30 protein-coding genes and 3 pseudogenes (2 of these 33 only partly in view) are annotated in these 57,671 nt (G+C 48.1%); 9 read left to right on the top strand and 24 right to left on the bottom strand.

Annotation, left to right across the window (positions count from 1 at the left end):
* Both OTK50_RS00650 and OTK50_RS00655 read left to right on the top strand, forming a co-directional pair.
* Nucleotides 1-17, top strand: a pseudogene (locus OTK50_RS00650) (phage tail tape measure protein); its annotated part reaches 187 nt to the left of the window's first position; the annotation flags it as partial.
* A gap of 68 nt (nucleotides 18-85) precedes the next feature.
* A complete protein-coding gene (locus OTK50_RS00655; RefSeq protein WP_174737478.1) occupies nucleotides 86-634 on the top strand; it encodes a hypothetical protein in 549 nt (182 codons plus the stop codon).
* 148 nt (nucleotides 635-782) lie between these two features.
* On the opposite strand, the pseudogene OTK50_RS19905 reads toward OTK50_RS00655, so the two are convergent.
* From OTK50_RS19905 to spoVK, 6 genes and pseudogenes are all read right to left on the bottom strand, one after another.
* A pseudogene (locus tag OTK50_RS19905) lies at nucleotides 783-900 on the bottom strand (DNA polymerase); the annotation flags it as partial.
* A 291-nt stretch (nucleotides 901-1,191) separates the two neighbouring features.
* A complete protein-coding gene (gene glnA, locus OTK50_RS00660) occupies nucleotides 1,192-2,526 on the bottom strand; it encodes a type I glutamate--ammonia ligase (protein WP_007410365.1) in 1,335 nt (444 codons plus the stop codon).
* Nucleotides 2,527-2,583: 57 nt separating this feature from the next.
* Nucleotides 2,584-2,988, bottom strand: a complete 405-nt coding sequence (gene glnR, locus OTK50_RS00665) for a transcriptional repressor GlnR (RefSeq protein WP_007611631.1) — start codon at nucleotides 2,986-2,988, stop codon at nucleotides 2,584-2,586.
* Nucleotides 2,989-3,097: 109 nt separating this feature from the next.
* Nucleotides 3,098-4,363: an aminotransferase class I/II-fold pyridoxal phosphate-dependent enzyme gene (locus tag OTK50_RS00670; RefSeq protein WP_007410367.1), complete on the bottom strand. Its 1,266-nt coding sequence runs from the start codon at nucleotides 4,361-4,363 to the stop codon at nucleotides 3,098-3,100.
* Nucleotides 4,364-4,379: 16 nt separating this feature from the next.
* Nucleotides 4,380-5,642, bottom strand: coding sequence for a GTPase HflX (gene hflX, locus OTK50_RS00675; RefSeq protein ID WP_015239904.1), 1,263 nt, complete (start codon nucleotides 5,640-5,642; stop codon nucleotides 4,380-4,382).
* A 129-nt stretch (nucleotides 5,643-5,771) separates the two neighbouring features.
* Nucleotides 5,772-6,740 (bottom strand): stage V sporulation protein K, encoded by a 969-nt coding sequence (spoVK, locus tag OTK50_RS00680; protein WP_015417523.1) that lies wholly within the window; start codon nucleotides 6,738-6,740, stop codon nucleotides 5,772-5,774.
* Between the two features lie 306 nt (nucleotides 6,741-7,046).
* On the opposite strand from spoVK, the gene OTK50_RS00685 reads away from it, so the two are divergent.
* Nucleotides 7,047-7,805: an N-acetylmuramoyl-L-alanine amidase gene (locus OTK50_RS00685; RefSeq protein ID WP_174737476.1), complete on the top strand. Its 759-nt coding sequence runs from the start codon at nucleotides 7,047-7,049 to the stop codon at nucleotides 7,803-7,805.
* A 49-nt stretch (nucleotides 7,806-7,854) separates the two neighbouring features.
* On the opposite strand, the gene OTK50_RS00690 is transcribed toward OTK50_RS00685, so the two are convergent.
* The 9 genes from OTK50_RS00690 to OTK50_RS00730 form a co-directional block, all read right to left on the bottom strand.
* The gene (locus OTK50_RS00690; protein ID WP_224224286.1) at nucleotides 7,855-8,475 is read right to left on the bottom strand and encodes a hypothetical protein; all 621 of its coding nucleotides are present in this window, start codon (nucleotides 8,473-8,475) and stop codon (nucleotides 7,855-7,857) included.
* Nucleotides 8,476-8,523: 48 nt separating this feature from the next.
* Nucleotides 8,524-9,513, bottom strand: a complete 990-nt coding sequence (nrdF, locus tag OTK50_RS00695) for a class 1b ribonucleoside-diphosphate reductase subunit beta (protein ID WP_012117608.1) — start codon at nucleotides 9,511-9,513, stop codon at nucleotides 8,524-8,526.
* Between the two features lie 17 nt (nucleotides 9,514-9,530).
* Nucleotides 9,531-11,633, bottom strand: a complete 2,103-nt coding sequence (gene nrdE / locus OTK50_RS00700; RefSeq protein ID WP_007611605.1) for a class 1b ribonucleoside-diphosphate reductase subunit alpha — start codon at nucleotides 11,631-11,633, stop codon at nucleotides 9,531-9,533.
* Nucleotides 11,593-11,985, bottom strand: coding sequence for a class Ib ribonucleoside-diphosphate reductase assembly flavoprotein NrdI (gene nrdI, locus OTK50_RS00705; RefSeq protein WP_003154061.1), 393 nt, complete (start codon nucleotides 11,983-11,985; stop codon nucleotides 11,593-11,595). The genes nrdE and nrdI overlap by 41 nt, the downstream gene beginning before the upstream one ends.
* A 259-nt stretch (nucleotides 11,986-12,244) precedes the next feature.
* On the bottom strand, nucleotides 12,245-12,460 hold the full coding sequence (locus OTK50_RS00710) for a hypothetical protein (RefSeq protein ID WP_003154062.1): 216 nt from the start codon (nucleotides 12,458-12,460) through the stop codon (nucleotides 12,245-12,247).
* A gap of 82 nt (nucleotides 12,461-12,542) precedes the next feature.
* The gene (locus OTK50_RS00715) at nucleotides 12,543-12,818 is read right to left on the bottom strand and encodes a YmzC family protein (RefSeq protein WP_017417823.1); all 276 of its coding nucleotides are present in this window, start codon (nucleotides 12,816-12,818) and stop codon (nucleotides 12,543-12,545) included.
* A gap of 96 nt (nucleotides 12,819-12,914) precedes the next feature.
* Nucleotides 12,915-13,136 carry an RNA chaperone Hfq gene (gene hfq, locus OTK50_RS00720; protein WP_003154064.1) on the bottom strand — a complete coding sequence of 74 codons (222 nt, stop codon included), beginning with the start codon at nucleotides 13,134-13,136 and terminating at the stop codon, nucleotides 12,915-12,917.
* Nucleotides 13,137-13,175: 39 nt separating this feature from the next.
* Nucleotides 13,176-14,120, bottom strand: a complete 945-nt coding sequence (gene miaA, locus OTK50_RS00725) for a tRNA (adenosine(37)-N6)-dimethylallyltransferase MiaA (RefSeq protein ID WP_224224285.1) — start codon at nucleotides 14,118-14,120, stop codon at nucleotides 13,176-13,178.
* Between the two features lie 98 nt (nucleotides 14,121-14,218).
* Nucleotides 14,219-14,623, bottom strand: a complete 405-nt coding sequence (locus tag OTK50_RS00730) for a YmaF family protein (protein ID WP_224224284.1) — start codon at nucleotides 14,621-14,623, stop codon at nucleotides 14,219-14,221.
* A 101-nt stretch (nucleotides 14,624-14,724) separates the two neighbouring features.
* Between OTK50_RS00730 and OTK50_RS00735 the strand changes: the two genes are divergently transcribed.
* The 3 genes from OTK50_RS00735 (at nucleotide 14,725) to OTK50_RS00745 (ending at nucleotide 15,860) form a co-directional block, all read left to right on the top strand.
* Nucleotides 14,725-15,036 carry a hypothetical protein gene (locus OTK50_RS00735; protein WP_007611594.1) on the top strand — a complete coding sequence of 104 codons (312 nt, stop codon included), beginning with the start codon at nucleotides 14,725-14,727 and terminating at the stop codon, nucleotides 15,034-15,036.
* Nucleotides 15,037-15,174: 138 nt separating this feature from the next.
* Nucleotides 15,175-15,489 carry a DMT family transporter gene (locus OTK50_RS00740; protein ID WP_007410378.1) on the top strand — a complete coding sequence of 105 codons (315 nt, stop codon included), beginning with the start codon at nucleotides 15,175-15,177 and terminating at the stop codon, nucleotides 15,487-15,489.
* A 17-nt stretch (nucleotides 15,490-15,506) separates the two neighbouring features.
* Nucleotides 15,507-15,860, top strand: a complete 354-nt coding sequence (locus OTK50_RS00745; RefSeq protein WP_130570974.1) for a DMT family transporter — start codon at nucleotides 15,507-15,509, stop codon at nucleotides 15,858-15,860.
* A gap of 13 nt (nucleotides 15,861-15,873) precedes the next feature.
* Here OTK50_RS00745 and OTK50_RS00750 read toward each other — a convergent pair whose 3' ends face one another.
* The 3 genes from OTK50_RS00750 to OTK50_RS00760 all read right to left on the bottom strand — a co-directional run bounded on the left by OTK50_RS00750 (nucleotide 15,874) and on the right by OTK50_RS00760 (nucleotide 17,583).
* Nucleotides 15,874-16,326, bottom strand: a complete 453-nt coding sequence (locus tag OTK50_RS00750) for an OsmC family protein (protein WP_130570975.1) — start codon at nucleotides 16,324-16,326, stop codon at nucleotides 15,874-15,876.
* Between the two features lie 60 nt (nucleotides 16,327-16,386).
* Nucleotides 16,387-17,094 carry a poly-gamma-glutamate hydrolase family protein gene (locus OTK50_RS00755; RefSeq protein ID WP_088462097.1) on the bottom strand — a complete coding sequence of 236 codons (708 nt, stop codon included), beginning with the start codon at nucleotides 17,092-17,094 and terminating at the stop codon, nucleotides 16,387-16,389.
* 255 nt (nucleotides 17,095-17,349) lie between these two features.
* Nucleotides 17,350-17,583, bottom strand: coding sequence for a hypothetical protein (locus OTK50_RS00760; protein ID WP_088462384.1), 234 nt, complete (start codon nucleotides 17,581-17,583; stop codon nucleotides 17,350-17,352).
* Nucleotides 17,584-17,761: 178 nt separating this feature from the next.
* Here OTK50_RS00760 and OTK50_RS00765 point away from each other — a divergent pair.
* Together OTK50_RS00765 and OTK50_RS00770 are read left to right on the top strand one after the other, a co-directional pair.
* Nucleotides 17,762-19,090: pseudogene (locus tag OTK50_RS00765) on the top strand (S8 family peptidase).
* A 192-nt stretch (nucleotides 19,091-19,282) separates the two neighbouring features.
* A complete protein-coding gene (locus OTK50_RS00770) occupies nucleotides 19,283-19,645 on the top strand; it encodes a hypothetical protein (RefSeq protein ID WP_007410383.1) in 363 nt (120 codons plus the stop codon).
* A 33-nt stretch (nucleotides 19,646-19,678) separates the two neighbouring features.
* Here the strand turns inward: OTK50_RS00770 and OTK50_RS00775 are convergent, their stop codons facing one another.
* Entirely contained in the window at nucleotides 19,679-20,434 is a 756-nt protein-coding gene (locus tag OTK50_RS00775; protein WP_003154084.1) for a YoaK family protein, read from the bottom strand.
* A 59-nt stretch (nucleotides 20,435-20,493) separates the two neighbouring features.
* On the bottom strand, nucleotides 20,494-20,928 hold the full coding sequence (locus tag OTK50_RS00780; protein WP_224224283.1) for a NucA/NucB deoxyribonuclease domain-containing protein: 435 nt from the start codon (nucleotides 20,926-20,928) through the stop codon (nucleotides 20,494-20,496).
* Between the two features lie 288 nt (nucleotides 20,929-21,216).
* Between OTK50_RS00780 and OTK50_RS00785 the strand changes: the two genes are divergently transcribed.
* Entirely contained in the window at nucleotides 21,217-22,428 is a 1,212-nt protein-coding gene (locus OTK50_RS00785; RefSeq protein WP_088462385.1) for a cytochrome P450 family protein, read from the top strand.
* Nucleotides 22,429-22,562: 134 nt separating this feature from the next.
* Here OTK50_RS00785 and OTK50_RS00790 read toward each other — a convergent pair whose 3' ends face one another.
* The 4 genes in view from OTK50_RS00790 to OTK50_RS00805 are tightly spaced (at most 17 nt apart) and all read right to left on the bottom strand, a layout consistent with a single transcriptional unit that may run on beyond the window.
* Complete coding sequence (locus OTK50_RS00790; protein ID WP_088462100.1) at nucleotides 22,563-30,020, bottom strand: beta-ketoacyl synthase N-terminal-like domain-containing protein; 7,458 nt, start codon at nucleotides 30,018-30,020, stop codon at nucleotides 22,563-22,565.
* A gap of 13 nt (nucleotides 30,021-30,033) precedes the next feature.
* Entirely contained in the window at nucleotides 30,034-46,335 is a 16,302-nt protein-coding gene (locus OTK50_RS00795) for a non-ribosomal peptide synthetase (protein ID WP_224224282.1), read from the bottom strand.
* On the bottom strand, nucleotides 46,325-56,863 hold the full coding sequence (locus OTK50_RS00800; protein ID WP_266121820.1) for an SDR family NAD(P)-dependent oxidoreductase: 10,539 nt from the start codon (nucleotides 56,861-56,863) through the stop codon (nucleotides 46,325-46,327). Before OTK50_RS00800 ends, OTK50_RS00795 begins: the two co-directional genes overlap by 11 nt.
* Before the next feature lie 17 nt (nucleotides 56,864-56,880).
* On the bottom strand, nucleotides 56,881-57,671 hold the 3' portion of the coding sequence (locus OTK50_RS00805) for a type I polyketide synthase (RefSeq protein ID WP_286280374.1). 12,616 nt of this gene lie beyond the right edge of the window; the window shows 791 of its 13,407 coding nt (coding positions 12,617-13,407); its start codon lies off the right edge, out of view; the stop codon is at nucleotides 56,881-56,883.

Consider the following 57,671-nt stretch of genomic DNA (forward strand, 5'->3'; position numbering starts at 1 on the left):
AAGAAACGACAACGGTTCCTATCTTATTATGGGTTTACAAAAAATCAAAACAAGAATATGTTACAATTCTTAAGAGGTGAATAGAGTGAAAAAGCTCTTCAAAGTTTTTTTATTTATTTTTATAGGTGCTGCTTTTTTAGTTTTTAACGGTTGGCATCTTTTAAATTCCTTTGCCGCTCCGGAATATTATCAAAAAAACAAAATTTCTTCTTCGGATATTGCAAAATTTCAAAGAAATTTCAATATACATTTCCCAGATAAAACCCACTTTATAAAAGCAGAGGAATATCTAACGAGTTTAGGAGGCGATGATTCAATAAAACTTTATATCTCTGTGCCTTCTAATCAAATAAAACAATTATTTGCTGATTATTCTTACCTGCCCATTCATTATAATAATAAAGACTTCAGTAATTACGGGGTAAATATCTCAAAATCCAAAAGCGGCGATACATATATCACACTTCAAACAGCAGATGACAAAGGATATATATTTGATATAAAAAAAGACCCTGAGTGGAGTTATAAGGGTGTCACAGGAACTCAATATCTCACCACTACTATTTTGTATAATGCTCTGTTTATTTTAATCGTATATGTCTGTAACAAAATGTATAGAAAACATAAATCTTAATCAATATCCGTATATCAATAACTCTTTAAGTCGAATAAGAAAAAGACCTCTGAATGTTGGAGGTCTTTTTTAAATACTTGATTTTCATTTTTTAATTCTTATGTTCACCTATCAAACCTGGTCCAATGCAATGCAGTGCCTCAGGTGTTTAAGAAACAGCTTGTAAGATCGCTTTTGATCTGTATTATTTCTTATTCCGTCCATCACAAATTCAAGTTTTCTCCTTTTTCATTATCTTTTTCAAACAAGCTTAACTGCTGATCAAGCAAGATCGATAAATACCCATCTTTACGATGTGCGTTACCCGCCGCCGGTGTTCGGTATCGTGCGCCACCAGCCTTCTCTTTCTGCTGCTTTACAAGAACAAATTCGAGAATAAACCAATGTTACATGATGACTATAAGCAGGATCAATTTAGAATTCTGCTGTAGAGTTAGATTCATAACTTCAAATTTTTTTGGTCATATTCTGGTAAAGGACCAAAATTATCGACCTCTTAATCTTTTGACCAAAACTTAAAAATCCCCTGACACCAATAGTGCCAAGGGATTGAGAGATTAATACTGAGACATGTATTGTTCGCGCTCCCACGGATGAACCTGTGTGCGGAACATATCCCATTCGATTTCTTTTGCTTCGATGAAGTGTTCGAACAGGTGCTCGCCGAGCGCTGCAACCATGACTTCGTTTGATTTGAATTCGTCGAGAGCTTCCGCCAGTGTCGCCGGAAGATCTACGATGCCGTTTTCCATGCGCTCTTCTTTGCTCATGACGTAGATGTTGCGGTCAATCGGAGCCGGTGCTTCAAGTTTGTTTTTGATTCCGTCAAGGCCTGCTGCAAGCAATACGCTTAACGCCAAGTACGGGTTTGCCGCCGGGTCTACGCTGCGGACTTCAACACGCGTACTGATGCCGCGGGAAGCCGGGATACGGATCAGCGGGCTTCTGTTTTGCGCGCTCCATGCCACGTAGCAAGGTGCTTCATAGCCCGGAACAAGGCGTTTGTAAGAGTTCACTGTCGGGTTTGTGACAGCCGTAAAGCTTGTCGCGTGTTTTACGATACCGGCAATGAAATGTTTTGCTGTTTCACTCAGCTGAAGATCAGCGTCTTTATCAAAGAATGCGTTAACGCTATCTTTAAAGAGTGATAGGTTGCAGTGCATACCGGAACCGTTTACGCCGAACAGCGGTTTTGGCATGAATGTCGCATGCAGACCGTGTTTGCGGGCGATCGTTTTGACAACCAATTTGAAAGTTTGGATGTCGTCACAAGAACGGATGGCACCGGCATATTTAAAATCGATTTCGTGCTGTCCCGGAGCAACTTCATGGTGAGATGCTTCGATTTCAAAGCCCATTTCTTCAAGCTCAAGCACGATATCGCGGCGGCAGTTTTCTCCCAAGTCAGTCGGAGCCAGGTCGAAGTATCCGCCTTTATCGTTCAATTCAAGCGTCGGTTCGCCTTTTTCATCTAATTTAAACAGGAAGAATTCAGGCTCAGGTCCAAGATTGAAATCGCTGAAACCGAGTTCTTTCATTTCTTTCAGAATCCGTTTGAGGTTGTTACGCGGGTCACCTTCGAACGGCGTGCCGTCCGGATTGTAAATGTCACAGATGAAGCGTGCTACTTTACCTTTTTCAGCCGTCCATGGGAAGATTACAAATGTGTTCAGATCAGGATATAAGTACATATCAGACTCTTCGATACGGACGAAACCTTCGATGGAAGAACCGTCGAACATGCATTTATTATCAAGTGCTTTTTCAAGCTGGCTCACAGGAATTTCCACGTTTTTAATCGTTCCGAGAATGTCTGTGAATTGAAGGCGGATATACTTTACGTTTTCCTCATTTACTAATTTTACGATGTCTTCTCTTGTGTACTTTGCCATTTCGTAAAACTCCTCCTCTAAAAGGTAAATGTATATAGCAAAACAGTTGCTAACGGATTAATGAAAGAATCGGGACATGTCACCTTGGCGGAAAGTATTTCCCCGCTGGAAACGGCCTGCCTGCATCAGTTCGTTTTTCAGAAGCTTTCTGAGTTCGTCATCAGACAGATCGTGCTTCATCGGTTTGGCGGTTTTTTCGGATTTTTCTTCCGGTTCGGCAGATGCCTTATCCAGAATTTGTTTGATCCCCGCCATATTGACGCCTTGTTCAATCAGATTTTTGATTTCTAACAGTTTATCTACATCATGGAATGAAAATAATCGTCTATTTCCTTCGCTTCTCGCTGGAAATATCAATCCATTTTCCTCATAATATCGAATTTGCCGGGCAGAAAGTTCTGTTAACTGCATGACAATCCCAATTGGAAATAAAGGCATTGAGCGGCGAATGTTATCACTCATCTCAATTTCCTCCTTTTCTTATCTTAGTCTCATTATAGGTGATGTTATATTTTGTGTCAACACAATGTAAGGAATCTTAACATCGAATTCTTTGAAAATTGCAAACGGCCTAGATCAGCTCTTTTTCCATTAAAGCATTTACGGCGCTGCAAATCGCATTTTTCACGTGCGCGTAGGTTAATCCTCCTTGGACATACGCGACATAAGGCGGTCTGATAGGTCCATCTGCTGATAATTCAATGCTTGCTCCCTGTACGAAAGTGCCCGCTGCCATAATGACATCGTCTTCATATCCCGGCATATAGCTCGGATAAGGCGTCACATGCGCATTAATCGGTGAAGCATATTGTATCGCCTGGCAAAAAGCGATCATCTTATCAGGGTCCTGAAACTCAACTGATTGAATCAGATCCGTTCTCGGCGCATTCCATGCAGGGTTTGACGTAAAGCCGAGCTTTTCAAGAAAACGGGCGGTAAATACCGCTCCCTTCAAGCTTTGCGCCACTACATGCGGAGCGAGAAAGAAACCTTGATACATTTCCTGCAGCGAATAAAGCGAAGCCCCGGCTTCACTTCCGATTCCCGGGGAGGTCATCCGGTAAGAGCAGGCCTCAATCCACTTGGCTTTCCCTACAAGATAGCCGCCCGTTTTAGCAAGGCCGCCGCCCGGGTTTTTAATCAGGGAGCCGGCCATAAGATCCGCTCCGACGTGGCAGGGTTCCCGCTCTTCTGCAAATTCTCCGTAGCAATTGTCCACAAAAACAATGACATCTTCTTTGATTTCCTTTACGAAACGAATCATCTCTTCAATTTCATTTATTCTGAAAGACGGACGATTCGCATATCCTTTTGAACGCTGGATGCCGATCACTTTTGTATTCGGCCGGATTGCAGCCCGGACCGCTTCAAAGTCCACTCTGCCTTCTGATGTTAAATCGACTGCATTATATCCGATTTGAAATTCCTTTAGCGAGCCTGAATACTCCCCGCCTCTTACTCCGACGATTTCCTCGAGTGTATCGTAAGGCTTGCCTGTTATATAAAGCAATTCGTCCCCGGGTCTCAGCACACCGAAGAGCGCGATTGAAATCGCGTGCGTTCCGGAAATGATTTGCGGCCGCACGAGTCCCGCCTCTCCTCCGAACACATCAGCATAGATCTTCTCCAGTGTATCTCGTCCGATATCATCATAACCGTATCCGGTTGAAGGCGTAAAATGCGTATCGCTTACTTTATGTTTTCTGTAGCTTTGCAGGACTCTCCATTCATTCCGTTCACTGATTTCTTCTATTCTTTTATGAACGGCGGAGATTTCCGCTTCTGTTTCTTCGGCGGTTTTTTGTAAAAGAGCGCCGTGGGTCAGTGTGTCAAACATGTTGTGTATACCTTCCTTACATGAATTTCTTCAGTTCTCCGAGTATGCTTTGTTCTTCCTGTACATAACCTGAGACTTCGTAGCGTTCATTTTCTTCATTAAAATAAAGGCTGTCGATCATGGTCTCTGATTTGATGCGTGACATCAATTTGCCTTCGGCGGCAGGCACATGAACTTCATACGGCGTCATCAGCTCCCGTCGCAAATAAGCTTCGATTTCCGCTTTTAGTTTTGCTTCATCCCCGGCGATTCTGGCGCTGATCATGATGTGGCCTTCTCCCGCTGTCGGGATGAAGTCAGGAAGTGTCTCATCACGTTTGTTATAAGCGGTCAGCACCGGAATATCATCTGCCTCAAGCTCTTTTAACAGACCGAGGACCGTCTGTTCATGTCCGGCATAATCTTCATTGGATGAATCAATGACATGAATGATCAAGTCTGCTTCCTTCACTTCCTCAAGCGTTGAGCGGAAAGCGGCAATCAGCGTCGTCGGCAGATCCTGAATGAAGCCGACCGTATCAGACAAAAGGACGCTGTAGCCGCTTGGGAGCGCCATCTTTCTCGTCATCGGATCAAGTGTTGCAAACAGCAGATCTTCTTCATAGCTGTCTGAGCTCGTTAATTGATTGAACCATGTTGATTTTCCGGCATTGGTATACCCGACGAGCGCAGCCTGAAGCACGCCGTTCTTTTTTCGTCTCTCCCGATAACGGCTTCTGTGGCGGATAACCGTTGAAAGCTGCACGTTAATTTCGTGTATGCGGTTTCTAATGTGGCGCCGGTCTGTTTCAAGCTTTGTCTCACCGGGCCCTCTCGTCCCGATTCCGCCGCCTTGTCTTGAGAGATTGATTCCTTGTCCGCTCAGACGCGGCAGCGCGTATTGAAGCTGGGCCAATTCGATCTGAAGCTTTCCTTCTCTCGTCTTCGCCCTTTTTGCGAAAATATCCAAAATTAGCTGCGTGCGGTCGATGATCTTCGCTTCAATTGCAGTGGCGAGTGATTTAAGCTGGCTCGGTGACAGTTCATCATTAAAAATGACCAGATCCGCTTCAAGCTCTTCACACAGCGCCTTCAGCTCGTCTACTTTCCCCTTGCCTATATATGTAGCGGCATCCGCTCTGTTCCGTTTTTGCGTAATCCGGGTCAGCACCGTTCCGTCAGCCGTTTTTGTCAATGAAGCAAGCTCTTCCATGGAATGTTCAAAATGCTCATCTGTCATGTGCGGAAGCTGGCAGCCGACCAAAATGACCGTTTCTTTTTTTCCTTCCTGTTCGTTCAAATGGATGTTCCTTTCTGTGTCGTATTGGGCAGTAGTACTATCATACCAAACCCGCAGGGCGTATACCACACATCCGGCGGGTTTTAAAGAGAGAAATAAAAAAGAGACCCCTCAGACCGGCTGAGAGGTCTATTCGTGAGCTGCCGCCTCATCTTTTATAAGTAAATCCTGGCTCTTGATCGTCATTAAATCGTTTTTTAAGTATTGGTCTCCCATTAAAAGTCTCATAGCCTGAGCGCGGATCGATTTTTCAATCACGTTTCTGACAAAGCGCCCGTTGCTGAATTTAATGGGGCTTGTCGTGCTTTTCACTGTCATTAAATAATCTTTTAACTTCCACTCGGCTTCCTGGCTTAATTGATACTCCCGCTCTGCTATCATGCGCTTTGCGATGTCCATCAGCTGAGTGACAGAGTAATCCGGGAAATCGATGCTGATAGGGAAACGCGATTGCAGGCCGGGATTTAATGACAGGAAATGTGTCATTTCTCTCGAGTACCCTGCCAGGATCAGAATAAATTCATGCTGTTTGTCTTCCATATGCTTGACAAGCGTATCAATCGCCTCTTTACCGAAATCCTTTTCTCCGCCCCTTGCAAGTGAGTATGCTTCATCAATGAATAAAATGCCGCCGAGCGATTTTTTAATCAGATCTCTCGTTTTTTGCGCCGTGTGTCCGATGTATTCACCGACCAGATCGGCACGTTCCGCTTCGATCAGATGTCCTTTGGAAAGCACGTTCATTTCGAAGAAAAGCTTGCCGATCAGTCTCGCGACGGTGGTTTTCCCGGTGCCAGGGTTCCCTTTGAACATCATATGAAGAGCTTGTTTTCCGACTTTCAGCCCTTGTTCGGCCCGTTTTTGGTTGACGAATATCCACGCGTAAATTTCTTTAATATTGCGTTTCATTTCTTCCATACCCACTAATGTGTTCATTTCTTTTTCAATTTCTTTCAGAATGCTGTGTTTGGCTTCATTTTTTTGCAGGGCGGCCTGATATTCCGCCTCAGCTTCCGCATTTGTCAGCACTTGCTTTTGGCCATTAAGAATGATGTTAATTTGTCCGTTATTTTTATAGGTTACAGCGCGCTCCAACATGCTCACCTCTCTGTTCTCTCTTTATCTTACTCATGATGAAGCGGTTCCGTGACATCCGCCTATCATCATGAGAACCGTTTTCCTCTTTATCTGTCACTTTTTCCGTTCTCTTCGGGAATGATGTTGAATCCTGCGCTTTCCCGAGAAATATTTTTCATTTCTTATTGTATTCAACAGAAACGGGAGGACAAACCATTTATTTTTATTTTCCGGGAAATGTTGGGTATGTTTCTCATTTTTCTCATGAATGACAGCCGTACAAGCACCTTTTGAATCTCATCATATGCTGTAATGAGGTGATGGAGAATGGTTAAAATTTTTATAGACCCCGGTCATGGCGGAACTGATTCAGGTGCAACCGGAAACGGACTTCAGGAAAAAGCGGTCACGCTGGAGATCGCGCTGGCTTTGCGCACGATTCTGACGAATGAGTATGAAGGAGTTTCTGTCACGATGAGCAGGACAAGCGATAAGACGGTCAGCCTGACGGAAAGAACGGATGCCGCCAACAGCTGGGGCGCAGATTATTTTTTATCCATTCATATTAACTCAGGAGGCGGAACCGGATTCGAAAGCTATATTTACCCCGGTGTCGGAGCGCCGACCTCGACTTACCAATCAGCCGTCCACACGCAAGTGATTCAAGCATCAGGTTTTAATGACCGAGGAAAAAAAACAGCCAACTTCCATGTGCTGCGGGAGACAAGTATGCCGGCGATTTTGACGGAGAATGGTTTTGTTGATACGTCAGCTGATGCAAACAAACTGAAAACAGCCAGTTTTATTGAAAGCCTTGCAAGAGGACATGCCAAGGGCTTGGAGCAAGCTTTCGGTCTAAAAAAAAAGGCTGACTTATATAAAGTGCAAATCGGTGCATTCAAAGTGAAAGCAAATGCTGATGCGCTTGCCGCCGATGCGGAGTCTAAAGGTTTTGACGCGATTGTGCTTCCAAAAGGCGGCTTATTTAAAGTGCAGATCGGCGCATTCTCTTCCAAAGATTATGCTGAAGCGTTGGCAGCGCGGGCCGAAAAAGCCGGATTTGATGCCTTCATTGTGCAAGACTAAATGAAAAAACCCCTGCTCTCCCTTTTTTGGGACGAACAGGGGTTTTTTGTTATTGAAGTATATCGGCGACAAACTGAGACCAAGCTTCAAGACGCTGATACACATTTTCCTCTTTCAGTTCGCTCAGTTTCATCCAGCGCCCGGCGATTTGATCTTTTTCTTTCACTTCGACTTGTGCCGCAGACGCTAACTGGAGCGCAGAAAGGATGCCGATATGCACCTTCCCTACATCGTTTTCATCATCATTAATCAGGCCGAGTGTGACAATGTTTTGTTTGTCCTCCTCGCAAATGTACAGTTCTTCCGCCAGCTCCCGGTCGGTATTCTGTTTCAGCACTTCCGAAAATGAAGCCGCCCCTTCCATAGGGTTCATGTGTCCGCCGAAGCCGAGAGAAAGCTTATTATGGAGGCGCGATTCCCCTCCGCCCGCGAGCCGTTCATACACAAACACCTCATCATCGCGGCGGATGACGACATACGGAATCGGCTGTTTAAATCGCGGGTCCTCTTCCGCGTCGCCTCTTCTGATTTCAAAAAAATGCGCCTCAATTTGAGCCATAATTTTTACGATACGTTCATCCTCGCTGTTGACTCCCTGAAATGTCAGCATTTCGTTTTGAAAGACGTCACTCCGCGGTGCAGCCAAGATGATTTCATCCATTTTATTCATGCCCGTTCCTCCTGTTTTACCTCTCCATTCAAGCCAAAAGAGCAGATATTATATCTGCTCTTCATCTTGGCCAAAATAAAAATCTTCGTCCTTAATCGGTTCTACCGTCGCCTTTTTGTAGCCGTTCCCTTTCATGGAGAAGAAATCATGTGATTTTGTTTTGGTGTTTAATCCGTTTAATACGATCGGATTAATATCCTCTTCTTCAAAGTAAGGATCGAACCCTAAGTTCATCAAAGCTTTATTGGCGTTATAGCGGATGAATTTCTTTACATCGTGTGAGAGTCCGACTTGATCGTACAAGTCCTCTGTATATTCAAGCTCATTTTCATATAACTGATTCAGAAGGTCAATCGCAAATTCACGAAGCTCTGCTTTTTTCTCTTCTGTCTGTTTATTATAAATTTCCTGAGCAAGGAGACCGACATACACGCCGTGAATCGCTTCGTCACGAAGGATCAGGTTAATGATCTCACCGCTTTGCATCAGTTTTCCTTGTCCGTAGAAATATAACGGATAATAGAAACCGCTGTAGAAAAGGAAGCTTTCCAGATAGACGGAAGCAACCATCGCTTTGAACAGTGAAATTTCATCATCTTTTTGAATGGCTTTGTAAAGCCCGACAATCATTTGCGCTTTTTTCTGCAAATATTTATTTTGTTTAACCCATTCAAATACTTCATTAATCGTTTCAGTCGGAGCAAGCGTCATAAAAATATTTGAATATGATTTTGCGTGCACCGCGTTTTCCATCATCGCCATGAAATTAAGAACCGCTTTTCGCTGATGGCCTTCGACGTGCTCGGCCACAATCGGCATGCCCGTGTTCCCCTGCTCTGTATCAAGCAGTGTCAGGCCGGCGAGCACCTTCATGTACGTATCCTGCTCATTTTTACCCAAATACTTCCAAGTGAGAAGATCGCCGTTTAATGCGATCTCTTCCGGAAGCCAAAACTGCTTTACGTTTTGGTTGTAAAACATTTGGGTGAAATCATCTTCATGCTTTGACCAGTTTGCTGCGTCATAAATTTTTGTCACTGTAAACTCTCCTTTAATCAAACGACACAAGAAAGACAGCTGTCCTGCCCGGTATCTTTCGTTCTTGCATAGTAAATGGTTTTGATGCCTCTATGGTGGGCATACAGATCAATACGATTCAGATCACGAGTTGTCATCGTATCTTTCAAAAACAGGGTAAAGCTGATTCCCTGATCGATATGCTGCTGGATTGTCGCGATCATATCCACCACTTTGAACATGTCCATATCATAAGCTTCTTTGTAGAAGAACCAGTTATTAGACGCTAACCCCGGCATCGGGTAATACGTTTTTGAATTTCCGTATGTTCTTTCTTCGATCCGTTCCATGATCGGCATAACGGACGCCGTGCTGGATTGGACGTAGGAAATGGAGCCTGTCGGCGCGATGCACAGTCTGTAGCTGTGGTACATGCCGTTTTCAGCGACAAACGCCTTCAGCTCTTTCCAGTCTTCGATTGTCGGAATGTGCATGCCTTCAAAGAGCGCAGCGATTTTTTCGTATGCCGGTGAGAACTCTTTTTCGATGTATTTATTGAAATATTCTCCCGTTGCATAAGTGGAGCCTTCATAATGCTCAAACGTTTCGCCTTTTTCTTTCGCAAGCTCAGCTGAACGCTGAATGGAATAAAAGTTCACCATCATAAAGAACGTATTCGCGAAATCTCTTGCTTCCGGGCTTTCATACGCGATGCCGTTTTGGGCCAGGTAGCCGTGAAGGTTCATGGCGCCTAAACCGATGGACTTCATCGCTTTGTTCGCGCGTCTGACTGCCGGCGCGTTGCGGATATCCGTCGTCTCAGATACATGAGTCAGGGAATCCGTCGCGAGTTTCACCGTGCGCTCAATCGATTTATGTTTCATGACATTCAGTATATTTAATGAACCAAGGTTGCAGGAAATGTCCAAGCCGATTTCGTCTTCCTCGTCATAATCTGTGTAAGCCGAAACCTGTGACGCCTGAAGCACTTCAGAGCAAAGGTTCGAGAATTTCACTTTTGATACGTGGTTATTCGCGTGCTCTTTGTTTACGTTATCCTGGAACATAATGTACGGATAACCTGACTCAGAACGGAGAACGGCAAGCTTTTCAAGCAGTTTGCGCGCATTCACTTTTTCTTTTTTGACACGCGGGTTGTCGACAAGCTCCTCATACATCGCCGTCATGTCCATTTCGTCCATATGCTGGCCGTATTCTTTATAAATCGTATGCGGATAGAATACATAAGCCGCTTTATCCTCACGTGCAAGCTCAACGAACTTATCCGGAATGACGACACCGATAGAAAGCGTTTTGACGCGCACATCTTCATCCGCAGAAATCTTTTTCGTATCAAGAAAATCATTGATATCGCGGTGGAAAATATTTAAATACGCCGCGCCTGAGCCTTGTCTTTGGCCCATTTGGTCAGCGTAACGGAACGCATTATCAAGAAGCTTCATGACGCCTACAACACCTTTTGTGGCGTTTTCAACATCTTTAATCGCTTCGCCTTTCGCGCGAAGCTTGGACAGATTAAGAGAAACCCCGCCGCCCAATTTAGACAGCTGCATGGAAATATCGATCGCCCGTGAAATATCGTTTAAGGAATCGTTGACTTCGAGCAAGAAGCAGCTCACCAGTTCTCCGCGGCGTTTTCTGCCGGCATTCAAAAATGTCGGTGTACTCGGCTGATATTCCTGATTGATCATCAGGTTTACATATTCTTTTGCTTTCTCAGTGTCGCCGTTTGCGAAGAACAGCGCAACGATTGAGATTCGGTCCTCATAACGCTCGAGGATTCTTTTCTTGTCATTCGTTTTCAAAGCATAGTCATTATAAAATTTAAACGCACTCATGAAGGAAGGAAAACGAAATTTCTTTGCGTAAGCTGTCTTAAACACTTCTTTAATGTCTTCAAAAGAGTAAAGGCTTAAGAATTCCTCTTCGTAGTATTGGTTTTCAATCAAATAATCCAGCTTCTCTTTTAAATCGTGAAAGTAAACTGTGTTTTGATTGATATAGTCAACAAAATAGCTATGTACAGCCTCTTTATCTTTATCAAACTGGAATTTTCCATCTTGTTGGATCATGATTTCGTTATTTAACTGGATCCATTTTGGCACTTGATTTTGTGACAACTCTTTCTACCTCCTGAGTAAACAATTCAACGTCTTTAGATGTGCCGCTGAGTTCAAATTTGTGCAAGATCGGCACCTGATATTGTCTTGAAATGGTATCGGCGCTTTTTGCAAAGTTATCGCCCCATACTTTGTTGCCGCTCGCAGCGACTCCTAATAAGAGATGGGCGTATTTTTCGAGAAATGATTGTGTTGATGCCGGTACCTGGCCGAAGTTTGTCGTGTAGGTGACCAAAACAAACGGAGTGTCCACGTGGTCCGTTTCGTCCACCTTGCGGATCAGCTGGAAGTCTGTTTTATTCACAAAACGCTGAACATTCCCTGTCTTTGAATCAAATATGATTTGAACCATCCTTATCACGACCTATCAAAAATAATGAATCTCTTAACACTATATATAGTATACTAACCTCTCAGAAAAACACAACATATTGAGATCGATTTATAAAAAATTCATATTTTTGAAAGAGCGGACTTTGGCTCTGGCCCGATTAACGCCCAAAAAAGAGAGCAGAACGAGAATCATCTCTCATCCTACTCAAGGTGTCATGTGTAAGCCGATGTCTATCATAACATGAAAAAAAACTGCTTAGTAGTCTAGACTTTTATTCTTATTTTTTGTAAGAATCACATTTTTTTTCGCTTTCAACGGTTTCTTCAATCTCCACATCAGCACCGATTTCTTTCAGTACGGCTTTCAGAGCGCTTGTGATGGAAGCCTCTCTGATCAGTTCTTTGCCGTCAACGATGATGCTGGTTCCATATTCATAGCAGGAATCATCTTCACAAGTTTCTTCCCAATGGTTGATTATCACCTTGTGTTTCAATCGTCTCACCCTCTGCATGATCAATGTCAGTACTTAGTGTAGCTTGTGTTGCCCGCTTTGTAAATTCGAACGCTTGTGAAATTTATTCAAGCTCATCCAGCGCCGTTTCTTTTTTCAGTTCAATTTTATTCGTTTTTTCATCATAGCGGTATATTTTTAAGTAACCGTCCTCAACGATGCCGAAACGATTATGTTCCAGCTGCACCATGCCTTCTGTCTGCGGTTCGGTATCCGCCAAGCCGCCGTCATCATCCGTCACCACCGTCTCATGATTGCTGCAAGCTCCAAACAGCAAAAAAACAGCGATCCAAACGAGCGTAATCCTGATTCTTCTCAGTTCATTTTCACTTTCGAACACGATTTTCCGAACCCCCTTTTATGTTTCCGATATACAGCCTGCAATATACAGATGCGCATAGAAAAAGACCATTGTTCATGGTCTTTTTCAAAAAGTCTATTCAAGCTCAAGCTGGACGTTTTTTTGCGGGGCGAACGTGGAGATGGCATGTTTATAAATAAGCTGCTGCTTCCCCTCCGTTTCGAGCAAAACGGTAAAGTTGTCAAAGCCTTTTACCTGGCCGCGAAGCTGGAAGCCGTTGAGTAAAAACACCGTGACGAACGTATTGTCTTTTCGGATTTGATTCAAAAACTGATCTTGAATATTAATCGGTTTCATGTTTCGTCCTCCTTGGTTCTCAATACAATACTGTTTCGATTAAATTTCCAGTTTTCCTGCTATGCACTCGAAAATTTCCTTTTTTTTCTGCTCAATATCAACAGGCGGCGTCATATCTGTCCATGAAACGGGCATTTTATTGCGAAACCAGGTCAGCTGGCGTTTCGCATATCGCCTAGAATTTTGTTTTAATTGCTCCACAGCCTGAGGAAGCGGCACTTTTCCATCAAGATATTCATACAGCTCTTTATAGCCGATCGCCTGAATCGATTGGCTGTCCCGGATATTCATATCATACAGCCGCTTTACTTCGTCAAGAAGGCCGGTTTCCAGCATCAGGTCAACGCGCTCATTAATCCGGCCGTACAGCACTTCTCTGTCCATTGTAAGACCGATAAGAACCGCATTGTAAAGCAGCTCCCGTTTTTGGGTTTTAAGATGCTCTGACATTGTTTTTCCCGATACATGCAGAATTTCGAGCGCGCGGATGACTCTTCGCGTATTGTTTTGATGAATGGCTGCCGCCGCTTCCGGGTCAGCTGCCGCAAGCTTGGCATGAAGCGCTTCCGCCCCTTCTTCAGCCGCCAGTTTCTCCATGCGCTCCCGGAATACAGGGTCGCCGGGGTTTTCCGTGAACGTATAGTCATACAGCACGGACTGAATGTACAGACCCGTTCCCCCGACAATCATCGGCAGCTTTCCTCTATCGGCAATCTCGGTGATTTTCCCCCTTACCATTTTCTGATAATCCGCCGTTGAAAAAGTGTCGGACGGCTCCAAAATATCAATCAGGTGATGCGGCACGCCTTCTGTCTCTTCTTCGGTGACTTTGGCCGTTCCGATGTCCATCCCTTTATATACCTGCATGGAATCTCCGCTGATGATTTCCGTATTCAGCATTTTCGCGAGTCCGATGCTTAGTTTTGTTTTTCCGACTGCCGTCGGTCCGACGAGTATGACGACAGGCTGTTTTTTATTTTTCAATATGTATCACTCTCTTTTATAAATCTCCCCCTAATTATAGCATTCATTTCTTCAGGCACCTATCCATTTTGCCCTTTTTCCTGAGCGCTAAACGTCCACTACCACCCGATCGGCTCGTTTCCGACAACCTCTCTCGTTTTTCCTTTGAGTGTATGGCGGTGCGTTTTCCGCCCTTCCTCCCGCGGATCGTAAACGACGCCGCCGTGCTGAATCTGAATCGGCTCATTGTAGGCGGCAAAGGTGGTCTCTGAAAGCTCATGGTAATGTGTTCCGTCAACCCTCGGGATGGCAGGGCCGGAAATGCCGTAATACCTATGAAAATGGCCGTTTTCAAACGAGGTGATGCCCGTATAGAAATGTGTATGCTCATCTGTATTGCTGCCGTTCTCCGGCTGCGAAAAGCCTTCAATCAAATGGTAATGCCCCTGCACTACATTCGTAACCGCCCGGTATGCGTGTGTGTGCGGAGGTTTTTTTGACCAATCGGACTGATACAGGCCCACAAAAGCTCACTCCTTTATTTTTTTGATAAACGCCCAATCAAAAATTGGTGGGCTGAATACTCTGTTATCATCTCAAATTTATTCTTGGAGGTACCTTAATTATGAATGAAGAATACACATACGCAGTAGATAGTGATATGAGACAGTTTGGGCGGCCTGGATTTGGGTTCGGACGTCCCGGCTTTGGGTTTGGACGGCCGGGATTCGGCTTCGGGCGGCCCGGATTCGGATTTGGATTCGGACGGCCGGGTTTTGGATTTGGCCGGCCTTGGTTTGGTTATGGATTCGGACGGCCGTTTGGTTTTTACGGCGGACCGTTTTTCGGAGGGCTTGTCGGGGGGCTTGTCGGAAGCGCTTTATTCAATCCGTACTTGTACGGGGGTTACGGCTACGGCTATCCGTATTACTATTGACGAATCAAAAGAGGCTCCTCCCCGGGGGCCTTTTTGTATAGGCCTAATGTCTTGACTTGGCGGGCAAAGTTCGGATATTATTTTATTTTACTGCCTTAAACAAAAGGCATAAGGATTATGATGAGAGGGGGATTTGATATGATTCTGGGTTATATCTTCCTCACAATTGCTATTTTATCAGAGTCAATCGGCGCGGCCATGCTGAAGGTCTCCCGCGGATTTACGCGGTTTTTGCCGAGCGCGCTTGTAGTGGCAGGCTATTCATTGGCCTTTTATATGCTTTCACTGACACTGAATCTCATTCCGCTCAGCTTATCCTATGCAACATGGAGCGGAGCCGGAACGGTGCTCGCATCCATTATCGGAGCGAAATGGTTTCATGAAAAACTGGACAAGCAGGCCGTCATCGGGCTCTTTTTCTTATTGGCCGGTGTCATTTTGATGAATTGGTAGAAAGGAGAGGCATACTGATGAAAGGATTACTTTGCTTGGCATTAGCCATTGTATCAGAAGTGTTCGGGAGCACGATGCTGAAGCTGTCGGACGGTTTTACGCACTTATGGCCCGCTCTCGGCGTCATTGCCGGAATCGGAGCCTCTTTTATGTTTTTGAGCTTTTCATTGAAAAGCCTTGATTTATCCGCCGCATACGCGACATGGTCAGGTGTCGGCACCGCTTTAACGGCAATTGTCGGCTTTATTGTTTTTAAGGAAGCCATGACGATCAAAATGATGATCGGGCTTGTTTTGGTCATCACGGGCGTCATCCTGCTGAACCGTTCCAAGTCTCAAAAAGCTAAAAAAAATCAAACGGCCCGGAGCTGACCGTTTGAACTCGTCAAGCGCCGGCAGCTTTTACTTCAACCTCAAGCTCCATCTCCACGTTTCCTCGGACCGCTCGTGAAATCATACACGAGGACTCTGCTTTTTGCGCTAACTTCCTGGCGAGCGTAAAGTCCGTTTCGGCTGCATCCGGCTTTAATAATATAAACGGACGGTGAATGATTTTCTGGTACGTGAACACACCGTTCGTGACGTCTACAATTCCTTCAGATTCCATATGTAGATCTTCTTTATCCAGGCCGCTTCTTTCCATCATCGCCGCAAGCGTTATAATATAACAGGTCGCGGCCGCTCCAAGCAGCATTTCATCAGGATTTGTGCCTTCTCCGGGTCCGTCCATTTCCTTAGGAATGGACACAGCCGTTTCCAGCCGGCCGCTTTTAATATCGCCGACGTCATTGCGATTTCCGGGCCAATTTGCTTTTAAATAAAAGTGATGTTTTGCCAAGGGACAAACCTCCTTTTTTTTCAGTTTACTCATCTTTCACTCGTTTGTCTTTTTTTAAGCTCACGAATACTCTTGATTGATCACTCTTTTTATCGTACGGACAAACCGGTAAAATTCCTCCGTTTTTGTGAATTCCCTTTCGCGATAATCAAAATTATCAAAAAACGCTTCCCGCTGTTCTCTGCTGATCTCAAGCTGTATGCTCAGCCCGGTTTGCGCCTGGTTATTGATATTTTCGGTGTTAACCCCGGCCAGACCGGTTTTTGAGGTTGCCAATTCTGCAGAAAATCCGTTTCGTTCGAGAGCTCTCACCAATTTTTTCGCCCGCTTCCGATCGCTTCCTCCGACAAGAGTATTTTTCTCGTCGCCTTTATAACCGTGCACTGCGATAACATAATGGTGCTGCTTAATGCTTTCGACTGCTGAAGGCTCATCGAACTTGGTGCTCGTAATATGAAGAGTCTGGTTATCATGCGTTTTTAATCCCTCAAACAGGTAGGTTGAATAATCATCGCTGAAAGAGCGGACGATCTCGCTCACCCCGCCCTCAATTCTCCCTCCGTGCGGCGACATGATCAATACGGGGCTCCCCTTTCGCTTATTGTACGATATATGATAATCATCGGGGTCTTCATGTTCAGCCAGATCTTTAAAATCTGTGTATGTATCAGAAGAATTCGAGGGATCAGGATCTGACGCATAATGAGCACATCTTATTAGTAAGACCATTGCTACGATAATGATGACATTAAGTAAAATTCTTTTCATCAGCTCTCCTTCTTTGCTCCTTTCTGAAAAATGACATGTTCATTATATGGATTTTTGTCAATAGGTCTTATCTTAACATTCTATTAACATTATCATCAGTGAAAAACTTCCCGGTTTCGAAAAATCAATGGATTGTCACGGTTCAAGCGCTCAAATGCCGGGCATCAGTGAAAAAAGGTTGAGAGAGGGCAAAAAAAAAGGGAGGAACGCCCGAATTTTCAGGGGCGGGAGATTCACGGCCGGAAACGGACGGCATCAAGAATACGCTTTTAAAAATGAATATCCGCCTCCCGAAGCAAATGCACAGGACAGAATGGAGCCCGTCAAAAAAATTCTCATCTGCTTTTTTGTACAGCAAAATGCCGTTACAGCCCGCTCATCCCCTTTTTTTATAATAATGGTCCGTTTTGAAATGGAGCCGTCTTTTTTCATATATATAATATCAATCGGAAGCTGTTTTTCCAAGGAATGTCTCAATATTATGTTCAAGTATATACCTCCTTCCGCCGGCTTCATCATAACCGAACGAACGTTCTGTTTCAACTCGATTTCTTCTCCTGAAAAAGCCGCAAGTAACCAGCGCTCCTGAAGGACAAACAAACTGACCGAACATACGGCCTGTTCATATGGTATAGAGAGAATCGCCAGAATGGGAGGAAAAGTATATATGTTTGGTTACTCAATGGTACAAATGGTGCGGTCAAATGCTCATAAGCTGGACTGGCCGCTCAGAGAAAACGTATTACAGTTATATAAACCTTTCAAATAGACACCTTGCTTTTTGCACAAGTTTTTCGAAAAAAAGGTGAAAAACAGAAAGAAAATGTCAGTCATCATTGAATTTGAAGAGGGCTGCCATGAATCCGGTTTTCACAGCACAGGGCAGGTCTTATCAAAAGAAAAACGCTGCACCATAAAAAAGCAGTTTCAAACAATCAATTGCTGCAGCGCCGAAGTCACTCCGTCCGCCCTTCACATGCTTCTTTCGCAATGCCGGGATATCCGTAAAATCTATTTAAACCGTGAAGTAAAAGCGCTCCTTGATACGGCAGCTGAATCGTCTCATGCAAAAGAAGTGACCCGTAACGGCACCGTATTAACAGGAAAAGGCGTAATCGTTGCCGTTATTGATACCGGAATCTATCAGCATCCCGATTTAGAAGGCAGAGTTATCGGATTTGCGGACTTTGTCAACCAAAAGACAGAACCGTATGACGACAACGGGCACGGCACCCATTGCGCCGGTGATATCGCAAGCAGCGGCGCTTCATCTTCGGGTAAATATCAGGGGCCGGCGCCGGAAGCCGATCTGATCGGAGTCAAGGTTTTAAACAAATCAGGATCAGGAACCTTGGCTGATATCATTGAAGGTGTGGAATGGTGCATACAATATAATAAAGAACACACAAAGAATCCGATCAAAATCATCAGCATGTCACTGGGCGGAGATGCGCTCAGATATGATAAAGAAACGGACGACCCGCTCGTCAAGGCCGTTGAAGAGGCATGGAATGAAGGAATCGTCGTCTGCGTCGCCGCGGGCAACTCCGGTCCGGAAGCTCAAACGATTTCAAGCCCCGGTGTCAGCGAGAAGGTAATAACGGTAGGCGCCTATGATGACAATGATACGGCCAGCAATGAGGACGATACGGTCGCTTCATTCTCAAGCCGCGGCCCGACTGTGTACGGAAAAGAGAAGCCTGACATTCTTGCGCCCGGGGTCGATATCGTATCTCTCCGTTCTCCGCGTTCATACCTTGACAAATTACAGAAATCAAACCGTGTAGGCTCCTTGTATTTCAGTCTGTCGGGCACGTCCATGGCCACTCCGATCTGTGCGGGCATCGCCGCCTTAATCCTTCAGCAAAACCCGCAGCTTTCGCCTGACGAAGTGAAAACACTGATCAAACAAAGTCCGGATCAATGGACAAATGAAGATCCGAACATTTACGGAGCGGGCGCAGTGAACGCCGAAAACGCCGTGCCGAAAGAGTAACCTTTTTATCATGAGAACGGGGTCGTCTGCACCGGCAGATGACTCCGTTTTTCAGGTGAACAGATGAAACATTTATAATGAAGGAACTCGGAATGCTTCAGAACCGGCTGTCAGAAAAAAAGATCAATGCAAGGCAGTGTATTTCTAAAAAAATAGGGAATAAGTATGGTGTAGATAAAAGGAGGAATCACAATGGCACTTACAAACACCGAATTGTCTGAATGGCTGCAAAAACAGATCGGACAAACGCTTGATATCAGAAAAGGAGAGCTGACAGACAGCCGAAACGAGATTTCTGATATGGACCAGATCATGCTTCACCTTGATGATGTTCTCGTCCGCCGGACAAATCATCCCGATGACTATGTAGCTGACGAAGAACTCGTCCTAAAAGGACACGGCACAACCTATACGGAGGAAGGAAATGTCCCGCTCCCTCAAGATGCGTATGAAATCCCTTTGCTCGGCGACATTACCATCCAAAAGGAGCAAGACGGATTAAAGGTACATACAGATCGGGCCGTTTATACAATCGGGACCCGGAAAGAGCAATAAAAAGAAAAAACGCCCTGAATCAGCGGCGTTTTTTTATTGGTTTTTTTCTTCAGAATATCCGTGGAACATCGTGAATGCGCAAAGCATAATGCCTAAAATAATGATAATCGGAAGCCAGATCACGGCAAACTTATAATCCGGTTCGGCAAAAGCGCCTATGACCGCCCCAAAACAATACAGCACCAAGGCAAGCGCGCGCAAAACAGCATCTCTCGTAAACTGCTTCCGCTTGTCCGCTTTGTAAAACCTTGCGGTGAGATCTTCAAAAAAATTAGCGAGCGTTCCCGTTAATACGGTCGTGGAAATCCCTGCTACACCAAGTTTTCTCGCAGCTGTCGTCTGCATTCCCATTGCGAAGCTGAGCAGCATAATCAGCACATAAACAGAAATGGCATCTGCAAAAAAGCAAGAGAACAAAGCAAACAGCAGCAAAACAGCTCCTTCAATAGCTAAAGCGGCAGTTACCGCAGGGGGCCAGAATGATTTCTTTTTATTGCCCACAAGCAGGGCCGCGGCAATAACACCGGCAATAAATCCGATTAACGAGGTTAACGATTTGAGTACGGCAAGGTGCCATGAGTTGCCGATCGCCAGGCCGAACAGAACGATGTTCCCCGTCATATTGGCGGTAAAGATATGTCCCAGGCTTAAATAACCGATCACATCCACAATTCCCGCTGTTAAACAAAGAAGTAAAAGTGCAATATTTCGGTATGTAGTCACTGTCAATGTGATCCAATCCTTTCTCATGCTGATTCCAACATATAAGTTTACTCTTTGCCATTTCATATGTCCAGCCGGCGTGCCGCTTTTTCAGAGCATAAAAAAACTCCGGCGAACCGGAGAAGCTACTGAACGATAAATAATACTCTCGTGCCGTCGGAATATTCGCTCATTTGATTTCCAACCCATGAATCGGCCCCGCGGTTATCCGACGGGGTTACATATCTGATATCAGCCCCCGCCCCGCCTTCTGTGCAGACTGCCATGGGCCATTCATCACGGTCAAACCCGGGCTTTGTCGGAATTCCTTTCAATGATTCTTTCCTTCTATTCTCCGCTCCGCCCCGATCAATTGTACAAATCTCAGAATGACCTGCCGAAATGGCGTCTTTTATATGATTTCCCGTCTCCGGATATTTTGACAGCGGGAAATACAGCACCTGATCGTATCGGGATGCGGCACGAGCAGCACTGTCCGAATGGATGCCGGCGCCCGTAAGGCCGAACTGAAGAGAGATCACCAAAAGCAGACTTGCCGCCCATTTCATAAACGCATTCATTCACATCCTCCTTAAGAAGTTGATATGAAGCGTAAATATGTATATTAGCCGGATTTAACACACATGATGAAATGGCAAAAAAAGTTTGCTGTTTTGTTGATAATCAACGAAAATGGCGGCTTTACGATTTGTCTATTGAACCGGCTTCTGTTTCCTTATATATTTTAGACATACTTATGAGCCGTTGTGATCAGTGTCTTCGGCAGATAAAAGGAGGAATGCCGTCCGGTCGGCAGGCACCGGCTGTTTGTTATGTCTTTTCAAAAACATGAAGGCGGGGAAATCCAGATGGAAAAAACAATGTTTCACCCACACTCACCCGAGTTTCACGAAAACCCTTTTGCGGTTTTAAGCAGATTCAGAGAGCAGGACCCCATACATAAATTCGAACTGCAGCGTTTCGGAGGCACCTTTCCGGCTTGGCTCATCACGCGTTATGATGATTGTATGGCGTTTTTAAAAGACGGCAGAATTACGAGAGATGTAAAACGGGTCATGCCGAAGGAGCTGATCGCGAAGCTGAATGTCAGTGAAGATATCGATTTTGTCTCAGAGCATATGCTGGCAAAAGACCCGCCGGATCATTCACGTCTTCGATCTTTGGTGCATCAGGGGTTCACTCCCCGGATGATTGAGCAGCTTCGCACCGGGATAGAGCAGATCACAGAAGATCTGCTGGATGAAATGGAAACAAAAGCAGACCCTGATATCATGAGAGATTTCGCCGCACCGCTTCCGTTTATCGTCATTTCCGAGCTGCTCGGAATTCCGAAAGAGGACCGCGCCAAATTTCAAGTGTGGACAAACGCAATGGTCGACACGTCAGAAAGCGGACAAGATGCGACCAACCAGGCTCTCAAAGAATTTAAACAATATATGAAAACACTGATCGAAGAAAAAAGAAAACATCCGGGTGAAGACTTGACGAGCAAGCTTATTTACGCTGAAGAGGACGGCCAAAAGCTGAGTGAATCAGAGCTGTATTCCATGCTGTTTTTGTTAGTCGTTGCCGGGCTTGAAACAACGGTTAACCTTCTTGGCTCCGGCACCCTGGCGCTTCTTCTGCACAAAGACCAGATGGAGAAGATAAAGCGGCAGCCCGAAAATATCCAGACGGCGGTCGAAGAGCTTTTGCGTTATACCTCTCCCGTCATCATGATGGCGAATCGATGGGCGATTGAAGATTTCACTTATAAAGATGTTTCTATTAAAAAAGGTGATATGATATTTATCGGCATCGGTTCAGCCAATCGGGACCCGGAATATTTTGATGATCCTGATACTTTAAATATAGGGAGAACACCGAACCGTCATATTTCTTTTGGATTCGGCATTCATTTTTGTCTCGGGGCTCCGCTCGCCCGGATGGAAGCATCCATTGCCTTTACCGCGCTTTTAAAACGATTTCCGAATATAGAGCTGAAAGGCGCGCCCGAGGATGTAACATGGAGAAAAAATGTGTTTTTGAGAGGGCTTGAAACATTGCCTGTCAGATTTTAATATCGTCCCCCTGTTTATCGGGGGTTTTTTAATGTCTTATAAACAGAAATCAATATAACAATGAAAATTTAGTACATAGTTAATTTAGTTCTATATAGATAAAAAAGCGGCCGGATTGCTCCGGCCGTTCTCTATTACCGTTTTACCAGCTCATTAGTTTCGTCCAGCTTTTTTCTGAAAGATTTAAGGAAATTTGCGCTTATCGTTCCTTTGTTTGCGTACAGTTTTTCGCAGAATGCTTTAATGGCGTTTTGCGGCTTTGGTTCCGACAGCATTGTGACATGATTGGAAGAGTGAACGTCCAACAGGTGAAACTGTTTTATCTGGCGTTCCCATTCTTTCCAATACGCATCTTGGTCTAACGGAATTTGTTCTTCCTCTGCTGTCAGATAACGTTCAAGATCTCCGAGGAACAAACCGCTTTTATTACGGAAGTAGTAGCATTGCAGCGCTTCCGGATGAGGCAGCGGCTTCATGTCATACTCTTCCATTCCGTAGGCGAGCTGCGTCTTCATCATTTGCTCCAGCTGCATCCGGATCGCTTCTTCGGATTTTGGCAGACCGTGCTTTTTGGCAAGGCCGATCAATTCTTTCAATACCTCTTCTTCCTCAGCCTGGACGGTAATGTCTTCTCTGCTGATTAATGCCTCTTCAAGGTTTTCAGGCTTAAGATATGCTGTAAGCATCGTATTGATCGTTTGCAGCATGACTGACTTAACAGATGGTTTTCTTTCTTTCCATTTTTCACTGTACGGGGTGTCGATCATGACGGCGCTTTTTACCGTATGACCTTCCTCCTGCAAGAGGCGCGCGGTTTCGTATGCAAACATTCCGCCCAAGGAATATCCGCCGAGGTCATAAGGGCCTTTCGGCTGTACCGCTTGGATGATTCTCTTATAAGAAGCGGCCGTCTCTTCGATTCCTTGCAGCGGCTCTTTCCCTGTCAAACCTCTTGCCTGGATGCCGTAAAAAGGTCGCTGACTCTTTTTGGCGAATGGCCGGTATGCTTCAACGCCTCCCGTTCCGCCGTGAAACCAAAAAACAGGACGGCCTTTTTCTCTATCATTCAGCTTGACGAGTTCGGGAAAATTCCGGCCCGCCTCCTGCGATTGGTTCGTTTTTAACAGCATGCTAATCTCCTGAACAGTGCTGCATTTCTGAAGAGCCTCCAGACTGATGCGGCTGTCTCCGCCCTCAAGTTTTTTCAGCAGCTGAATAGAGGAGATTGAATCGAAACCGTATTCAGTCAGCGGCTTATTTTGATCCATTTCCGCTGGCTCCATCCCCAAAATGTCTGCCACAATGTCAGCTGCGCTCTCGCAGCGGATCTGAGGATTCTGTGAAACCGGTGCAAGGACGATGTCTTCTGGCTGACCGCCGTTCCAATACTTATGGTTTTCAAAAGGATATGTCGGAAGCGGCACTCTTTGAACAGATTTGCCTTGGTGGAGTCTGTCCCACGGTATATCCGCACCTTTCACCCAGCAAAATGCAAGCTTTTCCAGATTGTTTTCAGCCAACAGCGTCTCCGTGACGACTGTACCGAGAGTCCCTTCCAGTAAAACGCCGATATCTCCTGATCCAGTCTGCTGACTGCCTGTAAAGAAGCTTTTCATTCCATTGCTTTCTTCGGAAAATGCTCTGTACTCTTTCAGTTTTTCCAGCAATTCATCTTGATTGCGGGCAACGAGTGCCAGGCGGCAGTTCATCGCCTCACGGCCGGTCTGAAGCGTATAAGCAATATCCCGCAATGACGGAGTATCTCCAGTTTGCACAAAATCGGCCAGCTGACCTGCGGCCGCCTTTAGGCGCCCTTCGCTCTTAGCAGAAAGGACGATAAGCTGCGGTTCATGCACAGATTCTTTGTCTTTATGGCTCGGGCTGTACTGTTCCAAGACGACATGCGCATTCATGCCGCCGAAGCCATAGCTGTTAATTGCGGCCCGGCGCGGGATCGGTCTGCCCGTATGGTCGGTGAGCTGTGTCCATTCCTGATTGTCTTCGGTGAAACGGAAGCGGCTTTTCTGAATGGCCATTTGCTCATTTGCAGCTGTAAATCCGGGAATGCCCGGGATGGTATGATGCTTCATGGCCATCGCCACTTTTATAAGGGCGGCCAGTCCGGAAGCGAGTTCGCCGTGCCCGATGCAAGGTTTCACGGTGCTGATATAACAAGGCGCGCTTTCCTCTTGATTTGCAGACTCGCCGTAACCCGCTTTGATTGCATTAAACTCCAGCGCATCTGCCATTTCGGAGGCAATGCCGTGCGCTTCAATATAAGTGACGGTTTGTGGATCAACATCGGTGTCTTCGTACGCTTTTTTCATCGCGGCCTTCATTCCCGCCGGATTCGGTGCGTGAAGCGACATGCCTTTACCGCCGTGAGACACTCCTGTTCCTTTAATGACCATGTGAATATGATCGCCGTCTTCAATTGCCGCCTCAAGCGGTTTGATGATGATCACGCCCGCCCCTTCGCTTCTGACAAAGCCATCGGCATCTTTTTGGAACGATTTCGCCCGGCCGTTTTTGCTTAAATATCCCATTGAGTCAAAACCGATAAAGCCCTTCGGCGATTGCAGAATATTGGCGGCTCCCACGACAGCCTGCTCACATTCGTTATGACGGATTGATTGAACCGCCCTGTGCAATGCCACCAGCGTTGACGTGCAGGCAGCCTCGTAATATTCACTCGGTCCTTGTAAATTCAAGGCATATGATATCCTGTTCGGAATGATGGACGGGATGGCTGTTCCATTGTTCGGATCGCTGTTGCCCGCGGCAACGAAAACGCCTGTCGGTCTGCTTGATAATGCCTTATTTGTCAGGCCCGCATCCTCCATTGCCTTCCATGTATGCATCAAAAGCAGAAACTGCTCCGGCCCCATTTGTGATGCCTCTTTAGGAGAAATTCCGAAAAAGAGCGGGTCAAATTCGCCGACACCGTCAATAAAACCGCCCCATCTGAGACTCGTGTCATTCTCATCACCGGCGTAACGGCGCCAGTCCCAGCGGTCCGCCGGAATTTCGGTAATACAGTGATCCCCGTTTACGATGTGCTCCCAAAAAGACTGGATATCCGGGGATTGCGGAAACTGAGCTGACATACCGATAATCGCGATTCCTTGCTTGACATCGGCGTTATTACAAGGCGGATGCTGTTTCTTCGGTAAAGTGCGCTCTTCTGTTTCCGTGACCCTAGCCTCTTCTGAATACTTATGATCGGCAAGCAATTGAGAAAACTTGCTCTCATATGCTGACGCGAAGTGGCGGGTCAGCTCCTCCGCGGTCGGATACTCGAAAAACAATGTTGGATTCACATCGATGTCCGCCTCTTGGCCAATCTCTTTTGTCAACCCGATCAGGCTCGCTGAATCGAGTCCCAATTCCATGATATTCGCGTCAGAACGAAGAGATGGCCCCGGTTCACCCATCATCTTGGCGAGCTTGCCAAGGACGTAGCTGCGGATATCATCTGTCAGACTGCCGGCAGAAATCGGTGCTCCCGCATTCTTAACAGCCGTTCGGGCCGGCTGATTCATCTGTTCGGTTTTCGGGCGGAACCGTTTCAGTGCATAGCCTTCAAAACGCATCACCACTTCCGATCGGCTGCTGATGACATCTGCGTTAATCAGAATCATTTCCCCCGTTTGTTTGGCCAGCTTGATGTGCAGCCAGCAATCGGTAAGATCTTCCGGGCTGCTGAAGGTGACGGAATTAATGCCGAACGGCAGATAGCTTTCCGCCTCCGTTTGGTCCAATAAAGAAAGCGAGGCCAAGTAAGCACTGTTGGCGATTAACGGATTTACGGCATAATGATGCGCTTGTTGTGAGTCGCTATTGTTCAGGTTCACTTTCGCTAAAACGGCATCAGAGCCTTTGTACAGGCGGGTGATCGTTTTAAATTCTTCTCCCCACACGACAGTTCCCGTTCCGTCTCCGTATAACTCATCTATCCGGCCCACTTCCCGGTAAGAGCGCTGAATGGCCGTCAGATCCGCGTGCTGCTTTTGAAACGGATACGGGCTGCACTCGGCATACGCCGCTATGCTCCAATCAGGAGACGTGCGGCTGCGGTGCATTATGCTTAGTTCAAATCCATCCCCGTTTTGTTTCGATTCTGTTTTCAGCTCGATGCGATCGCCTTTTTTTACGGTAATGGGGCTCGCGTAATTCAGTTTTTTAATTTGTCCTCCTTCCGCTTCAGGAAAAAGATCACAAAAATGATCGACTGCCAGACTGTTATATGTAGCGCCGACGAGTACCGGTTCTCCGCTGAATTGATGCCCTTTCACGTATGGGTCGTCATCACTGTATACCGCCTGAACGCCGGCAGCGTTTTCTGATTCACCGAATTGAAAAGAAGTCCCGTGGTCAAAAGCGTAGGCCGGCAGATGAACGGCGTGCTCTTGCTGCAACTGATCAAACGCGATATTCTCTCCTTTTTCCCATTGCCGCGCACGCCGGCCAATATCAGAATCGGAGAAATTGAGATTCCGCTGATCCATGCGGTAAGCGGCCAGCTTTTCCAGCAGTTCCTGAACGGAAGCAGCCGTAAATGCCGCCCGATACTCCGAATGATGCGTTCTTTTTTGCAGCGCGGATGCGATGGCGGCCGGATGAAGAGATGGCGTCTTTTCTAAGAAGGCCGCCAGTCTCTCAAGATAGGCTTCAAAACTCCATTTTGTTTTCGCTGACACAGGGAAAATATATTCCTCATCGCCGTGACGGGCCTGATCGGAATTCGGGCTGATATATTCTTCTACGATGAGATTTGCATATGCCCCGCCTGCCCCGAAGGAATTGATCATGCTTCTCCGCGGTATGTTGTCCCCCGTTTCGGCATCCCTCATACGCTCCCAATACTCGGTTTTTTCCTGCAGGTAAAAAGCCGTTTGTTCAAGCGCGATATTCGGGTTTTGCGGTTTTGCATTAATGGTTGGAACTAATGTTTCCCGCTCCATTTGCAGCAGCACTTTCGCGAGCTGGGACATGCCGGAGGCCGCCTCTAAATGGCCGAGATTTGACTTGACGGATCCAAGCGCGCAAAAACGTTTTTTATCAGTATATTGCGCGAACGCATTTGTCAGGGCAATGACCTCAATCGGATCTCCCAATACAGAGCCGTTTGCCGCTGATTCAACATAACTGATTGTTTCCGGATTGATTCCCGCCTTGTCGATGGAAGCCGCCATGAGCTTCGCCTGCTGTTTCGGATCCGGAGCCGTGTACATCTGCCTTCCGCCGCTATGGCATAACGCGCTGCTTTTAATGACCCCGTAAATATGGTCTTTGTCAGCAACCGCTTTGGAGAGCGGCTTCAAGAGCACCGCCCCGACTCCTTCTCCCGGCATCAGGCCCGTGCCGGTTCCGAAGCTTTTGCTCTCACTTCCCTGTTCAAGCAAATTCGCCCGTTCGAGCGCATCATATTTAGACGGTTCAAGCGTGAGATTGACCCCTCCGGCAATCGCCATGGAACAGCTGTTAAGCTTCAGGCTTTCACAGGCGAGATGAATGGCGCTCAGTGAGCTGGAGCATGCGGTCGTAACGCCCATGCTCGGACCCGTTAAATTGAAAAAGTGGGAAATGCGGTTGGCGATATGCCAATCCCCTCCGTTAGAGCTGAGCGCGGCTTTTTCCAATGACGGGATATTCCAGAAATATTGATTGTACATACTGCCCATAAATACACCGATGCCGCTGTCTGATTCCTGCCATTCGTTTACTCTTTCTAACGAGTAACCGCCGTTTTCAAATGTTTCCCATACGGTTTCTAAGCTTAGACGGAGCTCAGGCGTCATCTCCATCACATGGTCTTCCCGCATGTCAAACAAGTGATGGTCAAAAGCGTCAATATGCTGCAGAAATCCGCCGTACCGTGTTTTGCGTTCTTCTTTTCGTGTTTCTTTTGCCATTGTTTTCAGAAGACCGGACTTCCATCTGTTTTCCGGGGCTTCCGTAATACAGCTGTCTCCGGCTTTTAAATGTTCCCACAGCTCATCGAGCGTTTCAGACTCGGGATAGCGGCCGCTGATGCCGATAATGGCAATGTCGTCACGATCAGAACGATTAACGGTGACGGTTTCTGTTTCCGGCTTTGGCGCTTTTGGCTCTTTTTGTTCAGTGATAAATCGCCGCGTTTCCGTGACAAGCGGCACCGGTTCATTCATTGCAGGTTCCGGATGCTCCGTTTCAGGAGGCGCTTGTTCGGCTCCGAATGCCTGTTGCAGCTTATCCGGGTAAGTTTCCAGCAAATACTCGGCAAGTTCTTTCGTATTCGTGTGTTCAAATAAGATCGTTTTCGGCAGCTCGCCCGTCAATGTTTCCAGTTCGCGGATAAAATTCACCTGCAAAATGGAGTCGATGCCGTATTTTTCAAAGCTGGTTTCCGGCTGAATGCGCTCGGGAGCAAGCTTTATGGACTTGGCTAACGTTTCTTTTATGAATTGCACAGTCCGGTCTGTGACTGAGAAAGACGGTTCTGTGAAATCAGCCGGCTCTTTGGAAGCCGCAGTTTCTTCAACCGCCTGCGCGTCCGGCTGCTTTTGCCTGATAACGCCGTCGCTTTCTGCCGCCACGATCTGCTGGCCGAGGTGATGTGACGATTCCGCCATAAATGTAACGTACCGATATCCCTCGCTTTCCAGCGCAGACTGCCACGCTTCAGGATACAGCCCCGGGCATCCGGGAATGCGCAGTTTGGCGTCTTCATACAGCCACCAGCCTTCCAAAAGGCCGAATGTCAGGTGAGAATAAACCGAATGGCTGCTGATCTCATTTAATAGCAAAATCCCATTCTTTTTAAGCACCGCTTTGGCATTGCGAAGTGTCCGCCGAATATTTTTTGTCGCGTGAAGCACATTTGCCGCAATTACCGCGTCATATGCGCCCGCCTCTATACCCTGCAAAGCCGGGGGCTCTTCCACATTAAACCGCTTATAAGTCAAATACGGATTGTCGGGACCGTATTCTTTTTCAGCATGCATGAAAAAGGCCTTTGACAGATCGGTGTAGCAATATTCTTTCACATGATGTTTGTACTCTTTTAATCTTTTGAAAACGGCCGCGCTCGTCCCGCCCGTCCCCGCTCCGATCTCTAATATCCGGATTTCCGCGTTCGGGTCTTCTTTCAGGCGTTCTTCAATGAAAGCCGTCAATGTGTCAGCGAGCACCTCATTAAAGTAGTCTGCCGTTTCATTGTTTTTATAGATTCCTTCAACCAATTCCATTGAGGAATCAGGAAACAGAACATCAGTGGCAGAAACTCTGCCGGATAAAATATCCGGCAAAGCTCTGAGAGCGGTCTCCACTAAGGTGATCATCGCCTCTTTGCTGCTGTCCTTGAGTAAAGGAGCTTTCTTTTCATCCCATTCTTGCCACAGCACGTCCGCACGCTCTATCGGACCCGTTAACACATACGTACTGCCTGACTGTTTCAAAAAGCCTTTTTGCACCAAGATGGAGATGCTTTCTTCCAGCCACCTGCCGTAAAACCCCTGCATGACAGGCTGCGTTTCGTTTTTCGTAAAAAATCCGACAGATTTCAGCTGGCCTGCCAATAGTTTGTAAAGAAGATCTTCAGTGTTTTGCAAAGCCGTCCCCTCCTTAACTCAATTGTTGTACATGTCTTGTTACTTTAGGCTGATAGCTTCGCAGTTTTTGCATCGCCGAGCCGTGATGTTCAGGGTATACTTCTATCATTTCTTCCGGTTTTTCCTCCGGCTCTTCCGCCTGTTTCATCATGACGAACTGATTCAACGGGCCGCCGAGCAATCGTTCAAGCGCGGCCATTGCTTCCGGCGCTTCAATTGATCCGACTCCCGCCTGTTTCATCCGTTCTTGATAGTCAGCAGATGATACGATTCCGACACTGCCCCAGTAGCTCCAATTCATCACTGCCGCCGAATACGGCCGCGTTTTAGCCAAATGAGCGGCAAAGGCATCTTTGAAACTGCATCCGGCAGCATAATTGCTTTGTCCGGCCGCTCGTGCAAATGATTGAACAGATGAGAAGAACAAAGCAAAGTCCAGCGGCTCATTTCGGAACACGCGGGCCATATTCACGCTGACATTGACTTTTGCAGCGAGCACGCTTTTAAAACGGCTTTCCGGCATATTTGCCAGGCTCTGATCCTCTAAAACAATTGCGGAATGGATGATTCCGTTAATTTGCGGGTGCGTGCGTTTGATCGTTTCATACGCCCGTGTGAGCTCATTCGGATTTGCCGCGTCAGCTTCAATATAAATCGGCGCCGGGCCGAATTGGCTGAGTCTGTCGATTTTTTCCTGGATGGCGCTGTTATGTTTTCGTCTGCCGATCCAAACGACTCGCGCCTGATATGTTTTCACGGCATATTCGCTCCATGCCTCGCCGATGCCCCCCGCGCCGCCGATGACGACATAAACGCCGCCTTTTTGGTAAGCGGGCCGGCTTGACACCGGCTGCTGTACAGGAATAAGGCGCTGTTTGTACCAGTGATTGTTCCGGTACGCCCATGTATTGCCTTGCTCATCAAACGGCGCTGAGAACAGCTCCGCCTTTGAAACATCTTCCGGACATCCGGCATCAATCAGCCTTGTTTGCCAGTTCGGATACTCTTTTGCGAGCGAGCCGACCAAACCGTGAATGCCTGCATGAGCCGGATCAATAATGTCCGCCGGCTGTACGGACTGTGTTTTTATTGTGACTGCAGTCAAGCTGATTCGCTTGCCTCCATATCCTAAAGCAAGCATTGCCTTGATCACTCTGTACATCTGGATGACGCCCGCATCTTGAGCTTTCACCATGTCATCAGCGCTGTGAAAAGGAGCGATCCATACGATATGCCCGAAAGACCCTGTTGCTTTCAGTTCAGCCGCAACAGCCTCTATTTCATCCTCCGGGTTGATATGAAGCCGTTTCGCAGAAGGATGATGCAATTGAAAAGCCGCGCTTTCCTCATACCCCGCGATAAAGACAACCTCTTCCGTCTTATATGCCGGGCTTTGATCACGGAATTCCGCGAGATCCCACACCGGAGCCAGAAGGTTTGCTCCATTTAATGATGTTTCCGGCGCGGGGCCTTCCATCATTCTGGAAGAAATCCCTTTAATTCTGACACAGACCCGTCCTGTCTCATCGCATAAGTCAATGTCCATACGCTGTATTTTTTCATCCGTTCCCCGGGAGCTGACATACGCCCACATGCTTGTCGTGCACGGGCTGAAAATGTCCAGTTCTTCAAGGGCGAACGGCAGTGACAGCTGGTTATCATCTGCGTGCAGCTTCAGTCCGATTGTCGCTTGCAAAGCTGAATCAAGCATACACGGGTGAAGAACGTATTGATCTGCCGTTTCTTCGAGGAAGGAAGGCAGCCGGAGCTCAGCTAATGCTTGATTGCTTCCGATATGAATCTGCTGAATTCCTTGTTGTCCTGGACCGTAGTCAATGCCGATTTTGCTGAATAAGCCGTAACACTGTTCAGAAGTCAGTATACTGAGGCCGCATTGAGCTTTCAGTGCGCCTATATCACGGTGCGGAGCCTCCCCGGCGCTGAGAATGCCGGCAGCCCCCTGACAGTGTATCTGCCTGCCGCTTGCTTCTGTTTGTGAGTCCGTGTAAATGTCATACACGATTTCACCGTTTTCCCTCGGAATCAGGCTGATTTGCGCTTCAATCGGGCGGGTTCCCGCTTCGATCGGCCGAACCCAAACGATGTTTTTCAGGCGGGTGACAGACGGACGTTCCTTTTGCCCTTTGACTGCCTGAGCAACCGCCGCCCTAGCCATTTCCAAGTAGGCAACGCCCGGCATCACCGGCTTGCCTTTAATGAGATGATCGGTGAAAATCGTCTCTTGTCCCGTAAATTCGGATCGGTACCGCTGCTCTGTTAAATCTGATACATTTTCGTGAAGCAGCGGGTGCAGTACCCGCGACGTCAGCACAGCTTGCGGTTTCTCTGCTTTCGGCCGGTTGTCCGTGATCCAGTACCGCTCTTTCGCAAACGGGTAAGCAGGAAGACTCATCCGTTGGGGCTTGATATCAGAATATAAGCCGTCCCATTTGATATCCGCGCCCTGCACCCATAATTCCGCAAGCTTGTCATTCTCTCGGCGGCTTATCAGCTCTTCGATATCCGCTTCGCCGTTTGCGCCTGCCAGAATGGATTTCAGGGAGGTTTTACCCGCTTTTCCTTTATAAATGCCCGCTATATCATAACGTCCTTTCGCACAGCTCTTTAGCTTGTCCCGAAGTTCTTCGGCCGAGGAAGCGATAATGGCCGCTCTTTCTTCCATCGCATCACGTCCCTGCTGAAGCGTGTAAGCAACATCGGCAAGATCCGCATCCGTAAAAGAAGCTTGCGCCAGCTGCTGCGCCTGTTCCTGCAGACGCTCTTCTTCTTTGGCCGACAGCACAAAGATTTGAGGGTGTGTGAAAACAGCTGTTTTTCTTTCTTCCTTCGGGATATATTCTTCAATGACGACATGGGCGTTTACGCCGCCGATGCCGAAAGAACTGATTCCCGCACGGCGCGGCAGATGATTGCCGTTTTCGTCTTTCAATCCCGTCCATTCTCTTTTTTCCTGTACGATGTAAAACGGACTGTCTTTCAGCTTGATATACGGGTTGATGACCTCGCTGTGGAGGCTTTTTGCAAGTGTTTTATGCTTCATCTGCATCAGCACTTTGATCACACCCGCGACACCGGCTGCCAGTGACAGGTGGCCGATATTGGTTTTAGCCGATCCCAAACCGCAGTGACTCGCGTAAACGGCGGAATCGCCTGTTTTTTCGTACAGCTTTTGAAAGGCGGACTTCAGGCCGTTGATTTCGACCGGATCGCCAAGCTCCGTTCCGGTTCCGTGCGCTTCTATATAAGTGACGGTTCTCGGATCAATGCCTGCTTTGTCATAAGCCGTTCTGACGACTTCCGCCTGGGCTTTCGGGTTCGGTGTCGTCAAGGAGTTCGCGCGTCCGCCGTGGTTGACCGCGCTGCCTTTAATGACGCCGTAAATATGATCGCCCGCTTTTTCCGCTTCTGACAGCTTTTTCAAAAACAGAATTCCGGCACCTTCACTGACGGCAAATCCGTCCGCCCTGTCGGAGAATGTTTTACATTTCCCTTCTTTGCTCAGCGCCCCCGCTTTGTCATAAGCGATGTGGCCTTGCGGAGTGACGACGGTATTCACGCCGCCGGCGATCGCCATATCGCAGTTCCCGTTTTCAATGGCGCATACGGCGTGATGAATCGCGACCAGCGAGCTTGAACAAGCCGTGTCGATCGGTTCACTCGGCCCGTGCAGATTGAGCATATAGCTGACACGGTTCGGCCCCGCTGACGGACTCATATTTGCGGCTGACGCACCGCCGATATCAAGGTCGGAAAACAGTGAGCCGTATCCGGTATTCCCCGTGCCGATATACAGGCCTGTTTTCGTGCCGGAAAGGCTTTTAGCGGAATATCCCGCATCTTCTATCGCTTTCCACGCATACATCATTAACAAGCGCTGCTGGGGATCCATCTGTTCGGCTTCCAGCGGTGAAATTCCGAAGAACAGCGGATCAAAATCCGCAACTCCGTCAATAAATCCGCCCCACTTTACATTTGTTTTGTTGGCTTCATTAAGCGGGTCACCGTAATACTCCCGCCAGTCCCAGCGATCCGCCGGCACCTCTGTTATACAGTCTTTTCCTTCTTCTAAGTTGCGCCAATACTCATCAATATTTGCGGCTTTCGGAAACACCCCGCTCATGCCGACAATGGCGATCGGTTCCGGTTTATGTTCAGCCGCAGTCTGAACAGGCTGTACGGCAGTTTTTGCAAATCGTTTATTCCCTGCCAGTCTGATGCCGCCATCATCTGTCACACCGCTTTGTTTTTCTTCTTTCGGCTGTGTGCTGCCGGTAAATTGTGTTTGATAGTCTTCTGCTAAATGATGCGCCAAGGCTTGAATCGTCGCATATTCAAAAAATACGGTCGGTGTCAGATCAAGCTGATAAGTGTCATTCAGCTTGTTGGCGAATTCCGTCAGCGTAATGGAATCAAATCCGTATTGATTGAACTCCAATTCGATATCGATTTCTTCAATGTTTATTTTCAGAAGCCCGGAAACCTCTTTTGCCAGCAATTCCTGAAGTTTTGCCGTCAGGTCTTTCGGCGCAGGCGTTTCATCCGTTTTCTTAACCGGTGCAAAAGCGGCTGCAGGAGTCTTTTGAAGCAGCTTTTCCCGCATTACGGCGCCGTTTCCTTCCATGACGAGCACGCTTGTTTTCCCCGTGCTCCATGCTTTGTAAAGAGCTTCTATTCCGGTTTCAGTGCGCATCGGCGTTACGCCGGTTCTTTTTTCGGTGAGCTTCGCCATTTCTTCATTGACTTGCATTCCGCCGTCTTTCCAAAGCGGCCAATTGATTGACAATGTGTGACCGTGGCGGTACATTGCGGTAACCAGTGCGTTGCGGTATGCCGCATAGCTGTCCATAAATGCGTTTGCCGCCGCATAATCCGCCTGTCCCGCATTCCCGGTGACGCCGGAAATTGATGAGAAAACGATGAAAAAGTCCAGCGCTAAATGCTCGGTTGCTTCATCAAGGTTGACAAATCCGTCCGTTTTAGGAGCCAATACACTGTAAAACTCTTCGGTTGTTTTCTTTGCAATATACTGATCTTTCATCACACCCGCGCTATGAATGATGCCGTGAAGGCCGCCATATTCCGTCTCAATTGTTTTGACCAGGTCTGCCGCAGTTTGAGCGTTTGTTACGTCAGCCTGCTTGTATTCCGCTTTTGCTCCGAGTGATTCAAGCGATTGCAGCTGCATCCGCTGATTCTCGCTTAAAGCGGAACGGCCTGTCAAAACCAGTGTCGGCTCTTTGACTTTCCGGGCGATTTCTTTCGCGAAAATAAAGCCTAAGCCTCCGGCTCCTCCGGTAATGAGATAAATGCCTCCGTCGTTCCACGGAATGCGTATTTTGCCGCCGGACACGGCCGTTTCTTTGACATCTGCGCTGTATCGGATGCCGTTTTCATATTTGATATGGCTGTCATCAGCCCGTGTTTTATTTTCTCTGATGATATCTGTGATTCTGCCGTTTTCCGCCGGTTCTATTTCAATCAGCTGGGTTTTCAGTTTTTTATGTTCCAGGCCGGCTGTTTTTAACAGAGCTGAAATGCCTGAGAGCAGCTGATGCTTATCTGTTTTAGAGAGAACCGTCTGAATGAGGACGTCTCCATCCGTCTCTTCCTTCAGCAGTTTTTGCAGCGTCTCCAATATCCGTCCTGTATAATCACGGAAGCGCGCCGCCGCTTTCCCGTGCTGGGAGGTCATTTCAATACATTCAGCTCCCGCGGCTTCAACGGCTTGTTTTAATCCGGCGTCTGTATCACAAAGTATTACGATATGCCGGGCAAAAACCGGTTCCGTTTGAACAGCAGTTTCATCGCTTCGGGTCCATACCGGCTCAAGCATGAGCGTTTCCGGAGCTTTTTCTTTTTTCTCAGGTTCTTTTTCAGCCGTTCTGAATGACAAACCTTTCAGCCTTACGCACACCTTGCCGTTTTCATCACAAATATCAAGATCGCGTTTTTCAATCTGGCCGGCTTTGTGGTCTTCAGAAAGTCTGGCGTAAACCCACATCTCGGCAGCGCATGCGCTGAATACTTCAAGCTCCTGAACCGCAAACGGAAGCATCAGTTTTTCATCATTTGTTCCGGTTAATATGCTTGATGCCTGCAATGCAGAGTCCATTAAGCCCGGATGCATGACATACTCCTGTACCGTGTCCGCACAAGCCGCATCAAGTGACAGTCTGCCCAATACGAAATCATCACCTGTATAAATCGCTTTGACACCCCGGAAAGCCGGGCCGTAATCAAAACCGATTTTGCGGTACATATCGTATACTTCATCTGCAGAAAACGGTGTCTCGGCGGATTGTGATCTCAGCTTTTGGAGATCAATGACCGGAGCCTCGGCGTCAGGGCGGACTGATACTGCCCCTTGGCTGTAAACGGACGGCTGATCTGTTTCCTGACCGCTGTAAATGTCGAATTGAACGTCATTTGCCGTTTCAGGAATGAGACGGATGTTGACATGAACCGGCTCGTCTTCAATGGTGATCGGCCGCACCCAAACCGTATTCTTAAGCTTGACGCTTCCTTGTCCGGCCGGAACTTCAGATGCCTGTTCCATTGCTGCGCGCGCCATTTCAAGATGTGCCACCCCCGGTAAAATCGGCACGCCTTTTACAACATGGTCCGCAAGGTAAAATTCTTCTCCTGTATAGATTGAGCTGAACCGCTGTTCTGCAAGGTTTGAGGTATTTCTGTGCAGAAGCGGATGAAGCGCGTCTTGTTTTCCGGCAGACACAGTGCTTATTTTTTCGTGTTTTCCGGTATGTTTCGCCGCCCAATAGCGGTCTTTTGCAAAAGGATACGACGGCAGGCTCATACGTTTAGGCGGCCGGTCTCCATACAGCTTCGCCCAATGGACGTTCAGCCCTTTGACCCATAATTCAAGCAGCTTCGCGTATTTGCCGCGTGCCATCCATTTTTCAACGGCTTCTTGAATTTCTTCATCTTCCGTCAGCATTTGCAGGGTGCCTTTGTCTATTCTTCCTCTGTACAAATCCGCGTGCTTATCTCCAGTGATAAACTGTGACAGTTTTTCCTGCAGTTCTTCCGCGGATCCGGCAATAACCGCCAGGCGTTCTTCCATGGCGTCCCTTCCGATTTGGAGGGTATAAGCCATAGAAACGAGGGAGGATTGATCGTACCGTTTTTCAGTAAGCGCACGTTTCAGCTGTTTTGCCTGCTCTTTCAGGCGTTTTTCATTTTTGGCGGACAGAACGAAAAGACATGGGTCGATATGAGAGTCATCTGCTTCCTCTCTGTCTTCTGGAATGTATTCTTCGATGACGACGTGGGCATTTACGCCTCCGATGCCGAATGAGCTGATGCCCGCGCGGCGCGGCTGTTCGTTTCCGCGTTCGTCCGTCTGCGTCTTCCATTCCATCGTCTCCCGCACCAGATAAAACGGGCTGTCTTCAAGCTGAATGTACGGATTTACCGTCTCACAGTGGAGACTTTTTACTAATGTCCGATGCTTCATCTGCAGCAAAATTTTAATAATGCCCGCTGCTCCCGCGGCAAGGGATAAATGGCCGATATTCGTTTTGACTGACCCTAAGCCGCAATAGCCGGCCGCTTTCTCTTTTCCGTCTGCAAACGAGCTGAACGCTTGTTTCAGGCCGTTAATTTCAACGGGATCCCCCAGTTCTGTTCCGGTGCCGTGGGCTTCGATATAAGAGACTGTTTTCGGATCAATGCCCGCTTTTTTGTATGCGGCTTTAATGACTTCCGCCTGTTGTTTCGGGTTAGGCGTTGTTAAAGATGCCGCGCGGCCGCCGTGATTCACCGCGCTTCCTTTAATGACGCCGTAAATATGGTCCCCATCCGCCTCAGCGGCTTTCAGCTTTTTGAGGAAAAAGAGCCCTGCTCCTTCACCATGGGCAAAACCGTCAGCCTGATCAGAGAACGTTTTGCATCTTCCTTCTTTACTCAGCGCGCCCGCTTTGTCAAAACTGATATACACATCCGGAAGAACAATCGTATTGATTCCTCCCGCCAAAGCCATGTCGCACGTCCCTTCTTCAATTGAAGAAACGGCATGGTGTATGGCAACGAGCGAGCTTGAGCAGGCGGTATCAATCGGCTCGCTCGGCCCGTGCAGATTGAGCGTATAGCTGACACGGTTCGGTCCGACAGACGGACTTGTATTCGCCGCGGATGACCCTTCAATCTCCGCATCGGCATTGGCTAAAAGAGAACCGTAGCCGGTATTTCCGGTCCCGATAAACACACCTGTTTTTGTGCCTGAGAGACTCTTTGACGCATATCCGGCATCTTCAATCGCTTTCCACGCGTGCGTCAGCAAGAGGCGCTGCTGAGGGTCCATTTGCTCCGCTTCCCGGGGTGAAATTCCGAAAAATAACGGATCAAATTCAGCAATTCCGTCAATAAACCCGCCTTGGTTGACGTTTGTTTTATTGGCTTCTTTTGCGGGATCCCCGTAATAGTCCCGCCAGTCCCAGCGGTCTTTCGGAATCTCGGTCATGCAGTCTTTGCCTTCTTTCAGGTTCTGCCAGAAAGATTCAATGTCTTCTGCCATCGGGAAAATCCCGCTGATGCCTACGATTGCGATCGGTTCCGGCCCTTGGTCCCGCTGCACTGTCGGCGGAAGTGTCTCAGGCAGAGTGCGGCGTCGCTTAACGGCCGGGCGCGTGATTTGAGTCTCTTTTACCGGTCTTGCCGATTGAACCGTTTTTGTATTTACCGCAAACCGTCCGGCAAATTCCTCTTCGTATTCACTGATTAAATGAACGGCAAATTCATGGATGGTCGGATGATCAAAGAAAATCGTCGGCGTTAACGTAAGCCGGTACGTTTTGTTTAACTGGTTCGTAAACTCAGTCATCGAGATAGAATCCAGCCCGTATTTTGTCATTTTTTCATGAGGATCAATTTTGTCAATGTTTACTTTTAACAGTGAGGCCGTCTGCTGTTTTAACAGATGCTTCACTTTTTCAAGCAGGCTGTCAGCATCAATGTCATGACGTACGCCGGTCTCTGCTTCCGGATGATCATTCTCTTTGCGGAACAGTTTTGCTTTCATGTGTTTCACATCTCCTTCAAGAACCGTCATCCGGGCTGTCCCGCTCATCAAGCCTTGATATAAAGCCTTGATGCCGGCATCTGTGCCGAGCGGTGCGATTCCCGCCTCCTGCATCAGCATATCTTCCGTCTGCTTTCCTGCCTGCATTCCGCCTTCTTTCCATAACGGCCAGCTGACAGAAAGCGTCTTTCCGTATCTTTGTCCTGCGGCTTGTAAAGAACGGCGGTACTCGGCATACATCTCCATAAAGACATTTGCAGACGCATAATCAGTCTGGCCGACGCTTCCAAGCACACCTGATAAGGATGAAAAGACAATAAAGACATCTAATTTCTCATGTTGTGACGCTTCATCAAGATACACAAGGCCCTTCACTTTCGGAGCGAGAACGTGTTGGAATTCCTCTGCCGTCTTCTTCACCATGTAGTTGTCTTTTATAATGCCGGCACTGTGAACAATCCCGTCCAGCTTGCCGTGCCGTTTGCGTATATTGCGGATCAATCGGTATACTTCTGCTTCGTCCGTGACATCGGTCTGCTCGTAGAAAACAGAAGCGCCGGCAGCACGTACTGTTTCCAGCATGTCTTTCTGCTTTTCTCTGAGAACGGATCGGCCGGTTAGTATGATGACGGCGTCTTTTGTACGGTTTGCGATCTCTTTTGCAAAGATCAGACCTAAACCTCCGGCACCTCCTGTAATGAGATAAACGCCTTCGTCTTTCCACGGAATGTCCGGCTCCGCTTGAGAAATATCCATCTCTTTCCAATCGGCGGCAAAGCGCTTGCCGTTTTCATATTTCACATGGACGCTTTTTGCATGCATACGGTTTTCGGACGCTTTTTCCGCTATGCCTTCAGCACTTTCTTTCTCCTCGGCTTCGATCATTTGACAGATCAGCTTGGAATGTTCAAGGCATGCGGTTTTGAAGAGGCCGGTAATGCCTGAGAACACCTGCTGTAAGCCTGCTGACTGCGTAACAGCCTGAAATAGAACGCGGCCCTTCGGCTTGCTTTTCATTATGGTTTTGATATGGTCAAACAGCTGGCCCGCATAAGAATGATACCGCTCTGCAATAGATGCGGGACGATCGTCCAAGATAATGACGCTTGCATGTTCAAGCTTTGCTTCGACAGCTTGTTTTACGGCTTCATCGTACTCACAAAGGAAAATGATATGCTCTTCATACGTTGGCTCGTGGTCCGCCGGTTCCGGCTGCTCTTTCCAGACCGGTTCAGCAAGCAATGTGTCCGTACGGCTGACCGAAACGCCGGCATCCGCGTTTTCTTCCATGATCCGCGTTGAGAAACCTCTCATCCGCACACAAAGCCCGCCGTTATTGTCATATAGATCAATATCGGCTTTTTGGATAGGATCGCCGGCTTTATTGTTCGCACTGAATGTGACGTGCACCCACATATCATCAGCGCACGGATTCAGAACGTCCAGCTCCTCTAAAGCAAACGGTAATGCGGCTTTGAACGGTTCCCCGCTGTCTGCAAGCAGCGCTCTCGTCACGTTTTGCAAATATTCGGCGGCCTGAAGCGCACCGTCCATCATACTCGGATGAAGGATATAATCAGCTTTTGTATGAGAGACGGATTCAGGAAGCTTCAATTTAGCAAGCAGCCGGTCTTCGCCTTTGTATACAAGCTGCACCCCTTTGTATCCGGGCCCGTAATCAGCACCGATCATTCCTTTGTAAAACGCTTGAGATTCGATTGTTCCCTGTGTGCACCGGCGCTTCAGCTGCTCAATATCCGCCGCTTCCTCCGGTTCCTTCCGGATGATTTCAGCGATGCCCTGATTATAAAGAGGAGCTTCTTCACCGATAGAATCGTTACCCCCGTACATTCTGTATTGAATCTGTCCGTCCTCTTCTTCATAAAGTCCGATATGGACACGGACAGCCTCCTGATCGACTATCACCGGGCGGACCCATACAATATTCTTTAAGCGCAGGCCCAGAGAATCCTCTGTTGCCCCGCCGATGCTTTTCTCCGCCGCGGCCCGTGCCATCTCAAGGGTAACGGCAGCCGGCACGATCGCCATTCCTTTAATGATATGCTCGGCAATAAAATACTCTTTTCCCGTGAATTCCGAACTGAACCGCTGCTCCTGCAAGACGGATGTATTCTGATGTACCAGCGGATGCAAAAGCTTGGTATCCGTTTGCTTCACCGTTTCTTCCGGCCAGAAGCGCTCCTCTGCGAACGGGTAGGTCGGCGCACTGATTCTTTGCGGCGCGGAATCCTGATACAATAAGCCCCAATCGACACGCGCTCCTTCAACCCAGAGTGCCGCCAGTGCTTTCAGCTTTTCATCCCGTGTCTGACATGCCGCAAGCTCTTCCATCTCCTGAGCTGACACTTCTCTGCTTCTCACTTTTTCGCCCCGTAAGATGTTTTGGTCATTGCCATTGATGAAATCCTGCAGCTGACGCTTCAAATCGTGACGATCATGACTGATAAAAACGGCTCTCTCTTCCATCGCTTCACGTCCGGTCTGATACGTAAATGCCAGATCATGCAAGGAAACATCGTTTTCGGTTTCATCCAGAAAGCTGGATAAACAGGATGCATAGGCAGTAAGACGCTGCTTATTTCTCGCTGACAGCGGAACGATATAAGGCGGCTGTCCGTCCTTTGATCCGCTGATCGTTTTGTTTTCATACTGTTCAAAAATGGCGTGTGCGTTTGTTCCTCCGAGTCCGAATGAGCTTAACGCTGCGCGGTGCGGCGTCTCTCTCTCCGGAAGCGGTTTTCTCTTATCCGCCACATAAAACGGCGAACCGCTGAATTTGATATTCGGATTCGGTGACGTGTAATTAATGGTAGGCGCCAGCTCCCGATGATATAAACTCATGGCGACTTTGATGCACCCGGCCAGACCTGCTGCTGTATCCAAATGTCCGATATTCGTTTTTACGGAGCCGATCCCGCAATACTGCTCCCGGTCCGTGTAACGTTTATACACTTGCTGCAGCGCGGACATTTCAATCGGATCACCCAATGTCGTTCCTGTGCCGTGCGCTTCGATATAGGAAATCGTCTCCGGGTGAATATTCGTGCTGTCTAAAACATGCTGGATGACGTCAGTCTGACCTTTTACACTCGGTGCGTAAAAACCGACTTTATCCGCTCCGTCATTGTTCAGACCGATGCCTCTGAGCATGGCGTATATGTGATCTCCGTCCTGAACGGCTTGTGACGCCTTTTTCAGCAGAATGACGGCCGCTCCTTCTCCGCCCGCCATACCGTCGGCTGAAGCATCAAATGCCTTGACATGCCCGTCGCTTGAAAAATTCAATCCGTTTTGGTGCACATAGCCAATGCCGGTCGCTGCATGCAGAGTTGCTCCGCCGACGAGCGCGTATTCCGATTCTCCGCTCGTTATGCTTTTGTAGGCTGAATAAAGACCGACTAATGATGATGAGCAATTGGAATGAACGAAATAGCTTGGCCCTTTTAATCCGAGCTTATGGGAAACCATCGTCGGAATCGTGCCGCTCTGCGCTAACACCCATGACACATAGCCATCGGGAGATTCATGGCCTTCTGTCGTTTTTTCCGGCAAAAGCGACCGATACGAATTATTGCTTGCCGACATATATACGCTTGTCTTCGGAATCTCTTTCGATACATATCCCGCGTCCTCGACGGCTTTCCAAGAATGAAGCAGCAGAAGCCGAAGCTGAGGATCCATAAATTCTGCGTCTTTTGGAGAAATGTGAAAGAACTCAGGGTCAAAGAGATCTTTTCCTTCTATCGTCGATAATGCCGGCACATAGTCGGGATTTTCGATCAAATCTTCAGGCACGCCGGCTTCCCGAAGTTCTTCTTCCGAGTAGAACCGGACGCTTTCCTTTCCTTCTCTTAACTGCTTCCAAAACTCATGATGATTTTTCGCGCCGGGGAACTGGCAGGAAATCCCCACTATCGCCACACTGTCATCAAAATAAGACGGCACCCCGTTTTGCGGTGTTTGTTCTCTTTCTCTCTCATCTTGGCCGTACACCTCTGATTCAGCTGCCTGTTTTGTTTCAACAATAAATCGGCTGATCGCCTGAATGGTAGAGTGTTCGAATAAATCCGTGACGGTAAAATCGCATTCCAGCTCCTGCTTAATGCGCTCTGCCGCCGCAACAGCCAGAAGCGAGTCGCCTCCCACATCGAAAAAGCCGTCTTCGGTTTTGATGCCCGCCGTATTCAGCAGGTCTTCCCATATTGCGGTCACTTTCGCTTCCGCTTCTGATAACGGCAGTCTGCCCGTCTTTTCAGACCGGTGAACGATTACCTTGCGCTGTTTTAGGTCTTTACGGTTCACTTTTCCGCTCGGTGTTAACGGCAGCGCATCCAGGCGGATAAAATGGGCAGGCGCCATATAATCCGGCAGGCTTGATAAAAGATGGTTGCGGAGCGCTTTTTCATCTGCCGTATGACCGGAGCGGGCCGTATAATAAGCAATCAGCTTTTTATGTCCGTTCTTTTCCTGAACAACAACCGCCTGGTCAAGGATATCCGGATGTTCGCTCAATTTCGTTTCAATTGCTCCCAATTCGATGCGGAAGCCGCGAATTTTCACCTGACTGTCAATCCGGCCGGCATATTCTATATTTCCGTCAGGCAGCCATCTGGCCAAATCACCTGTCTTGTAAAGTTTTTCTCCTTCACTAAACGGATTATCAATAAATGATGCCGCCGTCAGCTCAGGCTGATTGTAATAGCCTCTGGCCAGACCGGCGCCGGCCACGCAAAGCTCCCCGGCTACACCGTCAGGGACGGGGCTGAGCTTTTCATCGACGATATAAAGCCGCGTATTGTGAATCGGTTTCCCGATCGGCGTATTCCTGCTTGTGATTTCCTTTTGGCCGCAGCTGTAGTAAGCGGCATAAATGGATGTTTCCGTCGGGCCGTATATGTTTTCAATTCTGGCATGTTTGAAGATGGAAACTGACTTTTTGACTAAATCTTTCGGAAACGCCTCACCGGCCACCATCACATACTTCACAGGGCCGTCTTCTGTAAATGCCGTATGCCGCTTTACAGTTTCAAGAAATACATTAAACACGGCGGGCGCAAAATTCAGATGCGTGACCTGGTGGGTTTGGATATGTTCCATGCAAAGCTGCGGATTTTTTTCTGCACCAGGCGGCAAAATGACTAGCCGTCCGTTTCCGATAAACCAGCCGAATAATTCAGAAATCGAAACGTCAAATACGTAATTCGTTTTTAACAGATAGGCATCCTCTTGTGCGACCGGATACTCAGCTTCCAAAAACTGCAGCGTATTCATGATGGCCCTGTGCTCAACCATGACGCCTTTCGGTTTTCCCGTGCTTCCGGACGTATATAGAATATAAGCGAGATGATGCGGTTTTGAACGCGGCGTCAGTTTTGCTCCGCTGACAGAACGTCCGCTGTTTTCAATTTCCACCGTGCTCACACCGCCGATGGCCAACTGTTCAATCATGCCGCGCGTCTTTTCCTGCGTTAATACGATTGTCACGCCGCTGTCAGTCAACACGTGGGCCATCCGTTCATTTGGAAAAGCCGGGTCCAGCGGCACATACGCGCCTCCCGCTTTTAAAATGGCGAGGATGCCGATGACCATCTCAAAAGAACGCTCCGTACAAATGCCGACCGGGCATTCCGGTGTGACGCCCTTTTCTTGCAGGTACACAGCGAGCGCCGTGCTTCGTTCATCTAATTCGCGATATGTAAGACTATTTTCACCGAATATGACGGCTTCTCTGTCAGGATGGCGGCCGGCTTTTTCCGCAAACACTTCATGAATGCAGCGCTCATTCGGCTGATGGGATGAACGGCTTTCATCCCGTTTTTGATTGAGCAGGCCGGAACAGGCTTCAAAAGCGATCTCCGGATCAGAAAGCACCTTCTCCGCCAGTTTCATATAATGCTCCGCCATTCGTTCGATGAAAGAAGGACTGTAGACATCCGGGTTGTACAGAAATTGCAGGACGGTTCCCGTTTCTTTTTTATAGACTTCAAGCGCAAGCTCAAATTCGCCTTCCTGATGAATGTCTTCTATCATTTCAATGCCGAGTGATTGATATAGTTCCGCCAGCTTTTCCGCTCCTTCCGTCCGGAAGAAGTTTTGATAGAAAAACGCTGTTTGAAAAACAGGCGACACCGCAGGCGAGCGTTCCGTCTTCAATTCTTTGACAAGCGCGGGAAACGGATATGCGGCATGGTCCAGCCCTTCTGCCAGTGTCAGCTGCAGCTCCTTCAAAAACGACGTAAAAGATTTGGCGCCCGTCTCCCTGCTTCTGACCGCGATCATATTAATGAAGTATCCGATGACAGACTCAAATTGAGCCTCAGAACGCCCCATCGTCGGCATGCCGACGATGACATCTTCCTGATTCGTATATTGATAGAGCAGTCCTTTGAAAATAGCGAGATACACAACGGATTCATTGACGTTATTTTTTTGGGCGCAAACTTTAATCTGCCGGTTCAGTTCATCAGGAAGCAAGCGCTGATACGCCTGCCCCCTGCACGTTTGAACCGATGATCTCGGGTAATCCGACGGAAGCTCAAGCACCGGCAGCGGTCCTTCCAGCTGCTTTTTCCAATAAGAGAGATGTGTTTTTCCCGCTTCGCTTTCCAGCAGCTCTTTTTCCCATTTCACAAAGTCATGATAATCTGCGGCCTGCTGAAGCATGACAGGTTCTTTGCCTTCACTTGCTTTTACATAAGCGTCCAGCAGCGCCGACATAAACGTCATAAGAGAGACGCCGTCAAAAATGATATGGTGAATGGTAATTAACACAATCGGCTCCCGCTTCGCCTGCCGGAATACTTGAACACGCAGGAGCGGCCCGGTTTCAAGCGAGAACGGTTCTTTTGCTTTTTCTTTAATAAACGTAAGCGCATCACGCCCGCTTAATTCAGAAAGATCCATTTCTTCAATCGGAAAATGCCGATCCGTATCTTCTATCTGATACGGAAGGCCGTTTTCCTCTTTTATCACACTGGTCAAAATAGGGTGCTGGCGCTGCACGGACAAAAGAGCGTTTTTGAATGTCTCGATATCCAGCTTTTGAAAACGAAAGCATAACGGAATGTTATATGCGCTCATCTCCGGAAACATTTTCTGAAGCATCCACAAACCTTTCTGGCCTTCAGAAAGCGGACGTTTTGCAGTTGTCCGCTTAGAAGCCTGAAGCTTTTGTTCTACTTCAGCGATGGTGAGCGTTCCTGATCTGTAGGCATCGAGAAGTTCTTTATGATTCATAGGTCTTACTCCCTTCTATGATGTCTTGCACTCTTTTAAAATCTAATGTCCCCTCAGAGACCTGTTTCATCATGGCGATGATCTCCTGATCCGTATACTCCTTGTTATCCGGAGCGGCGGCTTCTGTTTCGGTTTCTTCCGTTCGGTAAAACGTTTCGATCGTTTCTTTATGTTCTGTCAGGTAATAGCTCATGACGTCTCCGAGCGTGGCATAGCTGTAAAATAATGCCGGAGTGACTTCAATGCCGTAATGACTCGTCAAAAGAGCGGCAAATTTGGCTAAATAGATGGAATCAAAACCGAATTCCGCCCAGTTTTTATGCAGGACGAGTTTATCTTTGGATATTTTCAGCAGGCTGTTTATCTGCTCTTTCAAATCTGCTTCGAGCCGTTTTTCCGTGCTTTCTTCCGGGATGCGGCGGCTCACGGTTTCCAAAAACGCATCCGGTTTTGATGAATCGTCCCGCTGTATGCCTAAAAATCGTTCAGCACGGCTTCTTTTGCCGGCAATGATAAGGCACTGGGTGTGGTCTTGAGAAATGATGCGCTCAAAAAGCTCAATGCCTTCATCTGTTTCTAACAGGCGCTGGCCGCTTGATTTCAAGTACATGCCCGTCGTCTCTTCACCGCCGACGGCCATTCCGCCGTTTTTCCAGACCGGCCAGTTTATGACAAAAGCGTTTCCGCTTTCTGATTGTTCGTTTTTATAGTGGGCATACGCCATTTGGAACCTGTTCGCGACCGCGTAATCACAGCAGCCGAAATCCCCTAAAACAGCCGATGTGGATGAAAAGTAGCAGATGAAATCCGGCGTTTCGTTTTTCAGCCACTCGTCAAGAAGCAGGCTTCCGTTTATTTTCGGTTCAAGCGTACTCCGGAAATTCCCGATTTCATTTTCAAAGACGGATGTTCTGCTTTCGATGCCCGCCGCATGAATGACGCCGTGAATGGCTCCGAATCGTTCTTTCGCGCGCTTGATGCAGTCGCCCATTCCGATCGGATCACAAACATCGGCTTCGGCGTAAAGAACACCCGCGCCGAGATTTTCCAGGTCTTTCATTTTTTCTTTCTTTTCTTCATTGATCGGCGACCGCCCCGTGAGAATGACATTTGCCTGGTAGTTCCGGGCGAGATGGCGGGCAAATAAGTAGCCTAGCCCTCCTAATCCGCCTGTAATGAGATATGTTCCGCCGGTTCTGATCCTGCTGTTTTCTTTCGTTAGTCCGGTTGGTTCGGTGTGATAGACATATCGTTTTCCCTCTTCCAAGAAAACGGTTTGGTCTGTTTCAGCTTTCAGCTCGTCCCAAATGGTTCTCATCCAGTCCGTTATGGCCGCACCGGCTTTTCTGAAGTGGCCGGTAACACTTGTTTTCGGGAGAACAATGCCGAGCGAACGCTCAAAGCCGATCCATGATTCCAAGTAGCACTTTTCCAGACCGGATGCATATTCCCCCGCCAATAACAGCCTTTCCGGCTGCAGACCGGTCTCAGCCATTGCTTTGAGAATATGGACGATACATGAATAATCTTCGATGCAGCTTTTATCTTCAAGCGCCCATAAATACAAAATGGCAGAAGCTTCACCGTACTCTTTTTGAATATCCGCAAAAGCGTTCACATATGATTGCGGATCTTCCCGCACCACTTGGCAGCGCCCGGCGGACAGAGCCTCATACCGGTCTCCCTGAGCGATAAAAATAACGTCAATGTCATTGTCATACGATTTGATCACAGAGATGGCTTCCTGCTGCTTCTTCTGATCAGATAAGAAAGAAATCACCGTTTTGATTTTCTTTTCTCCGGCTGCCGGCAGAGCCTGTTCTTTAAGGACTTCTCTAAAAGCCATCACTTCAAACTGTTCCGCCGGATCACTTTCATCAGTCGGCGACTTAACGGGCGCTGCCTTGCTTTGTACAGGCTGCTGATGCCAGAAGCGTTCTTTCGCAAACGGATAAGCAGGCAGGCTGATGCGGGCCGGAGGACGGTCTCCGTATAATTTCGCCCAATCGATATCCAATCCTTTTACCCAAAGCTCAAGCAGCTTAGAATATTTCCGTTTGCTGATCCAAGCGTCTATGATTGTTTCCATATCATCATCCGCCGAAAATACGGCAAGCATCCGTTTGTTTTCTTCCGTGCCGTCACGGTGCAGTCCGGCGCTGTTTTGTCCGGCGATAAATCCATTCAGTTTTTCCTCAAGTTCATGAAGTGAATGGACGATAAAACCGAGACGCTCTTCCATCGGCACCCGGCCCGTCTGAAGAGTAAAGGCTATGCTCATAAGGTCGCGGCCGCTGTGTCTTTTTTCACGGATGGCGTCTCTGAGCTGTTTTGCTTTTTCAGTGAGCCGTTCGCTGTTTTTCGCAGACAGGACGATGATGGCGGGCTGATCTGCCGGCGTCTCATCAGGCTCTTTGTCTGCCGTATATTCTTCTATGACGAGGTGGGCGTTTGCTCCTCCCGCGCCGAAGCTGCTTAACCCCGCCCTTCTCGGAAGCTCTCTGCCGCCGATGACGGGACGTTTCCACTCACCGAGCTCCTGCTGAACGGCAAACGGCGTATACGCGAAATCAATATTCGGATTCAGCTGTTCCGCGTGCAGGGACGGCGCAATTTGGCGGTCTTTGAGCTGGAATAATATTTTTGTCAGACCTGCAATGCCCGCGGCGCTTTCACAATGACCGATATTTGATTTTGCGGAGCCGATGGCGCAAAACTGTTTGTCTGTTGTATCCTCTTCAAATGCTTTCGTTAATCCGGCGATTTCAATCGGGTCTCCTAATGCGGTGCCCGTACCGTGGGCTTCAATATAACTGACGGTGCGCGCCGGGACGTTTGCCCTTTGGAAAGCTTCTTTTATTAAGGCGGCCTGCGCATTCGGATTCGGAACGGTGTATCCGTTCGTTTTGCCTCCGCTGTTAATGGTGCTTCCTTTAATCACACCGTAAATGTGATCGTTATCGGCAATCGCTCGGTCTAACGGCTTTAATACGACCGCGCCTACCCCTTCTCCGTCTACAAAACCATCCGCGCGGTCTCCGAACGATTTGCACGTGTCGCCTGCGGAAAGCATGTTCATGACTGACAGATTCATATAATGGATCGGGTCGGTCACTATGTTTACGCCACCGGCAATCGCGCATTCGCTTGAACCGCTGTATATGCTCTCAAGCGCCAGATGAATGGCCGTCAAAGAAGAGGAGCAGGCTGTATCAACGGCAATGCTCGGCCCTTGGAAATCAAAAAGGTAAGATACCCTGTTGGCAATGGACCAATAGCCGTAGCCTGTCGGGTAGTTTTTGTTCATCGCGCCGGCAAAAACACCGATTTTTCTGCTTTGGCACAGGTTGTCAGGCGTATAGCCGGCATCCTCGATACTCGCATACGCCGTTTCTAAAAATAATCGCTCCTGCGGGTCCATTCGCTCTGCTTCCAAAGGAGAAATCTGAAAGAACAGCGGATCAAACTTGTCCATATCCTCAATGAAGCCGCCCCATTTCGTATAAATAGAGCCTTCTTTACCTTTCTCTTCATCGTAGTAATCCTGCCAGTTCCAGCGTTCCCGCGGGATTTCTTCTATGCAGTTTTTTCCTTTTTTAATATTTGCCCAAAGCTCAGCCGCTGTTTTTGCCTGCGGGTAGCGTCCTGAAACACCGATGATGGCCACGTCGCGAACCGAACTTTGCCGGACGGTCTCTTTGGCTGCCCGTTTTTCCCTCCGCCGCCAGTCAGTGCGAAGCGGCTTAGCCGGCTGTACAGCCTGCGGTTCTGGTGATGCCTTCCGTTCTTCCTGAACAGGCGTTTGTCCCGTCAGTTTGATCATCGCGTCTTTTTTCGTTTTGATTAAGTAAGCGACGAGCGCGTCGATCGTCTGATATTCAAAAAATAAAGTGCTGCTGACTTGGTCCAATACATTTCGTAACGCGTTTGTCAGCTGTACGACGACGATAGAATCAATTCCGTATTTTTCAAGCGGCGCTTTCGGATCAATTTGAGCCGGCGGAATTTTTAATGTTTCTCCGATTAACGTTTTCAAGTACTCGGTGCTTTTTTCTATTAAAGACGTGTCGCCTTTTTGCACCGTTGTTTGCCCCTGAAGTTCCGGCGCATGTGATGCTTTTGGCGGAGCGGTCCGTTTTCCGGCCTTTGCTTGAAGCGTTTTTTGGCGAACAATGCCGTTGCTTTTTGCCGCTATAATCTGATGGCTTAATTCATGTGCCGCTTCTGCCGGGAAGAAGACAGAATGCCAGCCTTCACTTTCTAACACGCGCTTCCAGCTTTCCGGATACAAGCCCGGGCACCCCGGAATACGAAGGGCAGAATCTTCATGCAGCCACCAGCCTTCAAGCAGTCCGAAAGTAATATGCGGGAACAGGCTGTTTCCCGCCATTTCATTTAAGAGCAGCAAACCGTTGTCTTTTAAAACGGCTTTTGCGTTTCTCAGCGTCTGGCGGATGTCTTTCGTCGCGTGGAGCACATTGGCCGCAACGACGATGTCGTATGCGCCCGGCTCTATATCCTGGCCGGCAAGCGGCGCTTCTGCGTTAAAAAGCTTATACGTCAGATAAGGGTTCCGTTTGCCGTATTCCGTCTCCGCATGCACGAGAAAAGCTTTTGATACATCGGTGTAACAGTATTCTTTTATATGGTTTTGATACGGCCTGAGCTTTTCAAATATGCCTGCGCTTGTGCCGCCTGTGCCCGCTCCGATTTCCAGTATGCGGATCTCGGCTTTTGAATGTTTGTTGATGTTTTCTTTCACATATGCCGTTAATGTATCTGACAGGGCGCTGTTAAAGTAATCCGCGACTTGGTTGCGCTTATAAATTCCTTCAACAAGTTCCATTGAAGAATGCGGGAACATGATATCTGTCGCCGGCACGTCTTCGCGCAGAATGCCCGGCAGTGCTTTAAGCATCGTCTCGGCTAAAACAGTCATCGCTTTCGTATCGGCGTTATTGAGCCATTCCTCTTTTTCCCGCTCCCATTTTTGCCATAGCGCGGCGGTTGTGTTTTCGGCCCGCGCCGACAGTTTATATGAATCCGCATTCCCTTCCAGATAGCCATGTTCCAGAAGGAAGGCGATCGTTTGCTTGAGCCATTTTTTAAAGTATTCATGCTCGGGCTCATACACTTTATGGCTTTGCGGCGTCAGCAAGTCCGCTTCTTTAAACTGGGCGATCAACAGCTGATACAGAAAATCATCGAGCTTCTGATGTTCAGCCTCTCTTACAAGACGTGCGCCGGGCGGAGCGACCTTCGGCTGTTGTGAAAAGACAATCGGCTGAGGCGGATAAACAGAAATTTTTTCTGTTTCACTCATCCCTTCGACTGCGACCGGTTTGGTCGTATGAATGAAGGCTGCTTGATTAACCGGCAGCGTCATAAGGGTTTCAAGCGCCTCCATTGCAGCGTCCGGTTCGATCAATCCCAATCCGATCTGATCCATCAGCTGAATAAAATCGCCGTCTTCAGCCGCTTCGCTGTTGCCCCAATAGCCCCAATTCATCACTTTGACCGGACAATTCCATGTCTGATCAAGTTCTTTCGCAAATGCGTCACTGAAAGCGCATCCTGCGGCATAATGGCTTTGTTTCACGTTATGAATAAATGCCACAAGCGAGGAGAAGAAGAGCGCAAAGTCAAGCGACTCCCGTCCAAATACCTCCGCCATGGACACACTTACATCGGCTTTTGCCCGCAGCACCGATTTGAACTCTTCTGTCTTCATATTATTTAAGCTTTGCTCAGACAGATCCATTGCCGAGTGGATGATTCCGTTCATTTTTGTGTGGCGCTCTTTTATGAACTGATAAGCCCTCTCTAAGGAAGCACTGTCAGCGGCATCGGCGGAAACATATTCAGGCGCCGGGCCGAATGCGCTGAGCCGGTCGAGTTTCGCCTGTATGGAATCATTCAGTGTGCTTCTTCCGATCCAAATGATGCGTGCTTTGTAGCGGCGGATCATGTATTCACTCCATGCCTCACCGAGATACCCGGCGCCTCCGATCACGGCATAAACCCCGCCTGTTTGGTACAGCGTGCCGTTTTTCGGCATATTGTCAAGCGGTATCAGCTGCCGCTCAAACAGCTGCTGATTGCGGTACGCCCAAATTTGACCGTTTTTCCCGGCAGAAAGACGAAGCGCCTCTTCGATCGGCCAGCTGCCGTCCGTTTCTGTGTCAATCATACGGATATGCCAATGCGGATATTCTTTCGCCATTGTTCCGGCAAGTCCGCTGACTGCGGCTTGTGACGGGTCGGCGCTGCCTTGATCCGAAAACGGCTGGGCATTTGCTGTGACGATGCACCAGTCCAAACGTTTTTCTCCGTACCCTAAGGCAAGTAATGCTTTCATCAGCTTGAACACATGAAGAACATTCCTTTCCTGTTCCTTGAGGCTGTCAGCACTCTCAGCCTGCGGAGCAAGCCAAATGATTTGCTCCAGTTCTTTTTGTCCTTCAAGCATGTGCGTAAGAGATGTGATATCATCCGTACCTCTGATCGGGTAATAGGAAGCGTTCGGCAGATGTTCTTTTATGTGCGTATGTCTCGAATCCGTTCCGCCGAATACTGCCGTCTGCTTATCCACCGCTGCTTCCCCGGCTTTTTCAAGCGCAACAGGCTCCCAAGCCGGAATCAGCATCGTATGGCCGACAGGCGCCTCCGTGGTTTCTCCGCCCGCTGTTTGGCTTGTGTCAAGCGCCCGGACGGACGCGCCTTTCATCCTGACATAAACCGTACCGGCATCATCGCACATATCAATGTCAAATTTTCTTACGTTGTCATCTGCTTTGCTGCCTTCTGTGTACCGGATATATGACCAGATATGTTCAGGGCACGGGCCGAACACTTCCACTTCCTGCATCGCAAACGGCAAAGAAAGCTCGTGGCTGTCTGCATCGTCATGTATCGAACGGACAAGCAGACCGACGGATGCGTGAAAAGCGGCGTCCATCATACTCGGGTGAAGCGTATACTGTTCTTTTTTGTCATGTACGGCTGCTGGGAGTGAAATACGGGCCAATAATCGGTCTTCTCCGATCAGCAATTGCTGTACGCCCCTGTATGCCTCTCCGTAATCCAGACCGATCCTTTCAAAAGCTCCGTAACATTCTTCTGCAGTTACGGTTCCTAAATTGCAGGAAGTTTTGACAGACTCGATATCAATCTGGGCGCTTCCCGGTTCGGTAATGACCGCTTCACCCTGGCTGTGAATGACCGGATCTTCGCCGTTTTCTGCCTCACTGTATATTTCATAGGTAATCTCACCATTATCTTCCGGATAAAGGGCAATATGTATTTCCTTCGGTTTGTCTTCAATCATGACCGGCCGGACCCAAACGACCTGTCTGAGTGTGACGCTGTGGTCTTTTTCCGTCACGGCAGCGGCCTTTTTGACCGCCTCTGCGGCCATTTCCAAATAGGCGACACCCGGCAGTATTTTTTGTCCGTTGACGACATGGTCAGATAGGAAAAATTCATCTCCCGTAAAAAGAGACGTGAAGCGCTGCTGCGAAAAATCTGACGTATTTTCTTGTAAAAGCGGATGCAGCACTGTTCCTGACGGGCTTTTCTCCTGTTTTTTCTGCTGCGGAATCCAATAGCGTTCTTTTGCAAATGGATAAGTCGGAACGCTAGTTTTACGCGGTTTATCCGAACCGTACAGCTTATTCCAATCTACTGTTTTCCCTTCTGCCCATAACGCCGCAAGCCGTTTCGGATCGTCCGTCTCAGGAGCGGCTTCGCTCAGTTCCGGCAGCTCAGCTTGTCCGCGCCAAAAACCGGAGATGTTTTCGTTTCCTTTTACAAAATCATTCAGCTTTTCTATCAAGTCGCGGGTGTCATTTACAAGGAAGACAGCTCTCTCCTCCATTGCTTCACGTCCTGTCTGAAGTGTATAAGCCAGTTCAGACAGCACCGTCTTTTCTGAAAGCGACCGGGCTAATTTTTCCGCATAGGCGAGAAGCCTGTCTTTATTTCTTGCTGACAGCGGGATGAGTTTTGCTGCATCGTTCTCAGGTACAGGCGCTTTTTGTTCAGGCTGAATGTATTCTTCTAAAATGATATGGGCGTTCGAACCTGATGCACCGAATGAACTGAGTCCGGCCCGGCGCGGATAATGTGTGACTTTTCCGTTTTCTTCAGCTTCCGGCTGCTTCCACGGAGCAGTCTGCTGCTGTACGTAAAAAGGAGATCCCTCAAATTTCAGGTAAGGATTTAATTCCGCAGAATGCAGTGATTTGACAAGCGTTTTGTGATGAAGCTGCAGCGCTGCTTTTGTTAACCCGCTGATCCCTGCCGCTGATTCTGCGTGGCCGATATTTGATTTGACCGAACCGATGGAACAAAATTGCTGATCCTGCGTCCCTTGGCTGAACGCTTTTGACAGACCTTCAATTTCAATCGGGTCTCCTAACGAAGTACCTGTGCCATGGGCTTCCACATAGCTGACGGTCCGCGGGCTGATACCTGCTTTTCTCAGACAGGCCTTAATGACTTCTGCCTGTGCAGCAGGACTCGGGACGGTAATTCCGCTTACTTTCCCGACGTGGTTAACGGCGCTTCCTTTAATGACCGCGTAAATGCGGTCGCCGTCTTGTTCGGCTTTTTCCAGCGGCTTGAGCAAGACCGCACCGACTCCTTCTCCGGAAACGTAGCCGTCCCCGCCCTCGCCGAATGTACGGCAGCGGCCGTCACTTGAGTGCATGCCCACGCTTCCGTAGCTGAGATATTTCGCCGGGTGCAGCGACAAGTTCACCCCTCCCGCAAGCGCGGCTTCACATTCGCCGCGGCGGATGCTTTCAATGGCCAGATGAACGGCGGTCAATGATGAGGAACAAACGGTATCCACCGCGATGCTCGGCCCGTGGAAGTCACAATAATAGGACACTCTGTTGGCGATCTGCGCATAATTCAGTGAAACCGGAAAAGGATCAGTTTCAGATAATTGTTCTGCGCCGATTAAGGAATAATCTTTATGCATCACCCCTGCAAATACGCCGATCGGATGCTGTTTCCCCCCTTTATTTCCCAGCGTTTCAGGCGTATACCCCGCATCTTCAATCGTTTCCCAGCATGTTTCTAAAAACAGGCGCTCCTGCGGGTCCATCATTTCCGCCTCACGCGGTGAGATTCTGAAAAACTGCGGATCGAAGCAGTCGGCATCGTCAATGAAACCGCCCCATTTTGATACTGTTTTTCCAGACGGGGACGTTACGTTTTGATATGTTTTCCAATCCCAGCGGGACTTCGGTACTTCAGTAATGCAATCCGCGCCTGCCTTCAGGTTATCCCAAAACTCCGCCACACTTTTCGCTTTCGGATAGCGGCCGGCCATTCCGATAATCGCGATGTCTCCGGTGTTTTTATGGTGTTCTGGCGCGTCCGGTGCTTCAGCTTCAGACCGTGATGGTTCGGCTGCACGTTCCTCCGCACATTCAAATGAAACGGTCTTTTTCAGATAGGCTGCCAGTTCTTTTATATTTGTATATTCAAAGAGAAGAGTGGGCGCGAGGTCCGCACCCGTCTTTTTACTGATATCTTGTACAATCTCAAGCAAAGAAGATGAATCCAGCCCAAGCTCGTAGTAGCCGGCTAGAACGTCCAGCGTCTCCCAGGGCTGACCAAGCTTATCAGCCAAAAGCTTCTTTAAAAACAGAATGATGTCTTTTTCATCTGCGCTTTCCGGCTCAGCTGCAGCCTGTTGATTCTGTTCGGCTGTATTCGCGTCTTCTTCAAGCCGAACCGCTTTTCCCGTAATGTTTTTAAGCTCCGCCACCTTTTGTCCGGATCGGCTGAAGTACTCGATTGTCATCGTTGTGAGTTCTTTTTCCTGACGGACGCCGGAAGCTGCGATACGCGCCGTGCACTCTGATTGCAGCCTGTCGGCGGCCGTGAACGATTCATAATATAAAGGCAGATGAAGCCGGTTTGTTTCAGAAAGCAAACCGCTCGCCCCGATTCCGCTCGCATCCAAAAGGGCCGGATGAAATAAAAAGAAATCCTTTCCTTCTTCACAAGAAAGCTCAGCCAGCATGCCGCCTTCTGTTTCGTACAATCGTCCGTTCGATTTCATCATGCCGGAATGAACCAAGTCATGATCCAGGCAGCGGTTATACATGTCATCAAGATTCAGAGATCTGACTGACTGCTTCACATCGCTGAAATCAATGGTTTCGTCAAATGTCACAGCGTCTCTTTTCACCATTTCAGCCGTCGCATATTGTATATCGTCTGACAGCTCGTCACCCTGCTGTTTCTGCCCCGAAAGGGAGATGAGCCACTTTCCATCTCCGCTATCAGAACATTGAATGGTCAGAATGATTGCAGCCGTTTCACTGACGGTTAAAGGCTGATAAATCGTAACGTGCTTCAATTCGAGCTCATTGTATACATAACCGTGTTCCTGAAAAACCTGATAAATCAAATCGATATAAGCAAGACCGGGCAATACCGCTTCACCAAAGACCTTATGGCCCTTCATGATGGGATGATCCAGTGAGATATTGATTTTTTCCGATATCATTCCTTCCCACTCCTCTCTCATTTAAATGCTTTCCAGAACATTTTTTTCGCATGAAGCTCTTGTTTCTCCGCCGGTGCGTCAGGCTCTTTTACCAGAGCCTTACGTCTTAATGACGGTACCGGCAGCGGCTTTCTTTTCATTCGGGTATCTTTTTCTTCCCAAGCTTCCAGAATGACGTGGGCGTTCGTTCCGCCGTCGGCAAAGCAGTTGATGGCTGCTGACGGTCTGGCTGCATCCCATTCGCCGGCTGTTTTATGGAAGTGAAAATCTGTCTTTGTTATATCAAAATGCGGCATCGGTTCGTCTCCTGAGAGAAACGGAACCGTTTGTTTATGCTTCAGCATTAATACGACTTTAATGAAGCTTGCGATGCCTTCTGCGCAAAGCGGATGCCCGATGTTCGGCTTAATTGACCCGATGCCGAGCGGAACATGCCGACCTGAGCGGTATACGGATTGAATCGCCTTCAGCTCAAGCAAATCAGTCACCGCGGAACCCGATCCGTTTGCTTCGATATAAGTGATGTCTTCCGGCTTTTTGCCGCTTTTGAAAAGCGCGCTTTGCATAACGTCTTTTTGCGCCTGCATATTAGGGGCTGAAGGGCCTGCCGTTCTGCCGTCATTGTTCATGGCGGCGGCCTTAATGACTGCGTGTATCGTGTCGCCGTCTTTTTGCGCCTGGCTTACTGTTTTTAACAGAACCATGCCGACGCCTTCACCGAGGACAACTCCGCCTGAACGCTTGTCAAATACGTGAAATGCCGGTTTTTCGTTTAACAGCCCGCGCTCTTGGAACATCCGGTGCGCCG

Origin of the sequence: Bacillus sp. NEAU-CP5 (genome assembly GCF_026420705.1) — a bacterium.
Taxonomy (GTDB): domain Bacteria; phylum Bacillota; class Bacilli; order Bacillales; family Bacillaceae; genus Bacillus; species Bacillus velezensis.

Coding starts and splice junctions, on each gene's coding strand:
- glnA (WP_007410365.1), bottom strand. CDS start 2,526: ATGGCAAAGTACACAAGAGAAGACATCGTAAAATTAGTAAATGAGGAA.
- glnR (WP_007611631.1), bottom strand. CDS start 2,988: ATGAGTGATAACATTCGCCGCTCAATGCCTTTATTTCCAATTGGGATT.
- OTK50_RS00670 (WP_007410367.1), bottom strand. CDS start 4,363: ATGTTTGACACACTGACCCACGGCGCTCTTTTACAAAAAACCGCCGAA.
- spoVK (WP_015417523.1), bottom strand. CDS start 6,740: ATGTTGGAGCGCGCTGTAACCTATAAAAATAACGGACAAATTAACATC.
- OTK50_RS00685 (WP_174737476.1), top strand. CDS start 7,047: ATGGTTAAAATTTTTATAGACCCCGGTCATGGCGGAACTGATTCAGGT.
- OTK50_RS00690 (WP_224224286.1), bottom strand. CDS start 8,475: ATGAATAAAATGGATGAAATCATCTTGGCTGCACCGCGGAGTGACGTC.
- nrdI (WP_003154061.1), bottom strand. CDS start 11,985: ATGGTTCAAATCATATTTGATTCAAAGACAGGGAATGTTCAGCGTTTT.
- hfq (WP_003154064.1), bottom strand. CDS start 13,136: ATGAAACCGATTAATATTCAAGATCAGTTTTTGAATCAAATCCGAAAA.
- OTK50_RS00735 (WP_007611594.1), top strand. CDS start 14,725: ATGAATGAAGAATACACATACGCAGTAGATAGTGATATGAGACAGTTT.
- OTK50_RS00740 (WP_007410378.1), top strand. CDS start 15,175: ATGATTCTGGGTTATATCTTCCTCACAATTGCTATTTTATCAGAGTCA.
- OTK50_RS00745 (WP_130570974.1), top strand. CDS start 15,507: ATGAAAGGATTACTTTGCTTGGCATTAGCCATTGTATCAGAAGTGTTC.
- OTK50_RS00755 (WP_088462097.1), bottom strand. CDS start 17,094: ATGAAAAGAATTTTACTTAATGTCATCATTATCGTAGCAATGGTCTTA.
- OTK50_RS00770 (WP_007410383.1), top strand. CDS start 19,283: ATGGCACTTACAAACACCGAATTGTCTGAATGGCTGCAAAAACAGATC.
- OTK50_RS00775 (WP_003154084.1), bottom strand. CDS start 20,434: ATGAAATGGCAAAGAGTAAACTTATATGTTGGAATCAGCATGAGAAAG.
- OTK50_RS00780 (WP_224224283.1), bottom strand. CDS start 20,928: ATGAATGCGTTTATGAAATGGGCGGCAAGTCTGCTTTTGGTGATCTCT.
- OTK50_RS00785 (WP_088462385.1), top strand. CDS start 21,217: ATGGAAAAAACAATGTTTCACCCACACTCACCCGAGTTTCACGAAAAC.
- OTK50_RS00795 (WP_224224282.1), bottom strand. CDS start 46,335: ATGAATCATAAAGAACTTCTCGATGCCTACAGATCAGGAACGCTCACC.
- OTK50_RS00800 (WP_266121820.1), bottom strand. CDS start 56,863: ATGATATCGGAAAAAATCAATATCTCACTGGATCATCCCATCATGAAG.